A 55,851-nucleotide genomic window follows, 5' to 3' on the forward strand; every position below is an offset into this window, starting at 1 on the left:
CTCGACCAGGGTCGAGCGACGCCCACCTCGGGAGGCGGCGAGCCCCGCCTCTGCGACGTAGCCCAGCGCGACCAGACGTTCCAGCTCGGCCAGCATGCGGGGGCGCGGCATCTGGAGCCGGTCGCCCAGCTCGGCCCGGGACACGGCCCCCTCGTCGCGGAGCAACCGCAACAGTCGTACGTGCAGGGGATCGACGGTCCGCAACGGGGGCCACCTCTTCATCAGCCTCGTTCACATCGACGTCATGTCGATGTGTTGTGTCCGACACAGTAGGAGCGTTCCGCGCCGCCTGTCCAGAGCTTCAACCGTTCCGAGACCAACTTTTGTCCGAAAGAACAAAAGCTACTAGTCGATCAAGAAAAGGATCACGGGCCGCCCGCAACCGCTTGCCAGCAGTTCCATCGATGGACACGAAATCGCCCCGCCAGCCGGACGTGCGGTGGCGGGGCGATTCGTCCGAGGCGGTCAGCTGCGGTCGGCGGATCCCCTCTTCTTGCGAAGCTTGCGGTCGTCGCGCAGCTCGACGTACGGCTCGTCGTCGACGTCGTGACCCGCCTCGATGGCGCGGCCCCGCTCCAACTCGGCGTCGAACTCGGCACCCAGCAGGATCGCGATGTTGCTCAGCCAGAGCCAGACCAAGAAGATGATCACCCCGGCGAGCGCGCCGTACGTCTTGTTGTACGAGCCGAAGTTGCTCACGTAGAAGGCGAACAGGCCGGAGATCACCAACCAGATCACCACGGCCAGCACCCCGCCCGGGCTGACCCAGCGGAAGCCGCCGTGCCGCGCGTTCGGCGAGGCCCAGTAGAGGATCGCGAACATCAGGCTGACCAGGATCAGCAGGACCGGCCACTTGGCGACGTCCCACACTGCGACGGCCGTCGAGCCCAACCCGATCACGTCACCCACCGACTCGGCGAGACGACCGGTGAAGACCACGATCACCGCGCTGACCAGCAGCAACACCCCGACCACCGCGGTCACGCCGAGCCGGATCGGGAGCGTCTTCCAGATCGGCCGCCCCTCCGGCACGTCGTAGATGGTGTTCGAGGCGCGCATGAACGCGCCGATGTAACCGGACGCGGACCAGAACGCGGCCAACAGACCGATGATCGCCGCGACGCTGGCCAGACCGCCGTTCTGCTGGGCGGTGTCGATCGCGCCCTCGATGATCTTCTGGATGCTGTCGTTCGGCACTGCCTGGTTGACGGTGTCCTTGACGCCCTGGGTGGCACTCTTGCCGAGCAGACCGAGGAGGGAGATCAGCACCAGCAGGCCGGGGAAGATGGACAGCACGCCGTAGTAGGTCAACGCCGCCGCCCAGTCGGTCAGGCTGTCGTCCTGGAATTCGCGGACCGTCCGGCGCAGAGCCGCCTTCCAACCGCTGCCGGGCAGATCGGTGGGGCTGTCCGGCCCCGCGTCGGGCCCGACCGGCGCATTCGCGGGATCACGCTCCCGCTTTCGCTGGGCGGAAGACTCGTCCGAGGCCATCGCCCCTCCTCTTCGTCGGTGGTGTCACCACCGGACATGCCCCGTGAACGCGCGCGGATAACCCCTACTTGTAGAGCAACCTGCCCATCCGGCGGGAGGCCACGAACAGGCCGACCGCCAGCATCGCCAGCAGGTAGAGCACGTCGAGCACCCAGACCCAGCCACCGCCGCCCAGCGCGACCCCGCGGATCAGGTGCACCGACCGGTACAGCGGGGTGACCTCGACCAGCCAGTGCAGCAGAGTCGGGTAGGCCTGCGCCGGCACGAAGGTGCCGGAGAACAGGAACAGCGTGAACTGCGCGGAGCCCACCAGGTCGAAATCCTGCCAGCTGCGCATGAACGTGGAGATCGCCATGCCGAGCGCCCCGAACGCGAACCCGACCAGCACCGCGGCCGGTAGGGCGGCCAACGCGCGGCCGACGCTGGTCAGATCCAGAGCGACCATCACCCCGAGGAACGCGGCCGAGTAGGCGCTGCCCCGCAGCATCGCCCAACCCAGCTCGCCAACGGCGATCTCGAACGGCCGTACCGGGGTGGCGATCATCCCGTCGTACAGCTTCATGTATTTCATCTTGCCGAAGAAGTTGAAGGTGGTCTCCGCGAGCGCCCCGGTCATCGCCGAGGACGCGAGCATCGCCGGGGCCACGAACTCGGCGTACGAGACCAGTCGGCCGTCGGGCAGCGGCAGCTCGCCGACGAGCGCCCCAACGCCCACCCCGATGGAGAGCAGATAGAGCAGCGGCTCCACGAAGCCGGACAGCAGCAGCAGCCAGTAGACCGACTTCAGTGCCGAGAGGTTGCGCTCGACCACCGACGCCGACCGCCGGGACGCGGCGGAGACGTCGACCAGCCGGGGCAGGATCAGCGTGACCACGGCGCCTCCCTAGACGACGAGCTTGCGACGGAACGTGCGCAACGCCAGCAGCCAACCGGCGACGGCCCAGGCGGCCAGGTAGAGCACATGCCCGGCGACCGACCACTGTGGGGCGATGCCGAGCGTGGCCGCGCGACACAGGTCGACGGCGTGCCACAGCGGCGTCACGTACGCCAGCCACCGCAGCGCGTCGGGCAGGGACTCGACCGGAAAGAACACCCCGGCGAAGAGCGTCATGGGGATGACGGCGAACCGGAACAGCATCGCGAGCCAACTGTCGCTGGACACCGACGCGGCGTACGCGAAGGTCGGCGCGGCGACGGCCAGCACGAGCAACGCGACCACCGGCAGGGTGACCACCGCCCACGGCGACCGCAGCGCCCCGAACAACCCGGTGACCAGCAGAAACGCCACGATCGTGGTGAGCACCCGGAACAGCACGAAGGCCAGGTGCCCGGCCACGATGTCGCCCACCCGCAGCGGCGACGCGCTCTGCGCGAAGTAGGTCTTGACCCACTGGAAGTTGCTGAACACCGGCCAGGTCGAGTCACCGACGGTCACCTGGAGCGCGGTCGAGGCGATCAGCCCGGGCACCAGCCAGTCGAGGTAACGCACCCCGCCGACGCCCTGGTCGATGTAGGCGCCGACGCCCAGCCCGAAGCCGAGCACGGTCAGCACCGGCAGCAGGAACGACGAGAACACCCCGGCCCGCCAGGTGCGTCGTAGACCCACCAGATAGTGCTCGAAGACCGCGTACGCCGGCACCCACGGGAACCGCCCGCGCGTCGCTGTCGCCACGCTCACCACGACCACCCCCACCCACCGTGCCGACCACCACGACCTGTCTACCTCCGGGGTACGACAGGCCGCCGGTCACCCTACGACGCCCCCGGAGGCGTGTCGCCCGGGTTTCAGCGGCTTGATCGACTCGGCTTCCAGGAACTCGGGGTGTCAGAGCCGCCCCGATGCCCCGACTTCCCGAAAGCCGAGTTCGACACGAGAGACCGGTTGCCGCTGAACAGTCAACGGCCGGCCTCGGCTGTCTGCGCCAGTCAGGCCGGCCGGCGAGCGCGGACCAGTGCCTGGACGGCGTAACCGAGCAGCAGCAGCCCCGCACCGGTGCCGACCACCCGACCCGCGGCGACCGCCGAGCCGAACGCGGCCACGAGCCCCGCCGCCGCCACCACGCACAGCGCGACACCGAGCGGCCTGAGCAGCGGGTCTCGCAGCAGCGGAGCGAGCGGGAAGAAGTGCAGCCCGACCACCGCGCAGACCAGCACCGGAATGTACTCGGACCGGTCGGCGGCAGCCAGCAGGACGGCGCCCAGCCCGGCGGCGGCGAACTCGGCGACGACGATGAGCAGGTACCGCCGGTTGGTCGCCCGCTCCTGCGCACCGCCACCCTCGCCCCGGGGACGGCCAGACATCACACCGCCCAGCACGGCGGTGATCATGGACGCCACGCTGCCGACCACCAACAAGGCGCGCCACGGCTGCTCCACCGCCGGCACGCTGAACCAGACCGTGGCGAAGATGCCCAGGTAGAGGGCGGTTAGGCCGGCCTGATGCCGGCTGTTGGTCGGCGTGTTGGACATGGAACCCCCGTGGTCGGCTGCTGAACGGGCGGATGCGCTCGCCGGGCTGGCGATGCTACGCAAGGTCACCTGCATCCACCGGCCCGTCGGTCGGGCGATGTTACGGCCAAGATCGAATGCAGTCGAACGGCGATCGTTGGCAGCTGAGCGGTGCGACACGCCGGAGAAGTTGTCGCTGAGCTGCCAACGATCAGCCGAGGTCGGTCAGTCGACAAGGGTGCGGCCGGTCAGGTGCAGGAAGACGTCCTCCAGGCCGCTGCGCCGCACCAGCACGTTGGCCGGGTTGAGCCCCAACGCGGTGACCTCGGCGACCGCCGCGTCGCCGTCGGGCACGTAGAGCAGGACCCGGTCGGGCAGCACCTCGACCCGCTCCCCCAGCCCGTCTAGCTTGCTGGCGAACGGTTCCTGCGACTCGGCGGCGAAGCGCAACTCGACCACCTCGCGGGTGGAGTGCCGCTCGATCAGCGCCCGGGGCGACCCCTCCGCGACGATGCGGCCGCCGTCCATCACCACCAGCCGGTCGCAGAGCTGCTCGGCCTCGTCCATGTAGTGCGTGGTGAGCACCAGCGTGACGCCCTGCTGCTTGAGCCGGAACAGCCGCTCCCACACCAGGTGTCGGGCCTGCGGGTCGAGCCCGGTGGTCGGCTCGTCGAGCAGCACGATCTCCGGGTCGTTCACCAGCGCGCGGGCGATGGTCAGCCGACGCTTCATCCCACCGGAGAGCGGGTCGACCTTGCTGTCGGCGCGCTCGGTGAGCTGGACGAAGTCGAGCAGCTCGTCGGCCCGCTCGCGGGCCGCCCGCCGTGAGATGCCGAAGTAGCGGGCGTAGACGGTGAGGTTTTCCCGGACCGTCAGCTCCGGGTCGAGATTGTCGAGCTGCGGGCACACCCCGAGCCGCGCCCGGATCGCCGGCCCGTCAACCACCGGGTCCAGGCCGAGGATGCGCAGCTCGCCCCCGCTCGGTGGAGACGTGCAGCCGACCATCCGCATGGTGGAGGACTTGCCGGCGCCGTTGGGCCCGAGGAAGCCGAACGCCTCACCCGAGCGCACCTCGACATCGATGCCGTCCACGGCGGTGAAGCCACCGAACCGCTTCACCAGCCCGCGAGCCTGAATCAATGGTCGCCCCGAAGTCACCGCCCGACCCTAACCGCCCGGTCCGACAGCCCTCCACGCAAATATCCGCCCGTGCCCAACCGGCCACCCCGTCAACGGCGAAACCCCGATCGGTGCCCCACCGGTTTGCTGATCGACGTGTATCGTCCCCTCGTGCCGCCCATCAGCTCGCCCGATGGTTCCTCGTCACCCGTCCGACCAGCCAACTCTCCCGCCGGTGAGCCCGCGACGGGCCCCAGCAGCGCGGCCCCGCGACCGCGACCGTCAGCCGAGCTCACCGCGCCCACCGAGCCCGCCGAGACCCCTGCGACCGGCGACGACCCGAGCAGAGACGACCCCACCAGGCACGACCCCACCAGGCACGACCCAAGCAGGGACAACCCGACCGGCGACGGCGACTCCGTCGCCGAACGGGCGACCCGGGATCTGGCTGCCCAGTTCGAGGACGAGAAACCGGGCCGCGTGTTGTCCGGGCCGGCGGGTCTGCTCCTCACCGCGGCGGCGCTGGCCGTTGGCGCCCTCTCCCTCTGGCAGGTGTTCCGCCCGCTGTCGCAGGGCAGCAAGTATTACTTGATCATCTTCCTGGCCGGCGTACTCCCGCTGGTCTTCCTCGCCTACCCGTCCGACCTGCGGCTGCGGGCCCGCCTGGCGGCCCGGCGCGGACGACGCAGCACCAAAGGCAACGGCAACCACGACACTGACGCACCTGTCCTGACCCGCCTGGCGCCCACAACGCCAACCACGACGGACTGGGTCCTGGTCGTGCTGGCGGTGGCGGCCTGCCTCTACCCAGTCCTGCCGGTCCCGCTCGGCTCGGGTGGCGGCGGCTATAACGCCTTCCTCGACCGGCAGGGTCTGCTGGTGCCGGCGGACCTGGCGATGGGCACCATCCTGCTGCTCCTGCTGCTGGAGGCGTGCCGACGCACGACCGGCTGGATCCTGCCCGCGGTCTGCCTGCTCTTCCTCGGCTACGGCTACTACGGCGGGTTGCTCCCGCAGTCGTGGCCGGTCGCCCATGCCGGGCTCGACTTCAGCCAACTGGTGGACGCGTTCTACAACTCCGACAGCGGCTTCTACGGCACTCCGCTGGACGTGGCCGCGTCGTACATCGTGCTGTTCACCATCTACGGCGCTGTGCTGGAGCTGTCCGGGGCCGGGCGGTTCTTCGTCGAGCTGTCGGCTGCGGCGTTCCGCCGCTCGCGTACCGCCGCCGGGCGGACGGCGGTGGCCTCCGGCTTCCTGCTCGGCACCGTCTCCGGCTCCGGGGCGGCGACGACAGTGAGCATCGGGGCGGTCACCTGGCCCCTGCTGCGCCGCGCCGGCTATCCCCCGGAGCGGGCCGGCGGCATGCTGGCCGCGGCCGGGGTTGGCGCGATCCTCTCCCCACCGACCCTGGGTGCGGCGGCGTTCATCATCGCCGAATACCTGGGCGTCTCGTACCTCCAGGTGCTGGGCTGGGCGACGGTGCCGACGGTGCTCTACTACCTCGGCATCCTGCTCTCGGTGGAGATCGACGCGCGCCGCTCCGGCGTACGCCCCGTCGTGATCGACGTCGGTTCGCCCTGGCGTCTGCTGGCCCGCTTCGGCTACCACTTCGCCTCGCTGATCGCGATCATCGTGTTCCTCGCGGTCGGCGTGTCCGCGACGAGGGCAGTCGTCTTCGCCACCCTCCTGGCGGTCGCGCTCTCCTTTCTGGACCGCACGAAGGACCGCGCGTACCGGCTCACCCCGGCCCGGCTCGTGACCGCGCTCGTCACCGGCGTACGCGGCGTGCTCGCGGTCTCCGCGGTCTGTGCCGCCGCCGGCATCATCACGGCGACCACCACGAAGACCGGCCTCGGACCGCAGGCGGCGGCGTTGCTGATCGGTGGGGCGAAGGCGGCCACCTCGGACCCGACCCTGGTCCTGGTGCTCACCGCGCTGCTCGCGGCCGTCGCCCTCAGCCTGCTGGGCCTGGCGGTGCCGGTCACCGCCTCGTTCGTGATCGGTTGGGTGATCGTCGGTCCGGCTCTGCTCGACCTGGGTGTGAGCGCGCCCGCCGCGGCGATGTTCGTCTTCTACTTCGCGGTCCTGTCCGAGGTGTCCCCGCCGACCGCGCTCGCCGCGGTGGCCGCCGCCGCGGTGACCGGCGGCCGGCTGGTGCCGACCATGTGGCAGACCCTGCGGTACGCGCTGCCGGCCTATCTGACCCCGATCGCGTTCGTCATCACCCCGGCCGGGCTCGGCCTGCTCGGCATCGGTGGCGTCCAGCGGATCGCCTTCGCCGCCGTGGTGACAGCGCTCAGCGTGGCGGTGCTCGCCGTCGCCGCCGGTGGCTGGCTGCCCGGGGTGGGGCCCGCCGGCGCCCCGGAACGCGTGCTCGGTGCCCTCGCCGGTGTCACCCTGCTCTGGCTCGAACCCGTCCCGGTCATGGTCGGTGCGGCACTGGCCGCCGTTGCGGCGGCAGGTGTGTTCGTCCGACGTGGATCCGCCGGTCGGCCATCGTCCGGATCACCAGCAAATCCTGTGGAGGAACAACTGTGAGACGAATCGACGTACGCCTCGCGGCGGGCCTGAGCGCTCTCGCCCTCGTCACGGTCGGCGCCACGGCTTGTGGAGGTCAGCAGGGCGGCGCCGACAAGGACGACGCGGCCAGCGAGGTCACCTGCGAGGTGACCAAGGAGACCCGTGTCGGCATCGCCACCGGCAACGCGACGGGCGTCTACTACGTGGTCGGCAACGCCCTGGCCGGGCAGTTGTCCGGAGCGACCGGCGGCAAGCTCACCGGCACCGCGGCCGAGACCGGCGCCTCGGTGCAGAACGTCGAACAGCTCGTCGGTGGCCAGTACGACGTGGCGTTCTCCCTGTTCGACACGGCGGTCAACGCGGTCGAGGGCAAGGGCAGCTTCACCGCGCCCCAGCCGGTGGAGGCGCTGGCCCGCATCTACGACAACTACACGCAGGTGGTGGTTCGCAACGACTCCGGGATCACCTCGGTGGCCGACATGCGCGGCAAGCGGATCTCCACCGGTTCACCGAAGTCCGGCACGGAGGTGATCGCCAACCGGCTGCTGGCGGCCGCCGGCCTCGACCCGGCCAAGGACATCCGCGCGCAGCGGCTGGACCTGACCAAGACGGTCGAGGGGGTCAAGGACGGCAGCGTCGACGGGTTCTTCTGGTCCGGCGGTCTGCCCACCGGGGGCCTGACCGACCTGTTCACCACCGCCGGCGACTCGGTGAAGTTCGTCGACATCGCGCCGTTGCTGCCGAAGATGACCGCGTCGAGCCCCGGCTACCAGGAGGGCACGATCGGGCGGGACGCGTACGGGACGGCGACCGACACCCCGACCATCGTCGTGCCCAATGTGCTGTTGGTCCGCAAGGACCTGGACGCCAATGTCGCCTGCGCGATCACCCGGACGGTGTTCGACAAGCGCGACGCCCTGGCCCAGGCCAACCCGGCGGCCAAGGGGATCTCGCTGGAAAAGGCCCGCAGGACCCTGCCGGTGCCGCTGCACCGCGGCGCGGAGAAGGCGCTGAAGGATCTCGGCGCCAACTGACCCAACCGGTCAGAGATCGGCCGGCGCGGTGGCGGCACGGGCCGCGCCGACCAGACGGTCGGTCTCGGCGAGCAGTGCCTCGTCGTCCGCGGGGGTGCCGGGGTCGAGTCGGACCGTCCAGGTCAGACCGTCGGCCCCGGCCACTCGGCGGGCCGCGACCCGCGCCGCGCCGCCGGGCACCGGCTGGTGCTCGGTGTACGCGACCGAGCGGGTCACCCGCGCCCGCACCTGGTGCGGCAGCTCGCGCGGGTCGAGGAGGAAGTATGTCTCGGCCGGGCCGTCGGCGACCACCGTGTAGCCGTCGCGTTCGACGACGGTCTCGGCGGGGGTGACGGTCAGCTCCCGGCCGGACCAGACCGCCTTGAGGATGGTGTGCCAGCCGAGCCGTTGCCCCCGACCGGGCAGCCACAGCCCGAGGTTGGTGGCGACCACCACTCCGTCGCCCTCGCCGTTGCCAACGGCCGCCCATGCCAGCACCCGCTCGTCGGCGGTCAGCGGCGGCCGGTCGGCCGGCGGCAGCTTCGGCTTGCGGCTGAACAGTCCCATCTAGAGGCCTCCCGCAGCCTGCTCGCGCAGCGCCCGGGCGTGCTGCTCCAGGGACAGCAGCTCACCGAAGGCGGCGAAGTACTCGTCCTTGTTGTTGACCGGGTTGATCCGCTGGATGCGGGACTTGATGTCCCGGATCCGGGAGGTCACCGACCCGAACTGCACCCGCGCCATGGTGATCGACACGTAGCGTGGGTCGGCTTCCCCGTCGATCCGCAGCGGCTCCACCGCCAGCTCACCGACGAGCGCCGCCGACGCCAGGTCGTCGCAGGCGTCGCGGACCGACTCGATCCACACCGCGCCGCCGGTGGCTGACGCGGCGCCGCCGGCCGCCGCGATGGCCGCGCGCACCCCGACGTGCACCGGGTGGCGGTATTCGGTGGCCTCGACCGCGTCGAACATGGGCCCGGCCAGGACCGGCTGCTGGAGGGCGAGTTTCAGCGCCTCCCGCTCGACCATCGACTGCGGGCTGTCCGGAGTCGGCTCGGGGCGGGCCGATGCGGGGCGGGTGGCGGGTGCGGCGTCGCGGGTGCCGGGCGGCGGGGTGTTGGCGGCGGCGAGCACCGCCCGCTGCACCGGCTCGATCTCCATGCCGAGGTCCATGGCGAGCTTGCGGACGTACTCCGGGCGCTTTTCCCGGTCCTTGAGTCGTGCGACCAGCGGCGCGGCGTGGCGCATGGCCTCGACCCGGCCGTCGACGGTGTCCAGGTCGAAGCGGCCGATCACGTGTCGCAACGCGAAGTCGACAAGCGGCTCGCGGCGCGCGACCAGGTCACGCACCGCCAGGTCGCCCTTGGCCAGTCGCAGGTCGCACGGGTCCATGTTGTCCGGGCTGACGGCGATGAACGTGCGCCCGACGAAGCGCTGGTCGTCCTCGAAGGCGCGCAACGCGGCCTTCTGGCCGGCGGCGTCGCCGTCGAAGGTGAAGATGATCTCGCCGGCCACCTCGTCGCTGTCGAACAGCAGGCGGCGCAGAACCGAGATGTGGTCCGCGGCGAAGGCCGTGCCGCAGGTCGCCACGGCAGTGGTCACGCCGGCCAGGTGGCAGGCCATCACGTCGGTGTAACCCTCGACGATCACCGCTCGCCCCTGCTTGGCGATCTCCCGTTTGGCCTGGTCGATGCCGTAGAGCACGTGCGACTTCTTGTAGATCGGCGTCTCGGGGGTGTTCAGGTATTTCGGGCCGTCGTCGTCGTCGAAGAGCTTGCGCGCGCCGAAGCCGATCACGTCGCCGGCGAGGTCGCGGATCGGCCAGAGCAGCCGGCGGCGGAACCGGTCGATCAGGCTGCCGGAGCGGGCCTCCCGGGACAGCCCGGCGGTGACCAGCTCCTGGTGGGTGAAGCCCTGCTGGCGCAGGTGCTTGGTGAGCAGGTCCCAACCGTCCGGTGCGAAGCCACAGCCGTAACGCTCGGCGGCGGCCCGGTCGAACCCTCGCTGGGCCAGGAACTCCCGCGCCGGCCGGGCACCCGCGGTGCTGAGCTGCGCCCGGTAGAACTCGACCGCGGCGGCGTGCGCGGCGACCAGGCGCTGGCGCTGGCCCTGCTGCGGGCGAGGGCGCGGGGCGCTCTTGTCGTCCTCGATGTAGCGCAACTGGATGCCGGCGCGGCCGGCGAGCCGCTCGACGGACTCCACGAAGCTGAGGTGGTCGGCGTCCATCAGGAACTTGATTGCGTCACCGCCGGCCCCGCAGCCGAAGCAGTACCAGACGTTGCGGGCCGGGGAGACGTTGAACGACGGGCTCTTCTCGTCGTGGAACGGGCACAGACCCTTGAGGTTGCCGCCGCCGGCGGACTTCAGGGTGACCGTCTCGGAGATCACATCCCCGATCGAGGTGCGTTCCCGGACCAGTGCGATGTCCTCGTCCCGGATCCGCCCAGCCATGCGCCACCCCCTCGGCGTACATCCTGCCCTGCCGGGCCGACAACACGCCGGCCGGGGGACGCCGGTGTGGCGGCCACCGCTGCCGGCTGGGCGGTTCGGGCCCGCAGGCCGGGCCCGCCCGGGGACCATGACCAGATGCGCAGGGTACGGACCGACGTCCCCCGCCTGCCCAGATGGTTGGCCGGTCGGATTGGGCTACGCGGACAGGCCCCGCCTGCGGACGAGGCCGGACACCGCCATGCCACCTGGTTGGAGCTTTTCCTCGACCTTATCTTCGTGTACGCGCTGGCGGCGGTCGTCGCCCGGCTGGGCAGCGACCCGACCCCGTCGCCGAGCGCCGTGCTGGCCGTGATCGGGCTGTTCGTGGTGATCCAGTGGGCGTGGGTGGGGCAGGTTTTCTACGACACCCGGTTCTACCCGGATGACGCGCTGCACCGGGTGCTGGTGCTGTTCGCGTTGGTCGGCGCGGGCGCGATGACGCTCGGCGTCGACGAGGTGCCGGAGAGCGTGCTCCTGCCGGTCGGGTACCTGATCGTGCGCGGGGTGCTGCTCCTTCTGTACCTGCGGGCCCGGCCGACCAGCCCGATGGCCGGCATGGTGACGACGGTCTACCTCATCGGCTTCGGGTCGGGCTGGCTGATCTGGCTGGTGTCGCTGACCGCGCCCCCCGACCTGCGCCCGACGCTGTGGGTGGTCGCGATGGTCATCGAACTGGCCACACCCTGGGTCGGGGCGCGCTGGCTCAACCGCTGGCCGGTGGACAACCGGCACCTGCCGGAACGGATCGGGCAGTTCACGATCATCGTGCTGGGTAGCGCCCTGGCCAGCCTGCTCTTCGCCGTGCCGGACCATCCCCCGCCCCACATGATCCTCACCGCCGGGTTGGCCTTCCTGATCCCGGCGGCCGTCTGGTGGGTCTACACGACCTTCGTCACCACGCGACTCCTCCAGAGTCGTCTGCGGGGCGGGCAGGCGTACAGCTACCTGCACATTCCGCTCGGCGGTGCGCTGCTGCTGCTCGGCTGGGCGCTCGGGCAGGTGGTCCGGCTGGTCGACGACGACGCACCCCGGCTGCCGCTGGAGCTGCGGCTGCTGCTGGCCGCCTCGATGGTGGTGTGGACGGTGTGCGGCCTGGCCCTGTACTGGTTGTGGACCCGGCCGAGCCTCGCCCGGTTGGCGATCGCCGCCTACGGGGTGGTCTCGGTCAGTGTGATCACCGCGACGGTGCACGAGCCGAGGCTGATGCTGTCCCTGCTCGCCGCGGCGATCGTCGGGTACGCCGTGCTGCTCAGCCGCCGACTCGCCAGGGCCAGCGAGTCGACCCAGACGCCCGAGGGATGATCCGCCCTCAGGCGGCCGCGGCCTGCTCGGTCACCACAGCGGGGGTTTCCTCCTCGGCTGTCACCTGCCGGTTCCAGTCGGCCTTGGTGGAACGCCAGCCCTCGTCGTCCATGCCGCGCCGCCAGTAGCCGGAGATGGAGAGCCGATCGAGAGGCACGCCGCGCTCGCCGCGCAGCAGCCGGCGCAGGTCCCGGACGAAGGCAGCCTCGCCGTGCACGAAGGCGTGCACGGTGCCGGCGGGGAACTCCAACGCCCGCACCGCAGCGACCAGCGCCTCGCCCACCGGGCGGTCGCCGCGGTGCAGCCAGGTCACCGTGACCGCGCCGGGGCTGAGCAACTTCTGCTCATCCGACGGGTCGGCGATCTCCACGAAGACGTGGGCCGGTGCACCCAGCGGCAGCCGTTCCAGGGCGGCGGCGATCGCCGGAAGGGCGCTCTCGTCGCCGACCAGCAGGTGCCAGTCCGCGTCCGGGCTCGGGGCGTACGCGCCGCCGGGGCCGACGAAGTGCACCGGGTCACCCGGGCGCAACGCGGCGGCCCACGGGCCGGCCAACCCCTCGTCGCCGTGGTGCACCACGTCCACGGTCAGCTCCCCGGCCAGCGGGTCCCAGCGTCGCACCGTGTACGCGCGCAGCCGGGGCCACTGCTCCCGGGGCAGGTCCCGACGGATCGCGGCGAGGTCCAGCGGCTGCGGATAGTCGACACCGGGCTGCGGGAACACCACCTTGATGTAGTGGTCGGTGAACTCGCCCACCGGCAGACCGGTCAGCTCGTCCCCACCGAGGACGAGCCGGATCAGATGCGGGGTGGGCCGCTCGGTGCGCAGCACCCGGGCCGAGGTGACGTTCCTGGGGCGTTCCGTCATATCAGTTAGGCTAGCCTAAGCTGCCCCGTCGTGGGTCGGCGGTGTGTCCCCGCCGACGAGACGGGTGTGCCAGGTCACCGCCGCCGGGTCGGTGAGCGAGGCGACCTGGTCGATCACAACCCGCAGTCGGGCGGTGTCGTCCGGGGCGGCCCGCCACAGCGGAGCGAAGATCGGGTCGAGCCCTTCCGGAGCCCGCCGCACCAGCGCGGCGACCAGCTCGGCCAGCATCGTCCGCTGCCGCTCGTAGCGGCCCCGGAAGCCGGTCCGACGCATCACATACCGCAGCGCGATGCCCTTGAGCAGGGCACACTGCGCCCGGACCAGCCGAGGCACCACCAGGTCGGCGGCGTAGCGGCGATGTGGTCCGGGGCCGAAGCGCTCCTCCGTGGCAGCCACCGCAGCGGACACGAACCGCCCGGTCACCCCGCTGGTGGTGGCCTTCAGCGCGACCTGCGCGCGATGACTGCCGTCGTAGCCGGCCAGTGGGGCGAGCAGCGGATCGGCCAGCAACTCGACCAGCACCTCGGCCAGGTCGGCCGCTGACTCCCCGGAGTAGGCGCCAGCCACGTCGGCGCAGAGCGCGGCCCGCTCGTCGGCGTCGCCGAGCAGCGGACGCAACGACACGTACCCGCCGTGAATGCCGTCCTCCACGTCGTGCACCGAGTACGCGACGTCGTCGGCCCAGTCCATCACCTGCGCTTCCAGGCAGCGCCGATCGCCGGGCGCACCCTCCCGGATCCAGTCGAAGACGGTCACGTCGTCGGCGTACACCCCGAACTTGCGCTCGCCGGGGCGGCGCGGCCAGGGGTACTTGCCGATCGCGTCGAGCGACGCCCGGGTCAGGTTCAACCCAGCGGACGACCCGTCCGGGGCGAGCACCTTCGCCTCCAGCCGGGCCAACACCCGCAGGGTCTGCGCGTTGCCCTCGAAGCCGCCGCACGGTGTGGCCAGCAGATCCAGAGCCGCCTCGCCGTTGTGCCCGAACGGCGGGTGCCCCAGGTCGTGGGCGAGCCCCGCCACGTCCACCACGTCCGGGTCGCAACCCAGCCGGGCGCCCATCTCCCGGGCGATCTGGGCCACCTCCAGCGAGTGCGTCAGCCGCGTACGCAGGAAGTCATCGGTCCCGGCGGTGTGCACCTGGGTCTTCGTGGCCAGCCGCCGGAACGCCGCCGAGTGCAGCACCCGGGCGCGATCACGCTCGTACGGTGAGCGGCGGTGCCCGGTGTCCTTGGGCGGCTCCTCGACCAGCCGGGCGTCCGCCGCAGCAAACTCACTTTTCACGCAGCCGCCGTTGTTCGCGACTGCGGGGCTCGCAAAACCGGCTCACTCCTCGCGCTCACGCAGGACGCAGAACTCGTTGCCCTCCGGGTCTGCCAGCACCGTCCACTCCACGTCACCCTGACCGATGTCGACGTGCCGGGCGCCCATGTCGACCAGCCGCTCGACCTCGGCCTCCCGGTTGGCGGGGCGCAGATCGATGTGCAGCCGGTTCTTGCGGTCCTTGGCGTCGGTCACGGGCACGAAGACCAGGCCGGGCAGGCGGTCCGCGGACTGGCGGATCTCCACCTCGTCCGGACTCTCGCTGACGACCTGGTAGCCGAGCGCCTCGGCCCACCAACGGGCCAGTCGCGCCGGATCGCGGGCATCGACGGTGAGGTTCTCCCAGACGCTGGTCATTCAGTCACCTTTCCCGTTCGACGGCATACGCAATCGGCCGTGTGCGAGCCAGCCAAGATTACGCCCGCCACCGCTGGTCGACCCGCCCACGACGCATCGACGATTGGCCCACAACCGCCGATTGGCTTGGAGTTGTCAACCGATCGCTGAGGGTTATGGGCCTGCGGGCGGAAGTCGCGCCCGGTAGCGTTCCCAGCGCGGAATGTGACCAGCCGACCGACATGCGGAGCCCAACCGGTAAGGGGAAATCTCGTGGACGCGGACACGGTGGTGGGAACGGAACTACGCGGGCTGCGCCGCCGCCGGCCCGAGATCGCCGGCACGGTCCTGGCCGGCACCGACGGGCTGCTCATCTCCAGCGATCCGCCCAGCACCGACGCCACCCATCTCGCCGCGCTCGCCGCAGCCAGCTTCGGGCTCGGCCACCGGGTGGCCGACACGGTCCAACGTGGTGAGTTCCGGGAGTCGGTCGTCTGCACCACCGCCGGTTGCGTGGTGACCTACCCGGCCGGGCGCACCGCCCTGCTGACCCTGGTCACGTTGTCTGCGGCCGAGGATCTGGAAGCGCTGCACGAGGAGGCCCGTGCCGTGGCCCGTCGGGCGGGCTCGGTGCTGGACAGGCGCGGTGGGGCAGTCGGCGCCACCTCGATTCAGGACGCGCACGGGCCGCTCGCCGTGCGTACGCCGATGGCCACCCTGCCGGCGCAGTTGCGCCGCTCGTCCCGGCCCACCTGGCGTCGCCCGCCGATCTGACCGCAAACCGCCAAACCCCCTCGACGGCACAGCGGCGCAGGAACTAGCCGGCGGCCGTGCGGGTGGCCGGGCGCCTGGTGTCGACGTTGCCGGTCATGGCGTTGAGGATGGCCGGCAGTTCGGCCACGGTCTGGTCGGGCAAGCCGGTCACGGTTTCCTCGGCCAGACCATGCCACAACTTCTTGACCTGGTCGGCAAGCGCCTTGCCGCTGTCGGTGAGTTCGACGATGCTGGCGCGCTTGTCGGAGGGAGCGGGCCTGCGGCGGATGTGGCCGGAGGCTTCGAGCTTGCGCGTCATGAGCGTGACGCTGGGCGGCTCACAGCCGAGCGCCTCGCTGAGCTGGGCCTGGATTCTCGGGCCGGTCCGGTCGAGTTCGAGCAGGAGTGCCTCTTGGCCAGGGTGCAGGCCGAGGGGGGCCAGCAACGCGGCGGCCCTGGCCCGGTGGCGCAGGCTCAGCAGGCGGATGGCCTGGTTGAGGGCATCGGCGTACTCGAAGTCCACGAACTCTCCTTGACAAGTTAGTTATGCGCATAACATTATGCGGATAACTAATTCTAGCAACACCGAGGAGCGCGACATGACCGTGAAGGTCGCTGTCATCTACTACAGCGCGACAGGCAGTGTGCACACACTCGCAGAGGCCGTCGCCGAGGGGGCCGCCTCGGCCGGGGCCGTCGTGCGGCTGCGGCGGGTCGCCGAGCTGGCACCCGACAACGCGATCGACCAGAACCCGCAGTGGCGGCGGCACACCGACGAGACCGCGTCGATTGCCCAGGCATCCCTCGAGGACCTGGCATGGGCCGACGCGTACGCGTTCGGGACGCCGAGTCGATTCGGCGCGCCGGCCGCGCAGCTCAAGCAGTTCATCGACCAGGCCGGCGGGCTGTGGCGGGAGGGGAAACTGGCCAACAAGCCGGTGACCGCCTTCACCTCGGCGTTCAACCGGCACGGTGGCAGCGAGGCAACGATCTTGTCGCTGAGCAACGTCTTCTACCACTGGGGGTCGCTGCTCGTGCCGCCCGGATTCACCGATCCGGTCGTGTCCGCCGCAGGCGGAAACCCCTACGGCACGTCGCATGTGGCCAGCCCGAACGGAGACGGCCCCGATGCCGCCGCGCTGGACGCGGCCAGGTACCAGGGACTTCGGCTAGCCAAGATCACACTTCAGCTGCTGGGCGACCGCGTCGTCACCGATGCCGTCGTGGGTGACGGAAACAGCCACGGAGCTCTCGCCGGAGCAGCCTCCCGGACCGCGTGAGCGGCGGGTAAGCAGGGAGAGGAAGTCATGACAAGCACCAGCACCGCAACTCAGCGGGCCAGGCTGCAGGCCGGATCCTCCTGGATGGTCCTGGCGCTGGCATGTGCCTGCCAGTTCATGGTGATCCTGGACGTCTCCATCGTCAACGTCGCGCTGCCCTCGGTCCAGCGCGATCTCGGCTTCACCGCCACCGGCCTGGCCTGGGTGGTGAATGGGTACGTGCTTACTTTCGCCGGCTTCATGCTGCTGGGTGGCCGGGCCGTCGACCTGTTCGGCCTGCACCGGATGCTGGTCGCCGGGCTGTTCCTGTTCTCCGCCTCAAGTGTGGTCGGTGGCCTGGCAACCGCTCCGGAGATCCTGGTGGGGGCCCGCGTCGCGCAGGGCGTGGGCGCCGCCATGCTGGCCCCGGCCACGTTGGCCGTGATCAACACCTACTTCACCGAGCCGCAGGCGCGGGCCCGGGCGTTCGGGGCGTGGTCCGCCTCGGGCGGAGTGGGCGGGATGGCCGGCGCGCTCGCCGGCGGTGCCATCACCACGGGCCTGTCGTGGCGGTGGGTCTTCCTCATCAACGTACCGATCGGCGCCGTGCTGATCGTGCTCGCCATGATGTCGCTGGTCCGCACGCGAGCCAGCCGGCGAGAACCGCTCGACCTCGGTGGCGCGGTCACGGGCACGGCGGGGCTGGCCGCGTTGATCTACGGGGTCATGCAAAGCGCCGGCCACGGTTGGATGTCCGTGCGGGTTCTCGGGCCAGCCGTGGCGGGCCTGCTCCTGCTCGTCGTCTTCGCCGTGGTGGAGGCGCGTGTCGCCACCCAGCCGATGGTGCCCCTGCGGCTGTTCAGGATCCGGACCGTGGCCGTCAGCAACGCCATGTTGCTTCTGTTCGGCGGAATCGCCATCGCAATGTGGTATTTCACGTCGCTGTTCATGCAGAACGCACTCGGTTACAGCGCTCTTGAAGCCGGGCTCGGGCAGACACCCGCGGCGGTGGCGTTCGTGGTGATCGCGCGACTGTCCGTCAACCTGCTGCCCCGAACCGGTGCACGCCCTCTGGTGCTGGCCGGCAGCGTCTGCTTCGTGGCCGGCTTCGGCTGGCTCGCCCAGGCCCACACGGACAGCGACTACGTCACAAGCGTGCTCGGACCCACGCTGCTCATCGCCGTCGGCATCGGCCTGACCTTCCCCACCCTGATGGCTGCGGCCACCGCCGACGCACCCGAAGGCGACGCGGGCATCATCGGCGGCCTGGCCAACACCGCCAGCCAGATAGGTGGCTCGGTAGCCCTGGCGGTACTCGCCACAGCCGCCAGCGCCAGGGTCGGAACAGACGCCGACTACGCAGGCACCCCTGCCGCCTTCGCCGCCGGCTACGACCTGGTCTTCCTCATGGCAGCCGGGATCGGCCTGGCTATCGCGACAGTCAGCCTGCTGCTACCACAGCATCGCCGCGGCTGACCACGGCGGCGCGGCGGCGGACCGGGTCACCGGTCCGCCGCCGGCCCACGTCAGCGGCTGTCCGACCCGCCGGTCTCCACCACGGCCCGGCCGGCCTCCAGCCGGGCCACCGGCACCCGGAACGGCGAGCAGGACACGTAGTCCAGGCCGACCTCGTGGAAGAAGTGCACCGAGTCGGGGTCGCCGCCGTGCTCGCCACAGACGCCGAGCTTCAGCCCCGGACGGGCGGCCCGGCCCTCCTCGGCGGCGATCCGCACCAGCCGGCCGACCCCGTCACGGTCGATCGACTCGAACGGCGAGATGCCGAAGATGCCCAGCTCCAGGTATCGCCAGAAGAACGCGCCCTCGACGTCGTCGCGGGAGAAGCCCCAGCCCATCTGGGTCAGGTCGTTGGTGCCGAAGGAGAAGAACTCGGCCGCCTCGGCGATCTGCCCGGCGGTCAGCGCCGCCCGGGGCACCTCGATCATGGTGCCGATCAGCACCTCGACCCCGCTGTCCCCGACCACCTCCGCGATGATCTTCTCGGCCTCGGCGCGAACGGTCTCCAGCTCCTGCACGGCCCCGACCAGCGGCACCATGATCTCCGGCTTGGCCACCCCGCCACCACGGGCGCAGGCGACGGCAGCCTCGGCGATGGCCCGGACCTGCATCGCGAACAGGCCGGGGATGACCAGGCCGAGGCGGACGCCCCGCAGCCCGAGCATCGGGTTCTCCTCGTGCATGCGCCGGACGGCGGCGAGCAGCGCCTCCTCCTTGGCCACGTCCTCGCCCCGTTCCTGGGCGACCGCGACGTTGACCGCGAGCTGCTCCAACGGAGGCAGGAACTCGTGCAGCGGCGGGTCGATCAGCCGGACGGTGACCGGCAGGCCGTCCATCTCGCGGAAGATCTCCTCGAAGTCGGCCCGCTGCAACGGCAGCAGCGCCTCCAACGCCGCTTCCCGCTCGCCCGGGGCGCGGGCCAGGATCAGCCGCTCGACCAGCTCCCGCCGGTCGCCGAGGAACATGTGCTCGGTGCGGCAAAGCCCGATGCCCTCGGCGCCGAAGCGCCGGGCCCGGGCGGCGTCCGCGCCGGTGTCGGCGTTCGTGCGGACCGCGAGCCGCCGCTTGCCGTCGGCGTGGGTCATGATCCGGTGTACGGCCCGGACCAACGCGTTGTCGATGTGCTCCGGGTCGAGGCTGCCCTCGAAGTACTGCACCACCTCCGACGGCATGACCGGCACCTCGCCCAGGTAGACCTTGCCGGTGGTGCCGTCGATGGACACGACGTCGCCCTCGTTGACGGTCTGCCCGGCCACGGTGAAGCGTTTCGCCGGGACGTTCACCTCGATCTCGTCGGCGCCCGAGACGCAGGTCTTGCCCATGCCACGGGCCACCACCGCCGCGTGGCTGGTCTTGCCCCCCCGCGAGGTGAGGATGCCCTGGGCGGCGATCATGCCGTTCAGGTCGTCCGGGTTGGTCTCCCGGCGGACCAGGATCACCGACTTGCCCTCGGCGGCCATCTCGACGGCCCGCGCGGAGGTGAAGACCACAGTGCCGGACGCCGCGCCGGGCGAGGCGCCGATGCCCTTGGCGACCGGCTGGAACTCGTGGTCGAGCTGGAAACGGGGGAACATCAGCTGAGCCAGCTGCGCCCCGTTGACCCGGTGCAGTGCCTCGTCCAGGTCGATCAGACCCTCGTCGACGAGTTGCCCCGCGATGACGAACGCGGCGGCGGCCGTGCGCTTGCCGACCCGCGTCTGGAGCATCCAGAGCTTGCCGCGTTCGATGGTGAACTCGATGTCGCAGAGGTCCTTGTAGTGCTCCTCCAACCGAGCCATGATGCCGAGCAGCTGGTCGTAGGAGGTCTTGTCGAGCTGTTCCAGCTCCTGCAGGGGCACGGTGTTGCGGATGCCGGCGACGACGTCCTCGCCCTGCGCGTTGGCCAGGTAGTCGCCGTAGATGCCCTGCGCGCCACTGGCCGGGTCACGGGTGAACGCGACACCGGTGCCGGAATCCGGGCCGAGGTTGCCGAACACCATGGTCACCACGTTGACCGCGGTGCCGAGGTCGGTCGGGATCCGCTCCTGGCGACGGTAGAGGATCGCGCGCTCGGCGTTCCACGACTCGAAGACCGCCCGGATGGCCAGGTCGAGCTGTTCGCGCGGCTGCTGCGGGAACTCCCGACCGGTGTGCTTCAAAAAGATCTTCTTGTACGCGTCGACCAACCCACGGAGGTCGTCGGCGTCCAGGTCCAGGTCGTTGTGGGTGCCCTTGGCGCTCTTGGCCTCGTCCAGCGCGTGCTCGAACTCCTCGCCCGGCACCTCGCAGACGGTCTTGCCGAACATCTGGATGAGGCGGCGGTAGGAGTCCCAGGCGAACCTGTCGTTGCCGCCGGCCTGCGCGGAGAGCCCGACCACGCTCTGGTCGTTGAGGCCGACGTTGAGGACGGTCTCCATCATGCCCGGCATGGAGAACTTGGCGCCGGAGCGGACGGAGACCAGCAGCGGATCCTGCGGGTCGCCGAGACGCTTGCCCATCGCGCGCTCCAACGATTCCAGGTGCGCCTCGATCTGACCGGCGAGCCCGTCCGGCTGCTGGCCCGTCGCGAGGTACGCCTTGCAGGCCTCGGTGGTGATGGTGAAGCCGGGCGGAACGGGCAGGCCGAGGTTGGTCATCTCGGCGAGGTTGGCCCCCTTGCCGCCGAGCAGGTCCTTGAGATCCTTGTTTCCTTCAGAGAAGTCGTAGACGTACTTGTGATCGACGGTCTCTTGCGCTGCCACCAGAGCCTCCACAACACACGCGCCGGATTGACACTTAACGAAGGTTCAGTTTTCTTCTACCCCGCAGCGGACCACCGGTAATCCCCGGGTCGACGCCGATCGGTGGGCGAAGGTTAAGCGAACATCGAGCGACCTGGGACCGTTCGGTGACAATTGGCACAGCCATCACGACTATCCGTGTTCGTACCGGTTTTTGGGAACGCTTCCATGCGCACCATCACGCATCCCGGCCGCGCGCCGTACGCTGGATGGCACGCCAGCCGGTGAACGTCGCTTTTGCCATAACCGACGCGAATACACCCCCCGGAGTCGCCGCCGTGCCGACCACCCCCTCCCCCAGCCCCACCGCCGTCCCCACGCCGCTGTCGGCGGAGGAGCCGGACGCGGCCACTCTGGCCCGCGCGGCCGAGCAGAGCGCGGTCACGGTGCTCACCGCGGCGACCACGCACCGGCTCGCCGACGTCGTGCCCGCCCCGCAGCAGGTCCAGCCGGACCCGACCGGGGACTGGGTGCTGCGGGCCGAAGCCGTCATCGTGGTCAGCGCCGACCCGGCCGCGCTGGCCGTCGCCGAGCACCTCGCCGAGCTGCTGCGCCCGGCCACCGGCTACCAGCTCCCGGTCACCGACACCGCCGCCCACTCGCTGCCGGTCGCCGACGCCGCCGGGCCAGGGCCGGTCGGCGGCATAGCGCTGGTGCTGGACGAAGCCGCCGACCTCGGCGCGGAGGGCTACCGGCTCGACGTCGCCCCCGACGGGGTACGCCTCACCGCCGTCACCGCCTCCGGCCTCTTTTACGGCGTGCAGACCCTGCGCCAACTGTTGCCGTCGGCGATCGAGAGCCCAACCCCGGTCACCGAGCACTGGGCGCTGCCCGGCGGGACGATCACCGACGCACCCCGCTTCCCGTACCGGGGCGCGATGCTCGACGTCGCGCGGCACTTCTTCGCCGTCGAGGACGTGCTGCGGGTGATCGGCCACCTCGCCCGCTACAAGCTCAACCACCTGCACCTGCACCTCACCGACGACCAGGGTTGGCGGATCGCCGTCGACTCCTGGCCGAGGCTGACCACCGTCGGTGGGGCGACCGAGGTCGGCGGCGGCCCCGGCGGGCACTACACGAAGACCGACTACGCGCGGATCGTCGCCTACGCGGCCGCCCGGCACATCACCGTCGTCCCGGAGATCGACCTCCCCGGCCACACCAACGCGGCGCTGGTCGCGTACCCGGAGCTGGCACCGGACAAGATCGCGCCACCTCCGTACACCGGCACCGAGGTCGGTTTCAGCTACGTCGACCCGGCCGACGAGCGGACGTACGACTTCATCGCCGACGTGCTGGGCGAGGTGGCCGCGCTCACCCCCGGGCCGTGGCTGCACATCGGTGGCGACGAGGCGTTCAAGGTCACCGGCGAGGTCTACACCGGTTTCGTCGAGCGGGTCCAGCGCATCGTGGCCGACCTCGGTAAGACCGTCGTGGGTTGGCACCAGCTCGCACCGGCCGCGCACCTCGACGGCCGGATCCTGCAGTGGTGGGGCACCACCGGCGCCGACCCCACCACCGCCGAGGCCGTACGTCAGGGCGCCCGGCTGATCCTCTCCCCCGGCAACCACGCCTACCTGGACATGAAGTACGCCCCGGACACCCCGATCGGGCACGACTGGGCCGGCCTGATCGACGTACGAAAGGCGTACGACTGGGACCCGGGCACGCACGTCGCAGGTGTACCGGGCGAGGCCGTCCTCGGTGTGGAGGCCCCGCTCTGGACCGAATCGGTCACCTCACTGGCCGACATCGAGTTCCTGCTCCTGCCCCGACTCCCCGCCATCGCCGAGTTGGGCTGGTCCACCCGGGCGACCCACGACTGGGCCGACTTCCGTGACCGGCTGGCCGGTCAGGGCACGCGCTGGGCGACCGCCGGCATCGCCTTCCACCACGCGCCCGAAATCCCCTGGGCAACCACCGCCACCATCCCCACCCAACGCGACACGCCCCAGACCGACACTCCCCAGACCGACACTCCCCAGACGGACACCGCCGCCCACTGACACGGCCCGCTGACGCTGCCTGCTGACGCTGCCCGCAGTCGCGACGAGCCCCGGTCGCACACTCACGATCCGCACAAACCGCGCAGACCGCCATGATCCACTCGGCTTCCTTGATGTCGGGGTATCCCGGCCGCCCGGATACCCCGACATCACCAAACCCGAGTGGATCATGCGAGGTGAGCGCGACCGGTCGGGCAGGCTGTCCGTTTTGTCGGATGCCGTCCCGTGGTCGGCGCCACCCCGGCGGCGGAATCGTGGGCCGGGCGGGGTCGTTATACCTGGCATGCCACCGCGACTTCGGGTCGTGGGGCGCGGCAGCCGCCGGGAACACCCGACCGGCCGCCCCGGTTACATCCCCCGGAGCACGCAGGCCGCGAGCCCGGCGGAATGACTCGCCGGCCCGGCCGGTTACACACCCCGCACCCCCCGAGCACCACAGCCGGGAGCCCGGTGGAATGACCCGCCCCCGCACCGTTACACCCTTCCCGACGCCGGCCCCTGTGGCCGCCGGGCAAGAACCTCCAAAACTTTCCCCCCTTGCACGTGCGGCACGCCCACCCCCCGGGCGTGCCGTGCACCCCCAATCGCAGAGGAGCACGCCATCATGCGTACCGATCTGATTCGTAAGACCGCTCTGACCGCTGCTGGCCTGGCCTTCACCGGTGGCGCGATCGTTGGACCGATCACCGCCGCGTACGCCGCGACCGATGCGAAGCCGGCGTCGCAGACGCAGTCTGATCGCAAGCCTGCTGGTGAGCGTCAGCTGGGCGTGCGCTACGAGGCCCAGCCGAACTTCTACTACTGCGGGCCCGCCGCCGCCCGTAACGCCCTGAGCGTGCAGGGCAAGAACATCAGCGTCGACGCGATGGCCAAGGAGATGGGCACCACCGAGGCCGGCACCAACTCCATCAACGACATCACCCCCGTGCTGAACAAGGAAACCGGCAAGAACGACGCCTACCGGTCCGTGGAGATCAGCAGCCCGGACGCCGACGCCAAGCAGACCGACAAGCTGCGCGCCGACATCGTCCGCACCGTTGACGACGGCCGGGCCGTGGTCGCCAACATCGCCGGCACCACCACTGACACCGACGGTGGTATCCACTCCTTCGAGGGCGGGCACTACATCAGCGTCGTCGGCTACCGCGACAACGGCACCATCGTCAAGATCGCCGACTCCGCCAACCCGAACACCGCCTCCTACGAGGTCACCGTCGAGCACCTCGCCGACTGGATCGCCACCCGCGGCTACGCCACCAGCTGACCACGACTGACACACCACGAAGGGCCGGACCCCACCACGGGGCCCGGCCCTTCGGCATGACCGGGTCACTGTCCACGCGCCCTCGTCGGGCGCCGACGGGATCGAGGGGTCATCCGAGCCGACCAGAGCGCCCGCCACGGCAGGCCGCCCACCGGGCCAAGCCGTCCCGACCACAGCAGGCACCCGAATGACTGCGTCACGGGTCCTTGGAGCTGATGTCGTAGACGAATCAGGGGCATGGCCGACCGAGGCGAGCTGGTGATTCGTTCACGACATCAGCTCGATAGGGCGCGAACTCATCTGCCCAGCCTCTGCGAGCGGATCGTCGAGGAAAGGCCGAGCGCCACGAGACCGAGGAGGGATGGCCGCCGGGCGTCTCCGCCCAACCGGCCGGAGGCTCGGTCAGCCGCCGGAGTCGTCCATCTCGGCGCCCTCGGGGACGGTGTCGTCGTCCCGGCTGGCCAGCCACCCGTCGGGCAGGGAGACCTTGCCCGGCGAGTTGGTGCGCCCGCGTGGCTGCCCCAGAGCGGTCACCGGGAACGGCTCGCTCGGGTCGAGCTTGCCGAGCAGGTCGTCGAGCTGGGCCAGGCTTTCGATCATCGCCAGTGAGCGGCGCAGCTCGCCACCGACCGGGAAGCCCTTGAGATACCAGGCGACGTGCTTGCGGAAGTCGGTGCAGCCGTCCCGTTCGCCCCGGGCCGGGTTGCGGGCACCGGCCACGAACTGGTCCACCAGCAGCTCGGCGTGCCGGCGCATGGTCAGCGCCACCTCGCCGAGGCCGGGCAGTCGCCGCTCCGGCCGGCCGTTGAAGGCGGCCTCCAGGTCGGCGAAGAGCCACGGCCGACCCAGGCAGCCGCGCCCGACGACCACGCCGTCCACGCCGGTGTGCGCGACCATCCGCAGCGCGTCGTCGGCCTCCCAGATGTCACCGTTGCCGAGCACCGGCACGTCGAGGGCCTGCTTCAGGGTGGCGATCGCGTCCCAGTCGGCGGTGCCCGAGTAGCGCTGCGCGGCCGTCCGCCCGTGCAGGGCCACCGCGGCCACGCCGGCTTCCTGGGCGGCGAGCCCCGCTTCGACGTACGTCAGGTGGTCGTCGTCGATGCCCTTGCGCATCTTGACAGTGACCGGCACGCCGGCCGGTGACGCGGCGTCCACCGCAGCCCGCACCAGGCGGGCGAAGAGCCGGCGTCGCCACGGCAACGCCGCGCCGCCGCCACGCCGGGTGACCTTGGGGACCGGGCAGCCGAAGTTGAGGTCGATGTGATCGGCCAGGTCGCGCTCGACGACGATCCGGACGGCGGCGGCGGTGATCTCCGGGTCGGTGCCGTAGAGCTGGAGGCTGCGCGGCTTCTCGTCGTCGCCGAACGTGATCATGCGCAGCGTCTTCGGGTTGCGCTCGACCAGAGCCCGAGTGGTGATCATCTCGCAGACGTAGATGCCGCCGCCCTGCTCACGGCAGAGCCGGCGGAACCCGACGTTGGTGATCCCGGCCATCGGCGCGAGCACCACCGGCGGCCACACCTGGTACGGCCCGAGAGTCAACGGGCGCAGCGCGGGCATGGTCGAGACAGTCACCGGACAAGTGTACGGGGCCCCGACCGGCGCTTATCGCGTCGGCCGAGGCCCCGTGCGCACAGCCTCAGCAGCCGGGCAGACGCTCGATCAGGTAACGCTCGACCTGGTCCAGGGAGACTCGCTCCTGAGCCATCGTGTCCCGGTTGCGCACCGTCACGGCGTTGTCGTCCAGCGTGTCGAAGTCGACGGTCACGCAGAACGGGGTGCCGATCTCGTCCTGCCGGCGATAGCGGCGGCCGATCGCCTGCGAGTCGTCAAACTCGACCACCCAGCGCTTGCGCAGCAGCGTCGCGAGATCCTTGGCCTTCGGCGACAGCGCCTCGTTGCGGGACAACGGCAGCACCGCCACCTTGACCGGGGCGAGTCGCGGGTCGAACCGCATCACGGTGCGCTTGTCCACGCCGCCCTTGGTGTTGGGCGCCTCGTCCTCGTCGTACGCCTCCAGCAGGAAGGCCAGCACCGCACGGGTCAGACCGGCGGCCGGCTCGATGACGTACGGCATCCAGCGCTCACTCTTGGTCTGGTCGAAGTACGAAAGGTCGACGCCCGAGTGCTTGCTGTGCGTGGAGAGGTCGAAGTCGGTACGGTTGGCGACCCCCTCCAGCTCGGCGAACTCGGTGCCGCCGAACTGGAAGCGGTACTCGATGTCCACCGTCCGCTTCGAGTAGTGCGAGAGCTTCTCGGCGGGGTGCTCGAAGAGGCGCAGATTGTCCGCCGAGAGGCCGAGGTCGAGGTACCAGTTCCAGCGCTCCTGGAGCCAGTACTCGTGCCACTGTTCGTCGGTGCCCGGCTCGACGAAGAACTCCATCTCCATCTGCTCGAACTCGCGGGTCCGGAAGATGAAGTTGCCCGGGGTGATCTCGTTGCGGAACGACTTGCCGGTCTGCGCGATGCCGAAGGGCGGCTTCTTGCGGGCGACCGTCTCGACGTTCTTGTAGTTGACGAAGATGCCCTGCGCGGTTTCCGGGCGCAGGTAGTGCAGCCCCTCGTCGCTCTCCACCGGGCCCAGGTAGGTCTTCATCAGGCCGTTGAACATCTTCGGCTCGGTGAAGGTGCCCTTGTTGCCGCAGTTGGGGCAGTTCAGCTCGGTGAGCGAGGTGAGCGGCTTGCCGTGCTTCTCCGCGTACGCCTCTTCCAGGTGGTCCGCCCGGAAGCGCTTGTGGCAGAACTGGCACTCGGTGAGCGGGTCGACGAACTCGGCGATGTGACCGGACGCCTCCCACACCTTGCGGGACAGGATCACCGCGGAGTCCAGGCCCACGACGTCGTCGCGCTGCTGGACCATGGTCTTCCACCACTGCCGGCGGACGTTCTCCTTGAGCTCCACGCCGAGCGGACCGTAGTCCCACGCCGATCGGGTGCCTCCGTAGATCTCGCTGGAGGGGAAGACGAAGCCTCGTCGCTTGGCGAGGCTGACGACGGCGTCGATACGGTCGGCTGGCATGTTTCCTCCTACGCCGGCTGGCGGTCGGCGGGGGCGAGATGTGGATGGAACGGTCAGTTCAGGACAACGGTACGACCACCGTCGCCCTGAGCCCAGCAGAATACCGGGGGCGGGTCAGCTCACCCCGCAGACCTCCACGCCGCCGGTCTCCCCGTCCTGCCCGAGCCTGACCTGCTGCTGCTCCCGGTCACCACCGGCGAGTGTCACGTCGACCGGCACGGTCAGGCTGGTGGTGTCCACCTCACCCACGCGGAACGCCGAGACCTGAGGTTCGGCGGAGGCTCGCCGCTCGAACTCGGGCCGGGACTCACGCCGCTGCGCGTCGTCGCAGAGCTGCTCGTACGCCCGCCCGTAGTCCCGCTCGACCAGCGCCTGGTAGTAGTCACCGGTCACGGTGCGGGCCTGCTCCCGGATCGCCTGCACGCCGCTGACGGCCAGGCCGACGACGGCGGTGCCGCCCCCGCCACAGCAGAGCACCACGGCGAGCGCGCCGACGCCGAGGCCGATCCAGAGCCGAGTCCGGCGACCCTCGGTGGGCGGCGCGGCGAACGGCGGAGCCACCCCGGGACCGGGTGGCGGGGCGGGTGCGGTCATAGGAGCAGCGTAGTGTCCGGCGGCTCAGCGGTAAGGACCCGCAGCCCGATCACTCTCGGCGACGACCACCGCTCCCCCGGGCGCCGCGGTCGCCAGCGCCTCGTACGCGGAGGGTTCGTCGACCGACTCGGCGAGCAGCGGCACGGCGCTGACCTTGACTTCGAAGGCCCCCAGGGCCCGCCGGTACGTGCCGACCGACTCCCATTCGGTAACCAGCGACCAGTGCCGGGGGTCGTCGAGCGCCCGGACCAGTTGACCGCGCAGGTAGCCGCGGCAGGCGGCCAGGGCGGTGAGGGCGGCGTGCGCCCGTTCGGTGAAGTCGTCGGCGACATCGACGTCGACCACGAACCGGTTGGTCACCAGCAACGGTGGTCCCTCCTCGTAGAGTCTGTGGGATGCAGCGTACGCAGCGCCCCCTGCTCGCCCGGTTGGCCGGGGCGAACCCGACGTCGGTGTTCCTGCTCACCCTGGTGGTGGTGCTGGTGGCGTTCTTCACGCCCGGGGTGATCGGCGGGCTGCTGACACTCGCGCTCGCCGCGGGCCTGATCGCCCTGTTGGTGACGACCTGGGCGGTTCAGGCGCCGCAGACCCGCCTGATTCGACTGGTGATGCTGACCCTGCTGGTGACGGTGGGCCTCGCCAAGCTGCTCTGACATGCAATCATGCGTTTTTGACAATCATTATCGTTGCCACGGACAGTTGACGACATGACCAACCGCACCACGTACCGTGTCCTGGCCGCCGCGACCGCTCTCCTCGCCCTGGGTGCCGGGGCCGGCTGCTCCAGCGGCGACGCCGCCGGCGCCGACCCCCAACGGGTCGACGTGGTGGCCGCGTTCTACCCCCTCCAGTTCCTGGCCGAGCGGATCGGCGGCGACGCGGTCCGGGTGACCAACCTGGCCAAGCCGGGTGCCGAGCCACACGACCTGGAGCTCAACCCGAGCCAGGTCGGCCAGGTCAGCGACGCGGAGCTGATCGTCTACCTCAAGGGTTTCCAGCCGGCGGTGGACGACGCCGTCGCGCAGAACGGTGGCGACCGGGCGTTCGACGTGACCAGCGTGCAGCCACTGCTGGACGCGACCGCCGGCGGGCACGACCACGAGGGCGAGGAGGGGCACACCGAGGAGAGCGGCGGCAAGGACCCGCACGTCTGGCTCGACCCGACCCGGCTGGCCGGCATCGGCGACCAGCTCGCGCAGCGGCTCGGCAAGGCCGACGCGGCCCACGCCGCCGACTACACCGCCCGCGCCGCGGCGCTGCGCGCCGACCTGACGACCCTGGACGGGGAGTTCAAGCAGGGCCTGGCGACCTGCCAGCGGCGCGAGATCGTCACCAGCCACGCCGCGTTCGGCTACCTCGCCGACCGCTACCAGCTCGACCAGGTCGGCATCACCGGGCTGAGCCCGGACGTCGAGCCCTCCCCGCAGCGGCTCGCGCACGTGATCGAGGAGGCGAAGGAGCACCAGGCCACCACGATCTTCTTCGAGACGCTGGTCAGCCCGAAGGTCGCCGAGACCATCGCCGGTCAGGTCGGCGCGAAGACCGCGGTGCTGGACCCGATCGAAGGGCTCGCCGCCGGCAGCAACGGGGACTACCTTTCGGTGATGCGTACCAACCTGCAGACCCTGCAGACGGCCTTGAGCTGCTCGTGACCTCACCTGTCATCACCGTCGAGCACGGGGTGGTCGGCTACGACGGCCGCCCGGTGCTCCGGAACATCTCGCTCACCGTGACCGCCGGAGAGGTGGTCGCGGTGCTCGGCGCGAACGGCTCCGGCAAGTCCACCCTGATCCGCGCCGTGCTCGGGCTGGTGCCACTCAGCGCCGGCTCGGTCGCCCTCTTCGACCGGCCGTTGCGCCGGTTCCGGCAGTGGGCGCGCATCGGGTACGTCCCGCAGCGCCTGGGCGCCGGTGGTGGCGTGCCAGCCACCGTCCGCGAGGTGGTGGCCTCCGGCCGGCTGGCCCGCCGGGGGGTGCTCCGCCCGCCGGGTCGAGCCGACCGGGTCGCCGTGGACGCCGCACTGCTCGCGGTCGGGCTCGCCGACAGGGCGGGCGACCCGGTGTCCACGCTCTCCGGCGGCCAGCAGCAGCGCACCCTGATCGCCCGCGCCCTGGCCGGTGAACCGGAGCTGCTGGTCCTCGACGAGCCCACCGCCGGGGTGGACGCGGCCAGCCAGGAGGCATTCGCCGGCGCGCTGCGCGACTTCGTCGGCAACGGTGGGACGGTGCTGCTGGTCGCCCACGAGCTGGGCCCGCTGCGACCGGTGATCAGCCGGGCGGTCGTCGTCCACGAGGGTGGCATCGTCCACGACGGCGCGGTGCCGGACCCAGCGGGCCATCACGCGGAGCCTGACCACGACCACGTGCACCCGCACTGTTACGACGAGCCCGCCGGGCTGTGGAGCAACTGACGCATGGAACTCTTCCAGTACCCCTACATGCAGCGTGCCCTGATCGGCGCGCTGGTGATCGGCCTGGCCGCGCCGGCGCTCGGCATCTACCTGGTGCAGCGCCGGCTGGCGTTGATCGGCGACGGTGTCGGGCACGTGGCGCTGACCGGCGTCGGGGCAGGCCTGCTGCTCAACCGCTCACCGGTGCTGGTCGCGGTGATCGCCGCCACCATCGGCGCGATCGCCATCGAGGTGGTCCGCGCCCGAGGGCGTACGTCCGGTGACCTGGCCCTGGCCCTGCTCTTCTACGGCGGCATCGCGGGCGGCGTCCTGCTGGTCGGCCTCTCGGACGCGACCAGCGCGAACCTCAACGCCTACCTGTTCGGGTCGCTGACCACCATCTCGCCCGACGACCTGGTCACCATCGCGGTGCTCGGCGCGGCGATCCTGGTCACCATGATCGCGTTGCGCCCGGCGCTCTTCGCGGTCAGCCACGACGAGGAGTACGCCCGGGTCTCCGGCCTGCCGGTGCGCACGCTGAACCTGCTGATCGCGGTCGCCACCGCGGTCACCGTGACCATCGCGATGCGGGCTGTCGGGGTGCTCCTGATCAGCGCGCTGATGGTGGTGCCGGTCGCCACCGCCCAGCAGGTGACCCGGGGCTTCCGCAGCACGATGGTCGCCGCGATGGCGCTCGGGTTCTTCGCCGCCGGTTCCGGTGTCTGGGTGGCGGCTACGGCGGACACCGCGCCGGGCGCCTCGGTGGTGCTGGTGGCGATCGCCTCGTTCCTGGTCGTGGCCGTGGCCGGCGGCGTCTGGCGGACGTTGCGCCGCCGGGCGACACCGACCGACGCTCCGACGCCGGAGCCGCACGAGGTCGTGCTGAGCTGATCCTGATCAGCGAAGCGTCGGTGGTAATGGGTACCGTTGCGGAATGACCAGCGTGACGGGCTACGACGGGTTCGACGGGGCCAGCGAGTTGCTCCGCGCTCTGTCCGCGCCGATCCGGCTGGCCATCGTCAGCGAGCTGGCCGGCGGTGAGCGGTGCGTGCACGAGCTGGTGGAGAAGCTCGGTGCCGCACAACCGTTGGTCTCCCAGCACCTGCGGGTGCTGCGGGGCGCGGGAGTGGTGCGAGGCTCCCGCCGCGGTCGGGAGATCGCCTACAGCCTGGTCGACGAGCACGTCGCGCACATCGTGGCAGACGCGGTCAGCCACGCCGGGGAGGGATCATGAGCGAGAGCACCGCCGCGGTGCGCAACACCCGGCAGCGCTCGGCGGTGAGCGCGCTGCTGGGCGAGATGGAGGGCTTCCACAGCGCCCAGGACCTGCACGCCATGCTGCGGCAGCGCGGCGAGCGGGTCGGCCTCACCACCGTCTACCGCACCCTGCAGGGGCTCGCCGACGCCGGCGAGATCGACGTGATGCGCCCACCCGGCGGCGAGCACCTCTACCGCCGGTGCAGCGAGGGGCACCACCACCACCTGGTCTGCCGGGCCTGCGGGCGCACCGTCGAGGTGGCCGGCCCGGCGGTGGAGAGCTGGGCCGACCGGGTCGCCGCCCAGCACGGGTACGCCGACATCAGCCACACCCTGGAAATCTTCGGCACCTGCCCGACCTGCGTCCGCTGACTCAACACCGCGGCCTGGTCGCCGCGTCTTGAGGCAGCAATATCCCCGATGTTGCTGGCTCATTCGACAGCGAGGAAGCAATATCGCCGATGTTGCTGCCTGCCCTGGCCGCCCGGGCCGTCCCGCCGGCTGATCTGACGGGTGCCGCGCCGGGCCGTTCGTGACACGCTGTCCGGCGTGAAAATCTATGCCGATCGGTTTCCGACCGCCGCCCGTCAGTTGCTCACCGACCTGCTCGTCTTCGCCTGGGTGTACGTGGCGATCCGCGGCGCGCTGTGGCTGCACGACCTGGTGCAGAAGCTCGCCGTACCGGGGCAGAAGCTGGAGGGCGCGGGCAGCGGCCTCGCCGACAACCTCGCCGACGCGGGCGGCAAGGTCCGCCGGGTCCCGCTGGTCGGTGACGAGCTGACCGCACCCTTCCAGCGGGCCGCCGACGCGGCCCGGGGGCTCGCCGACGCCGGCCGCGACCAGCAGCACCTGGTCGACCAGCTCGCCCTCGCCCTCGCCATCGCGGTCCTGATCTTCCCGCTCGGCATCGTGCTGTTCGGCTGGCTGCCGCTGCGGGTGCGCTGGATGCGCCGGGCCGGGTCAGCGGCGAAGCTGGCCGTCGGACCGGCCGGCCGGGACCTGCTCGCCCTGCGCGCGCTGGCCACCCAGCCGCTGGGCAAGCTGACCCGGATCGCGCCGGACGTCGCCGAGGCGTGGCGACGTGGCGACGACGCCACCGTCGACGCCCTGGCCGCGTTGGAGCTGCGCCAACTCGGCCTACGCGGCAGGAGCCGCTAAGGTCTTCGGGTGTTCTACTTCCTCCTCGTCATCGCCGTCCTGCTGCTCGGCTACGCCGCCGTCCTGGTCTCCTTCGTGCGACGGGGCAAGAAGATCCCACCCGCGGCGTACCTGGCGCTGGCCGGGCTCAACGGCCTGATCCTGGCCGGGGTGCTGGCCTGGGCGGTCGCCCGCTGACCGCAGCCGACGACCAGCCCGGCCACCAGACACACTGCCGACGACCAGCCCGGCCACCAACAGGCGGGGCCGACTACCAGCCGGCCAACGGCCGGCGGGGCTTACGGCTTCGGTGGGATGCGGCGGCGGACGTCCTCAGCGGTGGACGGGCCGGGTGACCAGGCGGCCACCCACGGCAGCTCGTCGGACGGGGTGAGCACACCCTCCTCCAGACCCGCGTAGCGGCCGGCGAGGATCCGCTTCGCCGCTGCGGTGTCGACCGAGTCGGTGTTGTCCCACAGTGCGGCGAACAGGGCGTCCACCCGCACCCGCGCCTGCCGGCAGAACAGGTCGGCCAGCTCCACGTTTTCCGGTCGGCTGTCCCGTTCGGCGACGGCCCGGACACAGACCGCGGACATCGCGAACAACTCGGCGCCGATGTCCACCACACGGCCCAGGAACGCCTGCTTACGCTCCATCTTTCCCTGCCAGCGGGACATCGCGTAGAACGTCGAGCGGGCCAGCTTGCGTGACGAGCGCTCGACCTGGCGCAGGTGCGCGGCGAGCGGCCCGAACTCGGCGTACGCCGAGGGCCTCTGCCCCCGACCCACGGCGAGGGTGGGCAGCCACTTCGCGTAGAAGGCACCGGCTCGTGCGCCGGCCCGTGCCTTGCGGCCCAGCCCCGCGTCCGGGTCGATGATGTCGCCGGCCACCGACAGGTGGGCGTCGACCGCCTCCCGGGCGATCAGCAGATGCATGATCTCGGTGGAGCCCTCGAAGATCCGGTTGATCCGCAGGTCGCGCAGCATCTGTTCGACGGCGGCCGGGCGTTCGCCACGGGCGGCCAGCGAGTCGGCCGTTTCGTAGCCGCGCCCGCCCCGGATCTGGATCAGCTCGTCGGCGATCTTCCAGGCCATCTCGCTGGCGTACAGCTTGACCAGCGCCGCCTCGATCCGGATGTCGTTGCGGTCGTCGTCGGCGAGCAGGCAGCAAAGGTCGAGCATGGTCTCCATGCCGTACGTGGTGGCGGCGATGAAGGACAACTTCTGCGCGACCGCCTCGTGCTCGCCCACCGGCCGGCCCCACTGCACCCGGTCGGCCGCCCAGCCCCGGGCCACGTTCAGCGCCCACTTGCCGGCGCCCACGCACATCGCCGGCAGCGAGAGCCGGCCGGTGTTCAGCGTGGTCAGGGCGATCTTCAGACCCTTGCCCTCGCCGCCGATGACGTTCTCGGCGGGTACGAACACGTCGTGGAACCGGGTGAGGCTGTTTTCCAGGCCGCGCAATCCGATGAAATCGTTGCGCCGCTCGACGGTGATGCCCTCGCTGTCGCCCTCCACCACGAACGCAGTGATCCCGCCCCGACGCCCCTCGGTGGCGGGCACCCGGGCCATCACCACCAGCAGGGTGGCCACGATGCCGTTGGTGGCCCAGAGCTTCACCCCGTTGAGCCGATAGCCGGTGCCGTCCTCGGTCGGCTCGGCGATGGTGCCCAGGCGGGCGGGGTCGGAGCCGACATCGGGCTCGGTGAGCAGGAACGCGGACACCTCACCGGCGGCGAGGCGGGGCAGGAAGAGCTGCTTCTGCTCGGCGGTGCCGAACATCTTGAGCGGCTGTGGCACCCCGATCGACTGGTGCGCCGAGAGCAGCGCGCCGATGGCCGGGCTGACCGAACCGGCCAGCATCAGCGCCCGGCAGTAGTGCAGGTTGCTCAGCCCGAGCCCGCCGTACTTCCGGTCGATCTTCATGCCGAACGCGCCGAGGTCGGCCAGACCGTGGAACACCGAGTCCGGAATGGACGCGTCGCGTTCGATGGCGGCGCCATCGACCTCGGTCGTCAGGAAGGCGCGCAACCGACCGAGGAACTCCTCGGCGCGCGCCACGTCGTCCGGGTCGGACCGGGGCCACGGGTCGATCAGGTCGAGCCGGAACCGACCGAGGAACAACTCCTTGCCGAAGCTGGGTCGGTCCCAGGTGGACTCACGGGCGGCCTCGGCGACCTGCCGGGCCTCCTTCTCGGAGACCTGCCCGGCCTCCCTGGGCAACGGGGCCGCGGCACCGGCGGTGCTGGGCGCGGCTTCGGAGTCGGGGCCGTCCGGTGCCGGTCGGCCGTCCTGCGTCGTGGTCACGGCTGCCCCCTCGAAGCTCGGCGCGGCTGCGTCGACGTGCGCGACTACCCGCCACGCTACCCCCGGTTGTTACCCAGGGGTAGCGCTGCGTGAAGATCTGCGCGATCAGCGACCGGCGATCGTGTCCGGGTCGTCGTCATCGTCGTCGATGTCGTCCTCGCCCCAGCTGCGCCGCGCGAACGGCAGGGCCACCCAGAAGGTGAGGAACCAGATTCCGGTCAGGGCGCTGAGCACGAAGGCGATCGGCCGGTCCAGCACAAAGTCGGTGATCAGCAGCACCGCGCTGACCATCGCGACCAGCATGAAGGCGAGACCGCCGGTGGCCATCCGGTGCGCGAAGCGCACCAGCTCCGGCTTGCGTCCCTGCCGGAACAGCGCCCGGTGGAACGCCACCGGCGAGATGATCAGCGCGGTGGCGGCGGCCGCCGCGAGCAACGCCACGATGTAGACGTCCCGCTGGAACTCCGTGGTCTCGGTGAACCCGTTGCTGAACGGCAGGGTGAGCAGGAAGGCGAAGAGGATCTGCACGCCGGTCTGTGCGACCCGCAACTCCTGGAGCAGGTCGGCGAAATTGCGCTGCCAACGCTGCTTGTCGGTCTCCTTGGACACGCGCTACCTCCGGTGAGACGCTACTGCCGGCGGTCCCGGCCGCCGGCAGCAACGCCAATGCCCCACCCGCCCGAGCGCGAAACAGGTTCACGACATCTTCCGTTCACCTCGGGGACGCAGGTCGGTCACCAGCACCAGCCGATGCCGGGCGACCGTGAGCACCGGCCGGCGGCGTCAGGACCCGCGACGGATGCGACCCGCGTACCGGGCCTCCAACGCCGTGTTGTGCGCGTCGCCGTCCGGGATGTTCGCCGACAGGTAGACCGGTGGGCGCTCCCCCGCTGCCAGCAACCGCGCCACCACCTCCACGGTGATCTGCTGGGCGAGCAGCGCAGCGGTGATCGAGGAGACCGCGCCGACCGCACCGCCACCGGGAAGCGGCAGCGTCGCGTCGCCGTACGGGGCGCCGTTGTCGAGCACCACGTCGGCGAGGTCGCCCAGCTTGCGCCCGGACGGGTGCCGGGAGGTCATCCGACCGGAGTGCTGCGCCGAGGTGATCGCGACCAGCCCGTGGCCACGTTCCTTGACCAGCGTGGCGAACTCCACCATCGCGCCGTTGACCCCGGAGTTCGAGGCGAGCACGAAGACGTCGGTGGGCCGCACCGGCGCCAGCTCGTAGAGGCGGTGTGCGACCGACGGGTCCCGTTCCAGCATCGGGCCCAGCCGATCGGCCGGTTCGCCGCCGAGCAGCACAAGGTCGCGGAGCGCGATCCGGTTGGTCGGCACCAGACCGCCCGCCCGGCCGGCGATCTCCATGGCGAGGGCCTCCGAGTGCCCGGTGCCGAACGCGTGCACCACGCCGTCGGCGCGTACGGCGTCGGCGATCAGATCCGCGGCCCGCCCCACCGCCTCCCGCTGGCTTTCGGCCACCCGGCCGATCCTCTCGGTCACCACTGCCAGGTAGTCCTCGGCACTCACCGTCATGCGTCCTCCGTCGTCCGATTGCGGGCCAACCAGTGCACCGCGAAGTCGACCGCCGCCCGCTGGCGCATCAACCTGCCGGTCCCGGCACCCACCGGGCCGGTGCGAACCTCTCCGGTGGCCTCCAGGGCCGCGCCCAACGCGTCGAAGTCACCCGCGTCGAGCCGTACGTCCTGCCACCACACCCATTCCCGGCCACCGTCGGCGGTGCGCACCGCAGCGCCGACCCGCTCCCGGGGCGAGCCGGGGCTGCGGTATTCGGCCAGGTGCAGCGAGGTGCTCGCGGAGTGGCCGACACCGAGCAGCAACACGTCGGCGTCCAGGTCGTAGAGCCGGCCCAGCGGGGACTGCTCGCCGAGCATGTCGGCCAGGGCGTGCCCGGTCACCACCTGCTCGGCGGCCGGCCCGAGCGCGGCGAACGACACCTGGGGATGTGAGCTGCGCAGAGCGCCGGGCCAGCCGCGGACCGTCTCGGCGAGCGCCCCCATGAACCGGCTCGGGGTGATCGCCGGGTCGAAGCCGGGCATCTCCGAGCGGATCAGCGGCCACCAGTCAGCCGGCACCGGCGGGTTGCGCCACTGGGCGGGATCGCTGTTCTCCGGTGTGTGGGTGGGCACGACGATCGTGCCGTCCGGACCGAGCGCGTCACGCAGGGCCAGCACCACCGCGTGCGGACCACCGCTGATGAATCCCAGCGGACGGAGGCCGGCGTGCACCAGCAGCGTCGCGCCGGGGCGTACGCCCAGCAGGCGTAGTTGCGCGGCGATCGAGCGGCGGCTGCCCGGCCCGCTGCCGTCCGTCGTCATGATGGCCCTCCCCCGCTGACCCGCACGACTCAGGCCGTCGCGCTGACTCGGGCCAGGATCGCCTCGGCGAGCGGGCCCGGGGCCGCGTCCGGGATCCAGTGGCTCACACCGGCCAGTTGCACGAAGCGGTAGTCCCCGGTGACGTTCGCCGCACACGCCTCGGCGGCGGTCCGACCGATGGCGACGTCCCGGTCACTCCAGACGTACGTGGTGGGCACCGCGACCGGGCCGACCGCTGCCAGGTCGGAGCGGGACATCGCCCGGTACCAGTTCAGTGCGGCGGTGAGGGCTCCCGGCTCGCGCATCGGGTCGGCGTAGCGGTCCACCCGGGGCCTGTCGCCCACCCCGCCGAGCAGTTTGCGCAGCGCGGTGGCGTGCCACGCCAGCAGCACCTTCTCCGCCTTGTCCGGCTTACGGAACAGCGCAATGTACGACGAGCGGGCCTTCTGCTGGCTGTCGTTGGCCAGGGCGTGCGCCATGGCCGCCGGATGTGGCACGGACACCGCCGTCAGTGTGCGGACCCGCTCGGGGTGCCCGGCGGCGACCGCCCAGGCCACGATCGCGCCCCAGTCGTGGCCGACCAGGTGGACGGCGTCCAACCCGAGGGCGTCGAGCACCGCCACCACATCGGCGACCAACTCGGGGATCCGGTAGTCCGGCACCGCCGTGGGCCGGGCACCCGGCGAGTAACCGCGCTGGTCCAGCGCGTACGTGCGCAGCCCGGCCGCGTGCAGCGCCGGGACGACCTCGTCCCACTCGCCGCTGTGCTGTGGGAACCCGTGCAACAGCAGGACGGGTACGCCCTCCGGCGGACCACCGGCGGTTACCTCGAACGTGAAGCCTCGCGCGTCAACCCGCATGATCGGAAGCGTACCCAGCCGACGACGGGGCAGTTGCCCGCCGCAGGTCAGGCGGATGCCCTCCTGGGCCAGCGACCCACGTCGGTGTTAGCGTCAGCGAGACAACTTCACATCCGACAGGGGAGCGCACAGCGCTGAGAGTGCGGGCATGCCCGCAGACCCTCGAACCTGATCTGGGTAATGCCAGCGCAGGGAGTTCGGTCGACCTCCAGCCGCGCCGCAGTCCGGTGCCACCGGACGCGGCGTGCGTCTTCTCCTGGTTCGCACTCACGAACTGGGAGCAACACATGAGTTCCAACACCGACACACACCGTTGGCGGACCATCGACATCGTGGTCGCCTCGGTGATCGCTGTCGCCTTCGGCGTCATCTTCTGGGCCTGGGGCCTGGTCTGGAGCGCCACCGAGGGCGCGTTCGCCTTCTTCCCGCCGGCGCAGGCGCTGCTGTACGGCGTCTGGTTGATGCCGGCCGTGATCGGCGGTCTGGTCATCCGCAAGCCCGGTGCCGCGCTCTACTGCGAGACGGTGGCCGCGGTCCTCTCCGCGCTGCTGGGCAGCCAGTGGGCCGGCACGGTGATCCCGCAGGGCATCGTGCAGGGCATCGGCGCGGAGCTGGCGTTCGCCGCCTTCCGGTACCGATCGTTCCGGCTGCCCACCGCGGTGGTGGCCGGCGCGCTGACCGGCCTCAGCGCCGCGCTGTTCGACTTCTTCATCTGGAACGTCGACTACGCGCTGGCCGACTACCGCATCCCGTACGCGCTGATCACCATCGTCAGCGCCACGGTGATCGCTGGCGCCGGCGGCTGGCTGCTGACCAAGGCCCTGGCCAACACCGGTGTCCTGGACCGTTTCCCGGTAGGCCGGGACCGCGCCCTGATCTGACCCCACCCACTCGCGTCGATCATGAGGTTGACGGGCGGATGGATCTTCAGAACCACCGTCAACCTCATGATCGACCGTGCAGGGTGGAGCCGGGGCTTGGGAGGGGGTGTTTGGTGGGCGGGGTACTGCTGCGGGGGTTCGGTTGGCGGCACGCCGGACGGCGCGCGTGGGCTCTGCGCGGGGTCGACCTGCGGGTTGAGGTCGGGGAGCGGGTGCTGCTGCTCGGGCCCTCGGGGGCCGGCAAGAGCACCCTGCTCAGCGCGCTCGCCGGGCTGCTACCCGAGGACTCCGGCGAGCAGGAGGGCACCGTCGAGATCGACGGGCTCGACCCCCGCAAGGGCCGGGAACGGGTCGGCATCGTCTTCCAGGACCCGGAAACCCAACTGGTGATGGCCCGCTGCGGCGACGACGTCGCGTTCGGGCTGGAGAACCGGGGAGTGCCCGCCGACGAGATCTGGCCCCGGGTGGACGAGGCGCTGCACCGGGTCGGCTTCCCGTACTCCCGGGACCGCAACACGGCCGCACTGTCCGGCGGCGAGCAGCAACGCCTGGCCCTGGCCGGCGCGCTGGCCCTGCGCCCCGGCCTGCTGCTGCTCGACGAGCCGACCGCCAACCTCGACCCGGCCGGGGCCGAGCTGATCCGGCAGGCGGTTGCCGGGGCGCTGGACGCCGACACCACGCTGATCCTGGTCGAGCACCGGGTCGCCGAGGCGCTGCCACTGGTCGACCGGGTGGTCGTCCTGGACCCGGGCGGCGGGGTCCGTGCGGACGGCACGCCCGAGGCGGTCTTCGCCGCCCACGGCCCCGCCCTGGCCGCCGAGGGAGTCTGGGTGCCGGGTCACCCCATCGCACCCCGGCGGGCCACCGCCGCTCCGGGCGAGCTGTTGCTCACCGCCGACCGGCTCGGCCTGCCACCCCGGCTGGCCTCCACCGATCTGGCGGTACGCGCCGGAGAGGCACTCGCCGTACGCGGACCCAACGGCGCCGGCAAGTCCACCCTGGCGTTGCTGCTCGGCGGGCTACTCCGGCCAGGCACCGGCCGGGTCACCGCGTCCGCCGAGTTGGCCGGCGCGGACCATCGCACTCCCCCGCACCGCTGGCGCGCACCCGCGCTGACCCGGCGGATCGGGTCGGTCTTCCAGGACCCGGAGCACCAGTTCGTCACGAGCACCGTCTTCGACGAGCTGGCGCTCGGCCCGCGCCGCACCGGTCAACCCGAGGCAGCCGTGCGGGAGACCGTGGCGGGGCTGCTGGAGCGACTACGACTGGATCGGCTCGCCGCCGCCAACCCGTACACCCTCTCCGGGGGCGAGGCGCGGCGGCTGAGCGTGGCGACGGCCCTGGCCACCGCGCCCCGTCTGTTGATCTGCGACGAACCGACCTTCGGTCAGGACCGGCGGACCTGGCGGGAGCTGGTCGACCTCTTCGCCGAGCTGCGCGACGCCGGGCACGGCGTTGTCGCGGTCACCCACGACGCGGATTTCGTCGCCGCTCTCGCCGACCGCACCGTCATCCTGCACCGGGCCGTGACCGGCGGCGGTGCCCGATGATCAGCATCGAACCGGTCGCCGCGCCCGGTGCGCCGTTGGCCCGCCGCAACCCGGTGGCGAAGGTCGCCGCGGCGCTGGTCTTCTCGTTCACCCTGCTGGCCACCCTGGACCCGGTGGCCCCGGCGATCGCCATCGCGCTCGAACTCGCCGTACTCCCGCTGTTCGGCATCCGCTACCGGGTGCTGGCCCGACGGGCCTGGCCGCTGCTCCTCAGCGCCACCGGCATCCTGGTCACCCTGGTGCTCTTCGCCGCCGACAGGTCCGGTCGGGTCCTGCTGGACGCCGGGCCGGTGTTCGTGAGCACCGGCGTGCTGCTCACCGCGCTCGGCCTGGTGCTGCGAGTCTTCGCGGTGGCACTGCCGGGCGTGATCGTCTTCGCGACCACCGACCCCACCGACCTGGCCGACGCGCTGATCCAGAACGCGAAGGCGCCGGCCCGGTTCGCCATCGGGGCGCTCGCCGCGTTCCGGCTGGTGCCGCTGCTCGGTCAGGAGTGGCAGATGATCAGCATGGCCCGGCGGGCGCGGGGCGTCGACGCGGGACGCAACCCGGTGGCGAAGCTACGACTGTTCGCCTCCACCGCGTTCGCGCTGCTGGTCGGGGCGATCCGCCGGGGCACCCGGCTGGCCGTGGCGATGGACGCGCGTGGCTTCGACGCCGGCACTCCCCGGACCGTGGCCCGCCGGCAGCGCTTCACCCGGGCCGACTGGCTGCTCGTCGCCGGCGCGGCCACCCTGGCCGCCGGCGCACTGACCACGAGCATCCTCCTCGGCAGCTTCCGCCCCCTGATCGGCTGACCTGACCCCTTCTATCCACGCAGGGGCACCGCCCGGAGTCTCTGAGCGTCGCCGCGCCGGCATGATCCGCACAACATCAGGGATGGTGCTGCTTCGTTGGGCGGTGAGGCAGCACCATCCCTGAAGTTGCTGTCTGCCTCACCGCCCACGGGGTCGGGACAGCGCGCCGGGTGGGTGCGGGGTGGGTCAGCTGCGGCGGAAGGCGTAGCGGCGGCTCTGGCCGGCTTGTTGACCACGCCCGCCGGCCGAGCGCGTCCCGCCACCCTGCGGCGGTCCGGCGGTCGGTGCCTTCGGTCGCCCGGCGACCTTCGGCAGGTCTGCCACCACCGGCGCGTCGACTGCTGCCGGCACGTCGAACGGCGGCACCAGCTCACCCGGCACGACCGCTGGCGGAGCCGGCTGACTCAGCACAGCTGGCGGAGCCGGCTGACTCAGCACAGCTGGCGGAGCCGGCTGACTCAGCACCGCCGGCAGCGCCGGCTGGACCAGCACTGCCGGCTCACCCAACTCCGCCGGAAACGCCCGATCGACCAGGAGAGCCGGTTGGACCGCGAGATCGAAGTCGGGGCGGGTCGGTAGGAGCGCGTCATGGCCGGCCGCCGAGTCGGTGCCCGCGGACGTGGGTGCGACTGAACGGGATTTCTTCCGGTTGCGCCTGGCAGGCATCCGGGCCTCCTTCAAAGCCGACCGGCACGGCCGGTCCCGCGCGCCGGCGGTCGGTCGGATCGGCTGATGACCGTCGTCGTGCGACGGTCCAACGGGGAAGGGACTGCTCACCGGGGGTCGGGACACAGCCAGCGCCGCCGAACGGCGGGTGGGAGATGCGGGACGCCCGGGAGCGCACGGACCGCGACGCGGGGCGGCGGGCCGGCTCTGAAGAGGGGCGTCAGTTGCGCATGCCCGCACTCTATCGGCACCAGGTGGGACGGTGCAGCCGATTTTCCTGGCACCATCGGCGGCATGCTGATCGCGTTCTCGATAACCCCGCTCGGTGTCCGTGAGTCCGTCGGTGACCTGGTCGCCGATGCGGTACGGGTGGTCCGTGACTCGGGCCTGCCCAACCGCACCGACGCCATGTTCACCACCGTCGAGGGTGAGTGGGACGAGGTGATGGCGGTCGTCAAACAGGCGGTCGACGTGGTGGCCGCGCACGCACCCCGGGTGAGCGTGGTGCTCAAGGCCGACATCCGGCCGGGGGTGACCGACGCGCTCACCGCGAAGGTGGCGCACGTGGAGAACCGGCTGGCCCAGGGCTGAGCGCCATCGGTCGGTGACCGGCTGTTGGGCAGCGCTCCCCCATGGCCCCTGCGTCGCGATACCGTCGCAACACATTGACACGACGGCGAGAGGTGGCGGCACGGATGGTTGAGCAGGCGAGGGCGCAGATTGGTGTGACCGGGCTGGCGGTGATGGGTCGGAACGTGGCCCGCAACCTGGCCCGCAACGGCTTCACGGTGGCAGTGCACAACCGGTCGCCGGAACGCACCCGCAGCCTGGTTGCCGAGCACGGTGACGAGGGCACGTTCGTGCCCGGCGAGTCGATGGCCGATTTTGTGGCGTCGTTGGAGCGCCCCCGCGCGGTCATCGTCATGGTCAAGGCTGGCACGCCCACCGACGCGGTGATCGACGAGTTGGTGCCGCTGCTGGAAGAGGGCGACATCATCGTCGACTGCGGAAACGCCCACTTCGCCGACACCCGCCGTCGGGAGGAGGCGCTGCGCGCGCAGGGCCTGCACTTCAGCGGCACCGGCGTCTCCGGTGGCGAGGAGGGTGCGCTGCGGGGGCCGAGCATCATGCCGGGCGGTTCCGCCGAGTCGTACGCCAAGCTCGGGCCGATGTTCGAGAAGATCGCCGCGCAGGTGGACGGTGTGCCGTGCTGCATGCACGTCGGGCCGGACGGCGCCGGGCACTTCGTCAAGATGGTGCACAACGGCATCGAGTACGCCGACATGCAGCTCATCGCCGAGGCGTACGACCTGCTGCGGGCCGGTCTGGGCGCGGAGCCGGCGGAGATCGCGGAGATCTTCCGCGACTGGAACAACGGCGAGCTGGAGTCGTTCCTCATCGAGATCACCGCCGATGTGCTCGCGCACACCGACGCGGCGACCGGCCGGGCGTTCGTGGACATCGTGCAGGACCGTGCCGAGCAGAAGGGCACCGGCCGGTGGACGGTGCAGAGCGCCCTGGACCTGGGCATCCCGATCACCGGGATCGCCGAGGCGACCTTCGCCCGGTCGCTCTCCGGGCACGTCGACCAGCGGGAGGCGGCCCGTCGGGCGTTCCCGGACGCGGGTGAGAAGTGGCAGGTCGCCGACCGGGACGCGTTCATCGAGGACGTCCGCCGGGCGCTGCTCGCTTCCAAGATCGTTGCGTACGCGCAGGGCTTCGACCACATCCGAGCCGGCAGCCAGGAATACAACTGGGACATCGACCTCGGCGGCACCGCGACGATCTGGCGGGGCGGCTGCATCATCCGGGCCCGCTTCCTCAACCGGATCCGCGAGGCGTACGACCAGCAGCCCGACCTGTCGACGCTGCTGGTGGCACCGTACTTCGCCGAGGCGGTCGCCGCCGGTGTGCCGAGCTGGCGCCGGGTGGTGGGTGACGCGACCCGGGCCGGTGTGCCGACGCCCGCGTTCTCGTCGTCGCTGGCCTACTTCGACGCGCTGCGCGCCGAGCGGCTGCCCGCCGCGCTGATCCAGGGTCTGCGGGACAACTTCGGGGCGCACACCTACCAGCGGGTGGACCGGGACGGCTCGTTCCACACCACCTGGGCCGGCGACCGCGCCGAGTCCCCCGCCTGACCTGAGCGACGGTCACCTGGCCCCGCCCACGTGGGGTCAGGTGACCGTGGCGTGCATCTCCCAGACGAGGATCTCGGCTGGTTCGTCGGCGGTGACCCGCCGGCCGCCGGTCATGGTGAGCCGGGCCGCGTCGCCGGTGCCGAGCGGGCCGCTGCCCTCCAGGGTCACCGTGCCGTTGGGCACGTACAGATGCACGAAGGGCGCGTCGGGGATGGTGACCTCGTCGCCGGGGGCGAGTCGGGCGGCGTGCAGGGTCGCGTACCGGTTGCGGATCCGGATGGCGGACGCCCCGTCGTAGCGTTCCATCCCGGAGGCGATCGGCACCAGGCCGCCGCGGAGCAGCTCGTCCTCGATCTCCAACTGCTCATAACCGGGGTCGCCGCCGTCCTCGTCGGGGAGCACCCACATCTGCACGAAGTGGACCGGGTCGCTGTGCGGCTCCTGGTTGTTGAGCCGCCAGGCGTCGTTCTTCTCCGAGTGCAGAATGCCGGTGCCGGCGCTCATCCGCTGCGCCAGCCCCGGATAGATCACCCCGGAGTGCCCGGTGGAGTCCTGGTGCACCAGGGAGCCACGCAGCACCCAGGTGACGATCTCCATGTCTTGGTGCGGGTGGGTCTCGAAGCCGGCACCCGGTCGCACCACGTCGTCGTTGTTGACCAGCAGCAGACCGTGGTGGGTGTTGGCCGGGTCGTAGTGCCGGGAGAACGAGAACGAGTGGTGGGAGTCGAGCCAGGAGATCCGGGTGGAGAAGCGGTCCTCGCCACGACGGATGTCGACGGCGGGAGCGGGCGCGGTCACCAGGCACGCTGCCCGGTGTCGGAGGTCGACGGCGCCCACGTCAGGGCCGGTTCGCCGGTGGCCAGCTCGGCGATCTCACCGGTGCGCAGCTGCGGGGTGTGGCCGAACTCGGCGCAGTGCTGCTCGGCGATCTCGGCGCAGATGTCGGCCACCTGTTCGCAGATCGGGTCACCCAGATCGGCCGCGTTCAACGCCATGATCATCTTGAACCGAAGATCCCGCACACCCACCCCAACCGCAGTAGTCCCGCCACTTCCGGACCCTACCCGCCGCCCTTTCGCGAGACCCCGAAACGACAGCTCAGTCCCCCAGCCGGAACCCCTCCGGCCCGACCGCGTCGATCATGCAGTTGTGGTGCCGCACAGAAGTGGCGAAAGCGGTGGAACCGCCCACCACAACTCCATGATCGACCGGGTTGGGGGCGGGTTTGGGGCACAGGGAGGCGCCGCCCACACGGGGTGTGGGCGGCGCCGGTGGGTCTGGGGTTAGAAGAAGCGGCGGCGCTTGGCCTTCTGCGGGCGCATCAGGTCAGCGCCCCTGGTCAGCAACCGGGTAGCCCCGGAGGGACCACGCCGGGCCTCCAGTGTGTGGCTGAGCCGGCGAGCACCGGCAGCCGCCAGTGGCACCGCGACCGCCATCACCGCCCACTGGGCAATGCGCTTCTGGATCATGTGGGTTCACCTCCGTCAGTGGCTTCTGACGTCTCTGATACCCCGAGTGACGTGCGGGTAAGCGTCGGTTCAGAGAACAGGGGCGACCGGGTTGGGCAGCGCCCCGCCGAAGCGCCGGTCCCGCTGCGCGTACAGCTCGCACGCGTACCAGAGGTGGCGGCGATCGAAGTCGGGCCAGAGCGTGTCCAGGAAGACGAGCTCGGCGTACGCGGCCTGCCAGAGCAGGAAGTTGGAGATTCGCTCCTCGCCTGAGGGGCGCAGGAACAGGTCAACCTCCGGGACCTCCGGGTGGTAGAGGTATTTCGCGACGGTCTTCTCGCTGACCTTCGCCGGATCCAGCCGGCCGGCCGCCACGTCCCGTGCGATCGCGGCTGCGGCGTCGCCGATCTCGGCCTGCCCGCCGTAGTTGACGCAGAACTGCAGGGTCAGCGTCGAGTTGTCGCGGGACATCTCCTCGGCGGTCTGCAACTCGGAGATGACGCTCTTCCACAACCGCCCGGCCCGGCCCGACCAGACCACCCGGACGCCGAGGTCGACCAACTCGTCGCGACGGCGACGGATCACGTCCCGGTTGAACCCCATCAGGAACCGGACCTCGTCCGGCGAGCGCCGCCAGTTCTCGGTGGAGAACGCGTACACCGACAGGTACGGGATGCCCATCTCGATCGCACCCTCGATGGTGTCGAAGAGGCTGTGCTCCCCCGCCTCGTGCCCCTTCGTGCGGGGCAGCCCGCGGTCCTTGGCCCAGCGGCCGTTGCCGTCCATCACCACCGCCACGTGCTTCGGCACCGCGTCGCCGGGCAGCGCCGGCGGTCGGGCGCCGGACGGGTGTGGTGTCGGCGGCGTCGGCTCGCGCCGGCCAGCCTTCTTCGATCGGATCACTCGGTCACTCCCTGTTCGCGCCGTCCGCCCCGGCCTCGACGTCGCCACGTGGCCGGAGCACCACGGCCCCGGTGCCATCCGGCGGCGAGGCCGTGCTGGTCGCCGAGGGACCCCGGTCGACCAGCGGCAGCGAGCGTAGCGCGCGCTCCAGGTGCCACTGGAGGTGAGCTGCGACCAGCCCACTGCACTCCCGGCGTACGCCGGCTTCGGTGGCGTCGGCGAGCACCCAGTCACCGGTGGTCAGCGCGGACATCAGGTCGACGGTGGCCGGCGCGGGGTGGGCCGCGCCGGGTGGCCGACAATCGGGACAGACCGTGCCGCCGGCGGGCACGGAGAACGCCCGGTGCCGGCCGGGGGTGCCGCACACGGCGCAGGCGATCAGCGCCGGCGCCCAGCCCGCGAGGGCCATCCCCCGCAGCAGGTACGCGTCGAGCACCAGGGTGGTGGCGTGCTCGCCCCGGGACAGCGCCTTCAACGCGCCCACGGTGAGCTGGAACAGCCGCAACGACGGCTCCCGCTCGACCGGGGTCAGTCGCTCGGCGGTCTCGGCGATCGCGCTCGCCGCCGTGTAGCGCGGATAATCCCCCAGGAACCGCTTGCCGTACAGGTCGATGCCCTCGACCTGGCTGACGCTGTGCAGTGAGCTGCCGTGGTTGCCCTTCGGGTCGCCGGCGAGCTGGAGGTCGACGTGGCCGAACGGTTCCAGCCGGGCGCCGAACTTGCTGGTGGTGCGGCGGATCCCTCGGGCCACCGCGCGCAGCCGGCCATGTCGACGGGTCAGCAGGGTGATGATCCGGTCGGACTCGCCGAGTTTCTGCACACGCAGCACCACCGCGTCGTCGCGGTAGAGCTGTCGGCGATACCCGGCCATCGGGCCATTCTCCCTCGGGGTGTGAAATCAGGGTCGGTTCGGGGTGGATGCGCGGATGAACCCCGATGCGCGTGGCTCCGCACCGGCCGTAGCGTGCTGGCCATGGCAATGCAATCCACCACCGACGCCCGCCGTCGTCGCGCCGCCACCCCCATCGCCCTGGGGCTGACAACCGCCCTCATCGTGCTCGCAGGGTGCGACAACCTGGCCATGCGCCGGCTCGACTACGACGACACCGAGGCCGTGAAGATCACCACCATCCGGGTGCTGCCGGGTGCCGGCGACGTGATCGTCCGGGGCACCGCCACCGCCGCGGAGGCGCGGATCAAGCGGGTGGTGCGCTACCAGGGCGGCGAGCCCAAGGCCCGGTACGAGATCAAGGGCAGCGAGCTGGTGCTGGACACCGACTGCGGCGACCGGTGCAGCGTCTCCTACGAGGTGGCCGTGCCGGAGGGCGTCGCCCTTCAGGGCGAGTCCGGCTCCGGCGATGTCGAGCTGAGCCGGGTCGGCGCGGTGGACCTGCGCCTGGGCTCCGGTAACGTCCGGGTCAACGGCGCCTCCGGCACGGTCGGGGTGGAGACCGGGTCCGGGAACATCGACGTGAGCGAGGCCAGTGGGACGATCCGCCTGCGCGCCGGCTCGGGGGACATCACGGCGCGCCGCCTCGGTGGCGCGGCGGACGCCGAAGCCGGCTCCGGCAATGTCACAGTCGAGCTGGACAAGCCCGCCTCGGCCCGGGCGCACGCCTCCAGCGGCGACGTCACGATGCTGGTGCCGGCGGGCAGCTACCAGGTGCGCTCCAGCACCGGTTCCGGCGACGCGCGGATCACCGTCACGCACGACCCGGCCGCGACCGACGTGCTCGACGGCTCGGCCGGCAGCGGCAACGTCACGATCACCCAGCGCTGACATCGCTCCGTGCCGCCGCAACCCGCTGCGGTGGCACCACCGCCCGCCCGAGGGTGGCCCCGGCCGGCTGCTCGTCGGGACGGCCGCGGCGCTCGGTGTCGAGCTGTTCGCGGCCCTCGGTGTCGAGCTGGTCGGCCAGCTCGGTTGCCTGGACCGGGCCGCCGGGGATCAGCTCCGGGCGGCGACGGGCGGCGACGTCCTCGACCCAACCGACGGCCAGGGTGACCACCCCGACCAGCGCGAAGACCAGCACCACCCGGATGGCCAGACCCACCGGGTCCCGATGGGACCAACCCACCACGTCGACCAGCGGAGTGAGCGCCACCACGAACGGCATGTGCCAGAGATAGATGGTGAGCGCCCGCCGGTTGACCACGGTCACCGCCCGGTCAGCCAGCCGGCTTCGGGCCAGCCAGGCCACCCCGGCAGGGGCTCGGCCCAGCACGATCAGGATGAACGCGGCCGACCAGAGCGCGTTGCCGAGGTGGTTGTCGTTGAGGTCGTACCCGCGCGGGCCGGGATGCCCGACGATCCAGGCGCCGCCGGTCACCGCGAGCGCGAGCGCCACCGGATACAGCACCCGACCGGCGAGCCGGCGCAGCATCCCGGCGTGATGGGCGAAGCCGAGCATCCACGCTCCGAAGTAGAGCCCGAACTCGCGCAGCACCGGAGGCGCCGGGTAGATCCCCACCTCGATCGCCACCAGCAGGAGGTACGGGGCGAGCAGGGTCAGCAGCGGGGCACGCCGGAACAGCCAGAACGCGACCGGTGAGGCGAGCACGAACCACAGGTAGTCGCGCAGGTACCAGATGATGCTCAGCGCCAGGGCGCCCCAGTTGTTGGCCGGCGGGTCGGCGATCGGAAACAGCCACAGCAGCACCCGGGGGCTCATCGGCATCCCGCTGAGCAGCATGGCCGGCACGAAGACCACCGCGAGCACCCACAACGACGGCAGCAGCCGCCGCAGCCGCCGCCCGACCGCCGCCGGCCCGGAACGGGTCAACGAAGCGGCCATCAGCGAACCGGCCAGCGCGAACATCACCGACATGGCGGGGAAGACGAGGGTGAGGGTCGCCCATCCAGTGACGTGGTAGACGACAACTCGAACGATGGCCAGGAAACGGAGCAGATCGAGATACCGGTTGCGCATCAGCCTGCATCTGGGTCGGGGACGCCGGGCGTAACTCCCCTACCCTGCGCGGTGCCCGCGCGAAACGGTCACCACCCCGACCAAACGTGAGCCTTTCCACCCACCTGACCGAAGACGATCATGCGTGCGGCCGCTCAGGCGAGGCATCGGCCATGCGGCAGCGCACCGACCGCCTGCGGCCGCCCGGCGCTCCGACCGCCTCCGTCGAGGTGGCCCACGACGCAGCCAGCGCCTGCCCGTACCGCGTAGACGATGGCGTGCCGGGGTGCGGGATCCGCCGGTCCGGCGGGTCGTACGACGATGTCGGTGAAGCCGGCAGCGGTGAGCGCCCGCCGGATCCGGTCGACGGTCTGCTCGGGGCTGCCCGTGGCCGGAAACATCCGCCGGCGGGCCTCCTCCGCCAGGCACTCCTGGCTGACCGGCGCGGCACACTCCAGCGTCACCCGGCCGATTGCTGCGTCGACGGCATCGGCTGCGGTCTCCGCCTCGGTGCGCTGCCCGGAGGTGAGGTTGCTGCGGCGGAGATTGTCGTCCATCATCCGTCGGCAGTAGGCAAGGTCGTCGTCCCCGCCAGCCGGGCCAGCCCCGCCGCAGAGGACGGCAGAGGGCGTGTCGACCGGAGCAGGTGGGTCGAGATCAGCCTGCCCCTGTGCCGGCACGGAGGCGGTGGACCCGCTGCGTGGCGTCGAGGACTGCGGCCCGCAGGCCGTGAGTGCCAGGCCGGCAAGCACGAGCCCGACCAACGCGGCCCGGGCGGGGCCGGTGACCGTAGCCTGCGGGTGCACTGCCGCAGCATAGCCGGGCCTCGTCCGTTTTTCGGGCCGGGAGCGGTGCCAGGGATTCGTAGTCTGACGATGACTGACCCACTAGCCAGCGCGGAGGCGCTGCTGGCGCTAACTCAGACGATTAGGAAGTACGGCGGTGCCGCACCCGCACCGACCGGACCAGATCACCCAGCCGGCCGGTGCGGTGGATCAGAAACCCAGCTTGCGCAGCTGCTTGGGGTCGCGCTGCCAGTCCTTCGCGACGCGGACGTGCAGGTCGAGATAGACCCGACTGCCCAGCAGCTCCTCGATCTGCCGGCGGGCGTTGGTGCCGACCTCCTTGAGCCGGCTCGCCTTGTGACCGAGAACGATGGCCTTCTGGCTGGGCCGCTCCACGTAAAGGTCGGCGTAGATCTTCATGACCTGACCCTCGGGGATCATCTCCTCCACCACCACGGCGATGGAGTGCGGCAGCTCGTCACGGACGCCCTCCAGGGCTGCCTCCCGGATCAGCTCCGCGACGAGAACCTGCTCGGGATCGTCGGTCAGCATGTCGTCCGGGTAGAGCTGCGGCGACGGCGGCAGATATTTGGTCATCACGTCGACCAGGGTGTCCACCTGGTGTCCGGACACCGCGCTCACCGGCACGATCTCGGCGAACTCCCCCATCTGGCTCACAGCGAGCAGCTGCTCCGCCAGGCGGCGCTTGTCGACCAGATCGGTCTTGGTGACCACCGCCAGCACTGTCGCCTTCAACTCGGCCAGCTCACCGGTGATGAACCGGTCACCGCGCCCCACCGGCTCGTCCGCCGGAATGCACAGGCCGATGACGTCGACCTCCGTCCAGGTGGACCGGACCAGGTCGTTGAGGCGCTCGCCGAGCAGCGTACGGGGGCGGTGCAGGCCGGGGGTGTCGACCAGGACCAGCTGCGATTCCGGTCGGTGCAGCACGGCCCGGATGACGTGCCGGGTGGTCTGCGGCTTGTTCGAGGTGATCGCGATCTTGGTGCCGACGATGGCGTTGGTCAGCGTCGACTTGCCCGCGTTGGGCCGGCCGACGAAGCAGCCGAACCCGGCACGGTACGGCCGCGCCTCCGGGTCCTGTACGGGGCTCACTGGGTCACCGTGCCGAGGACCGTGCCGTCGGGAGCGGCCACGTGGATCGGCGCGTCCACCGTGAGGTCACGTACGGCCGCATGACCGGCGCCGTCCAGCGTCGACGCCTCGGTCACCACCGCCGCGGCCTCCAGCCGGCTCGCCCCGGCAGCCACGGCGGACGCGACCGCCAACTGCAACGCGGTGAGGGTCAACGAGGGCAGCGCGACACTGGCCGCCGCGTACGTCCGACCGTCCTGATCCCGGACCGCGGCGCCCTCCACGGCGCCGACCCGTCCGCGGGCTCCCCGAGCCAGGACGACGAGCTTGCCGTCCTCGGCGCTGAGCGTCGCCGACTCGGTGGGGGCGGGTCGGGCGGCGGGCGCGGCGGGTGTGTCAGGCATCGGCAGCTTGCCTCTCGTCATCTCGGTAGTTGTCCGTGTCGTCCCCGGGGCCGGCGTGGTCGCCACGCCCCGCGGTGTCCTGTTCGTGGCCCGACTCCACCCGGCTGACCAGGACGGTGTCGATCCGGTTGCGCCGGCCGGTGGTGCCCTCGGCGACCAGCCGGAGGCCGGCGACCTCCGCCTCCGCACCGGGGATCGGCACCCGCCCCAGCGACTGGGCGAGCAGGCCACCGACCGTCTCCACCTCGTCGGTGGGCAGATCGGTGTCGAACATCTCGCCCAGGTTCTCCACCGGCAGGCGGGCGGTCACCCGCACCGTGGAGTCCGCCAGACGTTCGACGGGCGGGCGTTCGACATCGTACTCGTCGGTGATCTCACCGACGATTTCCTCCAGGATGTCCTCGATGGTGACCAGACCGCCGGTGCCGCCGTACTCGTCGACGACGATGACCAGGTGGTTGCGGGCCGCCTGCATCTCCGAGAGCAGGTCGTCGACCGGCTTGGACTCCGGAACGAAGGTCGCCGGGCGCATCAGCTCGGCCACCGGCAACTGCTCGGCCTCCGGGTCACCGCCCCGGGAACGTCGGATCAGGTCCTTGAGGTAGAGCACACCCAGCACGTCGTCGACGCTCTCGCCGATCACCGGGATGCGGGAGAAACCGGAACGCAGGAAGAGCGCCAGCGCCTGCGCGAGCGTCTTGCCCTCCTCGATCCACACCATCTCCGTACGCGGGACCATCACCTCGCGGGCGATGGTGTCGCCGAGGGCGAAGACCGAGTGGATCATCTGGCGCTCGCCGTGCTCGACCACGCCGCGTTGCTCGGCCAGGTCGACCAGCTCCCGCAACTCCACCTGCGTGGCGAACGGCCCCTCGCGGAAGCCGCGCCCCGGGGTGACCGCGTTGCCGATCAGGATCAGCAACGACGCGAGCGGGTTGAGCGCCCGGCCCAGCCAGCGGACCATCGGCGCCACCGCACGACCCACGGCGTACGCGTGCTGCCGGCCGATGGTGCGCGGCGCGACGCCGACCACCACGAAGCTGACCACGGTCATCGCGCCGGCGGTCACCAGCGCGGCCCGCCAGCCGGCACCGAAGCTGTCCACCGCGACGAGCGCCACCAGCGTGGTGGCGGTGAGCTCGGCGAGCAGCCGCAACAGCAGGAGCAGGTTGAGGTGCCGGACGACGTCGCCGGCGACGACCTGGAGGGTGCGGGCGCCGCGCACACCGTCGCGGGCCAGCTCGGCGGCCCGGGCCGGCGAGACCGCCGCGAGAGCTGCCTCGGTCATCGCGATCAGACCGGCCAGCACCACCAGGCCGGCCGCGAAGACGATCAGCTGCAGGTCAGGAAGGCCGGCGGTGGCACCGGCCGCAAGTAACGGAGGAGTGGACATCACTGGGTGCGGGTCGACCGCCAGCTGGCCAGCAGTCGGGCCTGGAGCGCGAACATCTCCCGCTCCTCCTCCGGCTCGGCGTGGTCGTAGCCGAGCAGGTGCAGCACCCCGTGCACGGTGAGCAGGTGCAGCTCGTCGGCCGGCGCGTGCCCGGCGGTCGCCGCCTGCTTGGCCGCGACCTCCGGGCACAGCACGATGTCGCCGAGCAGGGCGGGCTCGCCGCCGGCCGGCGCGGACTCACCCGGGCCGTGGTCGACGCTGCCCTCGTCCATGGGGAAGGCGAGCACGTCGGTCGGGCCTTCGCCACCCATCCAGCGGTGGTTCAGCTCGGTCATGTAGTCGATGTCGACCAACAGCACGGACAACTCGGCGAGGGGGTTGACCCCCATCTCGTCGAGGGCGTGCCGGGCGACGGCGAGCACGGCGTCAGTGTCGACGTCGACACCGGACTCGTTGGCGATCTCGATGGACAACTGCTTTCCTCTGCTTTAGCGGCGACGGCCGGACCGGCCGCCCTGGGCGGGTCGCCCGGGCACGGCGTGGACGCCCTGCGCCTGCTGGTTCTCCCGCTCGGCGTCCCAGCGGGCGTACGCGTCGACGATCTCCCCGACCAGACGGTGGCGGACCACGTCGGTGCTGGACAACTGGGCGAAGTGCACGTCGTCGACGTTTCCCAGGATCTCCCGGACGACCCGCAGGCCGCTGCTCGTCCCGCCGGGAAGGTCCACCTGGGTGACGTCACCGGTCACGACGATCTTGGAGTTGAAGCCGAGTCGGGTGAGGAACATCTTCATCTGCTCGGGCGTCGTGTTCTGCGCCTCGTCCAGGATGATGAACGCGTCACTCAGCGTCCGGCCCCGCATGTATGCCAGAGGCGCGACCTCGATCGTGCCCGCGGCCATCAGCTTGGGGATCGTCTCCGGGTCGAGCATCTCGTGCAGCGCGTCGTAGAGCGGACGCAGGTACGGGTCGATCTTCTCGTTGAGCGTGCCGGGCAGGAAGCCCAGTCGCTCACCCGCCTCCACCGCCGGCCGGGTCAGGATGATCCGGTTGACCTGCTTGGCCTGCAACGCCTGGACGGCTTTCGCCATCGCCAGGTAGGTCTTGCCGGTGCCGGCCGGGCCGATGCCGAAGACGATGGTGTTCGAGTCGATCGCGTCGACGTAGCGCTTCTGTCCGAGCGTCTTGGGGCGGATGGTGCGCCCGCGACGGGAGAGGATGTTGAGCGTCAGAACCTCGGCGGGCCGCTCGGCGGTGCCCTGCTCGAGCATGCCGACGGTACGCCGGACGGCGTCAGTGGTCAGGGTCTCGCCTTTCTCGATGAGTTCGAGCAGCTCACTGAAGACGCGCTCGGCGAGGGCGTTGTCCGCGGGCTCACCGGTGATGGTGATCTCATTGCCGCGAACGTGCACGTCACTGGCGACCGAGCGTTCGACGAGTCGGAGGATCTCGTCGCCTGCGCCGAGCAGATTGACCATGATCTTCGAGTCGGGCACGGTGATCCTGGTCTGCACCCGGGGCGGGCCGGGAGGTGGGGTGCCGGTCATAGGTCGGGCCCGTAGGGCCCTGCGCCACCTGCTCTCGATCTCGGCGCCGGCCTGCTGGCCTGGCGTGCGGACGTTACACCCATCGTATCCGTTCAACGCGGGCCGCATCGCGCCCATTTCCGCTGGCCGCGATCAACTGCCGGCCCGGAAGTCGTACCCCTCGAAGGTCTCCTGGTGGCGGGTGAACCGGTACGTCGCCCAGTGCATCCGGACCACCGCCCCGGCCTCGTCCCGGGTCAGCCGCAGCAGCTCACCGGCCTCCCGACCGGAGGCGGTGCGGAACACGTCCGGCTGGTCCGGCAGGGGCGTGAAGATCGCCGGCGGGCGTCCGGCGGCGTCACCGGCCCCGCTCGCCCGCAGGGCACCGTCGCGCCAGGAGAACACGTACTCGAAACCCTCCCCCCACCAGCGACCGAGCACGCCCCGCAGGGCCGCCGGGGCGGGTGCCCCCGGTCGCCATACCTCGATCTCGGCCGGGTCGTGCTCGACCGCCGCGGCGAGCAACCGGTGCGGCAGGTCGAACAGTTCGGCCGCCGTGCCGGACGAGCCGAGCACCGCGGCACCCATCGCGCCGGCCGTGCCGTCGCCGCCCCGCCGGCCGTACACCCCGGCGAGGAAACCGGGCATGGCCCCGTCGTGCCCCACGTGCATCACCCGCTCCCCCTGCGGGACGAGGATCAGGCCGAGCCCGAAGCCCGCGCCCCAGAGCGTCTCGTCGGTGGTGGTCAGCGGCCAGCGCATCTCGTCCAGGGTGGCGGGGGCGAGCACCGCGCCGGCCGGGTCCAGTGCCGCCGGGTCGGCCAGGAACGCGGCCCAGCGCGCCATGTCGGTCGCGGTGCTCCAGAGCTGGGCGGCCGGGCCGACCGCGCCGAAGTCGGTCGGCGGCTCCGGGTGTGCCTCGTCGGAGTACGCGTCGACCAGGAAGCCGGTGGCCGCCGTCGGCCGAGGGGTCACCGTGGTGTCGGTCAGCCCCAGCG

57 protein-coding genes, 1 pseudogene and 1 riboswitch (2 of these 59 only partly in view) are annotated in these 55,851 nt (G+C 71.2%); of the genes and pseudogenes, 22 read left to right on the plus strand and 36 right to left on the minus strand.

Features of this window, described 5'->3' with window-relative positions; translation table 11 throughout:
- The 6 genes from FBZ33_RS23770 to FBZ33_RS23795 form a co-directional block, all read right to left on the minus strand.
- Positions 1-222: the 5' end (the start) of an ROK family protein gene (locus FBZ33_RS23770; protein ID WP_255509032.1), read on the minus strand. 975 nt of this gene lie to the left of the window's left edge; 222 of the gene's 1,197 nt are visible here — the first part of the coding sequence; the start codon lies at positions 220-222; its stop codon lies off the left edge, out of view.
- 243 nt (positions 223-465) lie between these two features.
- Positions 466-1,491 (minus strand): YihY/virulence factor BrkB family protein, encoded by a 1,026-nt coding sequence (locus FBZ33_RS23775; protein ID WP_141910732.1) that lies wholly within the window; start codon positions 1,489-1,491, stop codon positions 466-468.
- A 64-nt stretch (positions 1,492-1,555) separates the two neighbouring features.
- A complete protein-coding gene (locus tag FBZ33_RS23780) occupies positions 1,556-2,365 on the minus strand; it encodes an ABC transporter permease (protein WP_141910733.1) in 810 nt (269 codons plus the stop codon).
- Positions 2,366-2,374: 9 nt separating this feature from the next.
- On the minus strand, positions 2,375-3,172 hold the full coding sequence (locus tag FBZ33_RS23785) for an ABC transporter permease (RefSeq protein ID WP_141912912.1): 798 nt from the start codon (positions 3,170-3,172) through the stop codon (positions 2,375-2,377).
- A gap of 245 nt (positions 3,173-3,417) precedes the next feature.
- Positions 3,418-3,960: a hypothetical protein gene (locus FBZ33_RS23790; protein WP_141910734.1), complete on the minus strand. Its 543-nt coding sequence runs from the start codon at positions 3,958-3,960 to the stop codon at positions 3,418-3,420.
- 204 nt (positions 3,961-4,164) lie between these two features.
- On the minus strand, positions 4,165-5,097 hold the full coding sequence (locus FBZ33_RS23795; RefSeq protein WP_088949649.1) for an ABC transporter ATP-binding protein: 933 nt from the start codon (positions 5,095-5,097) through the stop codon (positions 4,165-4,167).
- A 132-nt stretch (positions 5,098-5,229) separates the two neighbouring features.
- On the opposite strand from FBZ33_RS23795, the gene FBZ33_RS23800 reads away from it, so the two are divergent.
- Entirely contained in the window at positions 5,230-7,599 is a 2,370-nt protein-coding gene (locus FBZ33_RS23800) for a TRAP transporter fused permease subunit (RefSeq protein ID WP_141910735.1), read from the plus strand.
- Positions 7,596-8,615, plus strand: coding sequence for a TAXI family TRAP transporter solute-binding subunit (locus FBZ33_RS23805; protein WP_141910736.1), 1,020 nt, complete (start codon positions 7,596-7,598; stop codon positions 8,613-8,615). The genes FBZ33_RS23800 and FBZ33_RS23805 overlap by 4 nt, the downstream gene beginning before the upstream one ends.
- Positions 8,616-8,624: 9 nt before the next feature.
- On the opposite strand, the gene FBZ33_RS23810 is transcribed toward FBZ33_RS23805, so the two are convergent.
- Positions 8,625-9,161 (minus strand): hypothetical protein, encoded by a 537-nt coding sequence (locus tag FBZ33_RS23810; RefSeq protein WP_141910737.1) that lies wholly within the window; start codon positions 9,159-9,161, stop codon positions 8,625-8,627.
- Positions 9,162-11,064, minus strand: a pseudogene (gene dnaG, locus FBZ33_RS23815) (DNA primase). It abuts the gene before it with no gap.
- Positions 11,065-11,177: 113 nt separating this feature from the next.
- Between dnaG and FBZ33_RS23820 the strand changes: the two are divergent.
- On the plus strand, positions 11,178-12,383 hold the full coding sequence (locus FBZ33_RS23820; RefSeq protein ID WP_141910739.1) for a low temperature requirement protein A: 1,206 nt from the start codon (positions 11,178-11,180) through the stop codon (positions 12,381-12,383).
- A 7-nt stretch (positions 12,384-12,390) separates the two neighbouring features.
- Here the strand turns inward: FBZ33_RS23820 and FBZ33_RS23825 are convergent, their stop codons facing one another.
- From FBZ33_RS23825 to FBZ33_RS23835, 3 genes are read right to left on the minus strand one after another with little or no spacing between them, the layout of a single operon-like run.
- Positions 12,391-13,248, minus strand: a complete 858-nt coding sequence (locus tag FBZ33_RS23825) for a siderophore-interacting protein (protein WP_141910740.1) — start codon at positions 13,246-13,248, stop codon at positions 12,391-12,393.
- A 15-nt stretch (positions 13,249-13,263) separates the two neighbouring features.
- Positions 13,264-14,529 (minus strand): deoxyguanosinetriphosphate triphosphohydrolase, encoded by a 1,266-nt coding sequence (locus FBZ33_RS23830; protein ID WP_141910741.1) that lies wholly within the window; start codon positions 14,527-14,529, stop codon positions 13,264-13,266.
- A 42-nt stretch (positions 14,530-14,571) separates the two neighbouring features.
- Complete coding sequence (locus FBZ33_RS23835) at positions 14,572-14,925, minus strand: VOC family protein (protein WP_088949656.1); 354 nt, start codon at positions 14,923-14,925, stop codon at positions 14,572-14,574.
- Between the two features lie 252 nt (positions 14,926-15,177).
- On the opposite strand from FBZ33_RS23835, the gene FBZ33_RS23840 reads away from it, so the two are divergent.
- The gene (locus tag FBZ33_RS23840; RefSeq protein ID WP_141910742.1) at positions 15,178-15,678 is read left to right on the plus strand and encodes a roadblock/LC7 domain-containing protein; all 501 of its coding nucleotides are present in this window, start codon (positions 15,178-15,180) and stop codon (positions 15,676-15,678) included.
- Between the two features lie 43 nt (positions 15,679-15,721).
- On the opposite strand, the gene FBZ33_RS23845 is transcribed toward FBZ33_RS23840, so the two are convergent.
- Entirely contained in the window at positions 15,722-16,180 is a 459-nt protein-coding gene (locus tag FBZ33_RS23845; protein WP_141910743.1) for a MarR family winged helix-turn-helix transcriptional regulator, read from the minus strand.
- 76 nt (positions 16,181-16,256) lie between these two features.
- On the opposite strand from FBZ33_RS23845, the gene wrbA reads away from it, so the two are divergent.
- Positions 16,257-16,937, plus strand: coding sequence for an NAD(P)H:quinone oxidoreductase (gene wrbA, locus FBZ33_RS23850; protein WP_141910744.1), 681 nt, complete (start codon positions 16,257-16,259; stop codon positions 16,935-16,937).
- Positions 16,938-16,964: 27 nt separating this feature from the next.
- Positions 16,965-18,392, plus strand: coding sequence for an MFS transporter (locus FBZ33_RS23855; RefSeq protein WP_141910745.1), 1,428 nt, complete (start codon positions 16,965-16,967; stop codon positions 18,390-18,392).
- 50 nt (positions 18,393-18,442) lie between these two features.
- Here FBZ33_RS23855 and ppdK read toward each other — a convergent pair whose 3' ends face one another.
- A complete protein-coding gene (gene ppdK, locus FBZ33_RS23860; protein WP_141910746.1) occupies positions 18,443-21,151 on the minus strand; it encodes a pyruvate, phosphate dikinase in 2,709 nt (902 codons plus the stop codon).
- A 248-nt stretch (positions 21,152-21,399) separates the two neighbouring features.
- Between ppdK and FBZ33_RS23865 the strand changes: the two genes are divergently transcribed.
- The gene (locus FBZ33_RS23865) at positions 21,400-23,196 is read left to right on the plus strand and encodes a family 20 glycosylhydrolase (protein WP_141910747.1); all 1,797 of its coding nucleotides are present in this window, start codon (positions 21,400-21,402) and stop codon (positions 23,194-23,196) included.
- A gap of 604 nt (positions 23,197-23,800) precedes the next feature.
- Positions 23,801-24,460: a C39 family peptidase gene (locus FBZ33_RS23870; protein WP_141910748.1), complete on the plus strand. Its 660-nt coding sequence runs from the start codon at positions 23,801-23,803 to the stop codon at positions 24,458-24,460.
- Positions 24,461-24,862: 402 nt separating this feature from the next.
- Here the strand turns inward: FBZ33_RS23870 and dusB are convergent, their stop codons facing one another.
- The 4 genes from dusB to FBZ33_RS23890 form a co-directional block, all read right to left on the minus strand.
- Complete coding sequence (dusB, locus tag FBZ33_RS23875) at positions 24,863-26,020, minus strand: tRNA dihydrouridine synthase DusB (RefSeq protein WP_141912914.1); 1,158 nt, start codon at positions 26,018-26,020, stop codon at positions 24,863-24,865.
- Between the two features lie 79 nt (positions 26,021-26,099).
- Positions 26,100-27,479, minus strand: coding sequence for a glycine--tRNA ligase (locus tag FBZ33_RS23880; RefSeq protein WP_141910749.1), 1,380 nt, complete (start codon positions 27,477-27,479; stop codon positions 26,100-26,102).
- A 114-nt stretch (positions 27,480-27,593) separates the two neighbouring features.
- Positions 27,594-28,073, minus strand: coding sequence for a hypothetical protein (locus FBZ33_RS23885; protein WP_088949664.1), 480 nt, complete (start codon positions 28,071-28,073; stop codon positions 27,594-27,596).
- A gap of 24 nt (positions 28,074-28,097) precedes the next feature.
- Positions 28,098-28,439, minus strand: coding sequence for an antibiotic biosynthesis monooxygenase (locus FBZ33_RS23890; RefSeq protein WP_088949665.1), 342 nt, complete (start codon positions 28,437-28,439; stop codon positions 28,098-28,100).
- 29 nt (positions 28,440-28,468) lie between these two features.
- Here FBZ33_RS23890 and FBZ33_RS23895 point away from each other — a divergent pair, with 29 nt between their 5' ends.
- The 8 genes from FBZ33_RS23895 (at position 28,469) to FBZ33_RS32940 (ending at position 33,054) form a co-directional block, all read left to right on the plus strand.
- Positions 28,469-28,726 (plus strand): hypothetical protein, encoded by a 258-nt coding sequence (locus tag FBZ33_RS23895; protein WP_141910750.1) that lies wholly within the window; start codon positions 28,469-28,471, stop codon positions 28,724-28,726.
- Between the two features lie 54 nt (positions 28,727-28,780).
- Complete coding sequence (locus FBZ33_RS23900) at positions 28,781-29,725, plus strand: metal ABC transporter substrate-binding protein (protein ID WP_141910751.1); 945 nt, start codon at positions 28,781-28,783, stop codon at positions 29,723-29,725.
- Positions 29,722-30,483, plus strand: coding sequence for a metal ABC transporter ATP-binding protein (locus FBZ33_RS23905; protein ID WP_141910752.1), 762 nt, complete (start codon positions 29,722-29,724; stop codon positions 30,481-30,483). The genes FBZ33_RS23900 and FBZ33_RS23905 overlap by 4 nt, the downstream gene beginning before the upstream one ends.
- A 3-nt stretch (positions 30,484-30,486) precedes the next feature.
- Complete coding sequence (locus tag FBZ33_RS23910; RefSeq protein ID WP_099856520.1) at positions 30,487-31,353, plus strand: metal ABC transporter permease; 867 nt, start codon at positions 30,487-30,489, stop codon at positions 31,351-31,353.
- Positions 31,354-31,396: 43 nt separating this feature from the next.
- A complete protein-coding gene (locus tag FBZ33_RS23915; protein ID WP_141910753.1) occupies positions 31,397-31,696 on the plus strand; it encodes a metalloregulator ArsR/SmtB family transcription factor in 300 nt (99 codons plus the stop codon).
- A complete protein-coding gene (locus tag FBZ33_RS23920) occupies positions 31,693-32,091 on the plus strand; it encodes a Fur family transcriptional regulator (RefSeq protein WP_141910754.1) in 399 nt (132 codons plus the stop codon). The genes FBZ33_RS23915 and FBZ33_RS23920 overlap by 4 nt, the downstream gene beginning before the upstream one ends.
- Positions 32,092-32,268: 177 nt before the next feature.
- A complete protein-coding gene (locus FBZ33_RS23925; protein ID WP_141910755.1) occupies positions 32,269-32,877 on the plus strand; it encodes a hypothetical protein in 609 nt (202 codons plus the stop codon).
- A gap of 9 nt (positions 32,878-32,886) precedes the next feature.
- Positions 32,887-33,054 (plus strand): hypothetical protein, encoded by a 168-nt coding sequence (locus FBZ33_RS32940; protein WP_172862087.1) that lies wholly within the window; start codon positions 32,887-32,889, stop codon positions 33,052-33,054.
- 101 nt (positions 33,055-33,155) lie between these two features.
- Here the strand turns inward: FBZ33_RS32940 and FBZ33_RS23930 are convergent, their stop codons facing one another.
- The 5 genes from FBZ33_RS23930 to FBZ33_RS23950 all read right to left on the minus strand — a co-directional run bounded on the left by FBZ33_RS23930 (position 33,156) and on the right by FBZ33_RS23950 (position 38,358).
- Complete coding sequence (locus tag FBZ33_RS23930) at positions 33,156-35,162, minus strand: acyl-CoA dehydrogenase family protein (RefSeq protein ID WP_141910756.1); 2,007 nt, start codon at positions 35,160-35,162, stop codon at positions 33,156-33,158.
- A gap of 105 nt (positions 35,163-35,267) precedes the next feature.
- Positions 35,268-35,771, minus strand: coding sequence for a DUF6328 family protein (locus tag FBZ33_RS23935; protein ID WP_141910757.1), 504 nt, complete (start codon positions 35,769-35,771; stop codon positions 35,268-35,270).
- A gap of 174 nt (positions 35,772-35,945) precedes the next feature.
- Positions 35,946-36,695 (minus strand): sugar isomerase domain-containing protein, encoded by a 750-nt coding sequence (locus FBZ33_RS23940; protein WP_141910758.1) that lies wholly within the window; start codon positions 36,693-36,695, stop codon positions 35,946-35,948.
- The gene (locus FBZ33_RS23945) at positions 36,692-37,498 is read right to left on the minus strand and encodes an aminoglycoside N(3)-acetyltransferase (protein ID WP_141910759.1); all 807 of its coding nucleotides are present in this window, start codon (positions 37,496-37,498) and stop codon (positions 36,692-36,694) included. Before FBZ33_RS23945 ends, FBZ33_RS23940 begins: the two co-directional genes overlap by 4 nt.
- A 29-nt stretch (positions 37,499-37,527) precedes the next feature.
- Positions 37,528-38,358: an alpha/beta fold hydrolase gene (locus FBZ33_RS23950; RefSeq protein WP_141910760.1), complete on the minus strand. Its 831-nt coding sequence runs from the start codon at positions 38,356-38,358 to the stop codon at positions 37,528-37,530.
- Positions 38,359-38,466: 108 nt separating this feature from the next.
- Positions 38,467-38,571, plus strand: a riboswitch (TPP riboswitch).
- A gap of 74 nt (positions 38,572-38,645) precedes the next feature.
- Between FBZ33_RS23950 and FBZ33_RS23955 the strand changes: the two genes are divergently transcribed.
- The 3 genes from FBZ33_RS23955 to FBZ33_RS23965 all read left to right on the plus strand — a co-directional run bounded on the left by FBZ33_RS23955 (position 38,646) and on the right by FBZ33_RS23965 (position 41,586).
- On the plus strand, positions 38,646-39,239 hold the full coding sequence (locus FBZ33_RS23955) for an ECF transporter S component (protein WP_141910761.1): 594 nt from the start codon (positions 38,646-38,648) through the stop codon (positions 39,237-39,239).
- A gap of 113 nt (positions 39,240-39,352) precedes the next feature.
- On the plus strand, positions 39,353-40,789 hold the full coding sequence (locus FBZ33_RS23960) for an ABC transporter ATP-binding protein (RefSeq protein ID WP_141910762.1): 1,437 nt from the start codon (positions 39,353-39,355) through the stop codon (positions 40,787-40,789).
- A complete protein-coding gene (locus FBZ33_RS23965; RefSeq protein WP_141910763.1) occupies positions 40,786-41,586 on the plus strand; it encodes an energy-coupling factor transporter transmembrane protein EcfT in 801 nt (266 codons plus the stop codon). The genes FBZ33_RS23960 and FBZ33_RS23965 overlap by 4 nt, the downstream gene beginning before the upstream one ends.
- A 186-nt stretch (positions 41,587-41,772) precedes the next feature.
- Here the strand turns inward: FBZ33_RS23965 and FBZ33_RS23970 are convergent, their stop codons facing one another.
- Positions 41,773-42,252: a hypothetical protein gene (locus FBZ33_RS23970; protein WP_141910764.1), complete on the minus strand. Its 480-nt coding sequence runs from the start codon at positions 42,250-42,252 to the stop codon at positions 41,773-41,775.
- 294 nt (positions 42,253-42,546) lie between these two features.
- Between FBZ33_RS23970 and FBZ33_RS23975 the strand changes: the two genes are divergently transcribed.
- Positions 42,547-42,843 (plus strand): MTH1187 family thiamine-binding protein, encoded by a 297-nt coding sequence (locus FBZ33_RS23975; protein ID WP_141910765.1) that lies wholly within the window; start codon positions 42,547-42,549, stop codon positions 42,841-42,843.
- A gap of 104 nt (positions 42,844-42,947) precedes the next feature.
- The gene (gndA, locus tag FBZ33_RS23980; RefSeq protein ID WP_141910766.1) at positions 42,948-44,390 is read left to right on the plus strand and encodes an NADP-dependent phosphogluconate dehydrogenase; all 1,443 of its coding nucleotides are present in this window, start codon (positions 42,948-42,950) and stop codon (positions 44,388-44,390) included.
- 36 nt (positions 44,391-44,426) lie between these two features.
- On the opposite strand, the gene FBZ33_RS23985 is transcribed toward gndA, so the two are convergent.
- The 5 genes from FBZ33_RS23985 to recO all read right to left on the minus strand — a co-directional run bounded on the left by FBZ33_RS23985 (position 44,427) and on the right by recO (position 47,612).
- Positions 44,427-45,188 (minus strand): pirin-like bicupin family protein, encoded by a 762-nt coding sequence (locus tag FBZ33_RS23985; protein WP_141910767.1) that lies wholly within the window; start codon positions 45,186-45,188, stop codon positions 44,427-44,429.
- Entirely contained in the window at positions 45,185-45,412 is a 228-nt protein-coding gene (locus tag FBZ33_RS23990) for a thioredoxin reductase (protein WP_088951944.1), read from the minus strand. The genes FBZ33_RS23985 and FBZ33_RS23990 overlap by 4 nt, the downstream gene beginning before the upstream one ends.
- Before the next feature lie 261 nt (positions 45,413-45,673).
- On the minus strand, positions 45,674-45,859 hold the full coding sequence (locus tag FBZ33_RS23995) for a hypothetical protein (RefSeq protein WP_088949682.1): 186 nt from the start codon (positions 45,857-45,859) through the stop codon (positions 45,674-45,676).
- A 69-nt stretch (positions 45,860-45,928) separates the two neighbouring features.
- Positions 45,929-46,741, minus strand: a complete 813-nt coding sequence (locus FBZ33_RS24000; protein ID WP_088949683.1) for an isoprenyl transferase — start codon at positions 46,739-46,741, stop codon at positions 45,929-45,931.
- Between the two features lie 4 nt (positions 46,742-46,745).
- Positions 46,746-47,612, minus strand: coding sequence for a DNA repair protein RecO (gene recO / locus FBZ33_RS24005; RefSeq protein ID WP_088949684.1), 867 nt, complete (start codon positions 47,610-47,612; stop codon positions 46,746-46,748).
- A 102-nt stretch (positions 47,613-47,714) separates the two neighbouring features.
- Between recO and FBZ33_RS24010 the strand changes: the two genes are divergently transcribed.
- Positions 47,715-48,521 carry a DUF4097 family beta strand repeat-containing protein gene (locus FBZ33_RS24010; RefSeq protein WP_141910768.1) on the plus strand — a complete coding sequence of 269 codons (807 nt, stop codon included), beginning with the start codon at positions 47,715-47,717 and terminating at the stop codon, positions 48,519-48,521.
- Here the strand turns inward: FBZ33_RS24010 and FBZ33_RS24015 are convergent.
- The 8 genes from FBZ33_RS24015 to FBZ33_RS24050 form a co-directional block, all read right to left on the minus strand.
- Positions 48,508-49,671, minus strand: coding sequence for an acyltransferase (locus tag FBZ33_RS24015; RefSeq protein ID WP_141910769.1), 1,164 nt, complete (start codon positions 49,669-49,671; stop codon positions 48,508-48,510). The two genes, FBZ33_RS24010 and FBZ33_RS24015, sit on opposite strands and share 14 nt — an antisense overlap.
- 134 nt (positions 49,672-49,805) lie before the next feature.
- A complete protein-coding gene (locus FBZ33_RS24020) occupies positions 49,806-50,456 on the minus strand; it encodes a hypothetical protein (RefSeq protein ID WP_141910770.1) in 651 nt (216 codons plus the stop codon).
- A gap of 189 nt (positions 50,457-50,645) precedes the next feature.
- Positions 50,646-51,551 carry a GTPase Era gene (era, locus tag FBZ33_RS24025; RefSeq protein WP_141910771.1) on the minus strand — a complete coding sequence of 302 codons (906 nt, stop codon included), beginning with the start codon at positions 51,549-51,551 and terminating at the stop codon, positions 50,646-50,648.
- Positions 51,548-51,934 (minus strand): cytidine deaminase, encoded by a 387-nt coding sequence (locus FBZ33_RS24030; protein ID WP_088949687.1) that lies wholly within the window; start codon positions 51,932-51,934, stop codon positions 51,548-51,550. Before FBZ33_RS24030 ends, era begins: the two co-directional genes overlap by 4 nt.
- A complete protein-coding gene (locus FBZ33_RS24035) occupies positions 51,927-53,351 on the minus strand; it encodes a hemolysin family protein (protein ID WP_088951947.1) in 1,425 nt (474 codons plus the stop codon). Before FBZ33_RS24035 ends, FBZ33_RS24030 begins: the two co-directional genes overlap by 8 nt.
- Complete coding sequence (ybeY, locus tag FBZ33_RS24040; protein ID WP_088949688.1) at positions 53,327-53,800, minus strand: rRNA maturation RNase YbeY; 474 nt, start codon at positions 53,798-53,800, stop codon at positions 53,327-53,329. Before ybeY ends, FBZ33_RS24035 begins: the two co-directional genes overlap by 25 nt.
- Before the next feature lie 15 nt (positions 53,801-53,815).
- Positions 53,816-54,874 (minus strand): PhoH family protein, encoded by a 1,059-nt coding sequence (locus FBZ33_RS24045; RefSeq protein WP_141910772.1) that lies wholly within the window; start codon positions 54,872-54,874, stop codon positions 53,816-53,818.
- A gap of 132 nt (positions 54,875-55,006) precedes the next feature.
- Positions 55,007-55,851, minus strand: the 3' portion of a protein-coding gene (locus FBZ33_RS24050; RefSeq protein ID WP_141910773.1) for a serine hydrolase. The gene runs 553 nt beyond the window's last position; the window shows 845 of its 1,398 coding nt (coding positions 554-1,398); its start codon lies off the right edge, out of view; the stop codon is at positions 55,007-55,009.

The sequence above is a fragment of the Micromonospora sp. A202 genome, assembly GCF_006715105.1.
GTDB lineage: Bacteria > Actinomycetota > Actinomycetes > Mycobacteriales > Micromonosporaceae > Micromonospora > Micromonospora zamorensis.

What these genes read in the sequence shown, in the direction of transcription:
- FBZ33_RS23775 (WP_141910732.1), bottom strand. Translation starts at nt 1,491, where the DNA reads ATGGCCTCGGACGAGTCTTCCGCCCAGCGAAAGCGGGAGCGTGATCCC.
- FBZ33_RS23790 (WP_141910734.1), bottom strand. Translation starts at nt 3,960, where the DNA reads ATGTCCAACACGCCGACCAACAGCCGGCATCAGGCCGGCCTAACCGCC.
- FBZ33_RS23810 (WP_141910737.1), bottom strand. Translation starts at nt 9,161, where the DNA reads ATGGGACTGTTCAGCCGCAAGCCGAAGCTGCCGCCGGCCGACCGGCCG.
- FBZ33_RS23820 (WP_141910739.1), top strand. Translation starts at nt 11,178, where the DNA reads ATGCGCAGGGTACGGACCGACGTCCCCCGCCTGCCCAGATGGTTGGCC.
- FBZ33_RS23825 (WP_141910740.1), bottom strand. Translation starts at nt 13,248, where the DNA reads ATGACGGAACGCCCCAGGAACGTCACCTCGGCCCGGGTGCTGCGCACC.
- FBZ33_RS23835 (WP_088949656.1), bottom strand. Translation starts at nt 14,925, where the DNA reads ATGACCAGCGTCTGGGAGAACCTCACCGTCGATGCCCGCGATCCGGCG.
- wrbA (WP_141910744.1), top strand. Translation starts at nt 16,257, where the DNA reads ATGACCGTGAAGGTCGCTGTCATCTACTACAGCGCGACAGGCAGTGTG.
- FBZ33_RS23855 (WP_141910745.1), top strand. Translation starts at nt 16,965, where the DNA reads ATGACAAGCACCAGCACCGCAACTCAGCGGGCCAGGCTGCAGGCCGGA.
- FBZ33_RS23865 (WP_141910747.1), top strand. Translation starts at nt 21,400, where the DNA reads ATGGCACGCCAGCCGGTGAACGTCGCTTTTGCCATAACCGACGCGAAT.
- FBZ33_RS23870 (WP_141910748.1), top strand. Translation starts at nt 23,801, where the DNA reads ATGCGTACCGATCTGATTCGTAAGACCGCTCTGACCGCTGCTGGCCTG.
- dusB (WP_141912914.1), bottom strand. Translation starts at nt 26,020, where the DNA reads ATGCCCGCGCTGCGCCCGTTGACTCTCGGGCCGTACCAGGTGTGGCCG.
- FBZ33_RS23880 (WP_141910749.1), bottom strand. Translation starts at nt 27,479, where the DNA reads ATGCCAGCCGACCGTATCGACGCCGTCGTCAGCCTCGCCAAGCGACGA.
- FBZ33_RS23885 (WP_088949664.1), bottom strand. Translation starts at nt 28,073, where the DNA reads ATGACCGCACCCGCCCCGCCACCCGGTCCCGGGGTGGCTCCGCCGTTC.
- FBZ33_RS23895 (WP_141910750.1), top strand. Translation starts at nt 28,469, where the DNA reads ATGCAGCGTACGCAGCGCCCCCTGCTCGCCCGGTTGGCCGGGGCGAAC.
- FBZ33_RS23900 (WP_141910751.1), top strand. Translation starts at nt 28,781, where the DNA reads ATGACCAACCGCACCACGTACCGTGTCCTGGCCGCCGCGACCGCTCTC.
- FBZ33_RS23910 (WP_099856520.1), top strand. Translation starts at nt 30,487, where the DNA reads ATGGAACTCTTCCAGTACCCCTACATGCAGCGTGCCCTGATCGGCGCG.
- FBZ33_RS23915 (WP_141910753.1), top strand. Translation starts at nt 31,397, where the DNA reads ATGACCAGCGTGACGGGCTACGACGGGTTCGACGGGGCCAGCGAGTTG.
- FBZ33_RS23920 (WP_141910754.1), top strand. Translation starts at nt 31,693, where the DNA reads ATGAGCGAGAGCACCGCCGCGGTGCGCAACACCCGGCAGCGCTCGGCG.
- FBZ33_RS23940 (WP_141910758.1), bottom strand. Translation starts at nt 36,695, where the DNA reads ATGACGGTGAGTGCCGAGGACTACCTGGCAGTGGTGACCGAGAGGATC.
- FBZ33_RS23945 (WP_141910759.1), bottom strand. Translation starts at nt 37,498, where the DNA reads ATGACGACGGACGGCAGCGGGCCGGGCAGCCGCCGCTCGATCGCCGCG.
- FBZ33_RS23950 (WP_141910760.1), bottom strand. Translation starts at nt 38,358, where the DNA reads ATGCGGGTTGACGCGCGAGGCTTCACGTTCGAGGTAACCGCCGGTGGT.
- FBZ33_RS23955 (WP_141910761.1), top strand. Translation starts at nt 38,646, where the DNA reads ATGAGTTCCAACACCGACACACACCGTTGGCGGACCATCGACATCGTG.
- FBZ33_RS23965 (WP_141910763.1), top strand. Translation starts at nt 40,786, where the DNA reads ATGATCAGCATCGAACCGGTCGCCGCGCCCGGTGCGCCGTTGGCCCGC.
- FBZ33_RS23970 (WP_141910764.1), bottom strand. Translation starts at nt 42,252, where the DNA reads ATGCCTGCCAGGCGCAACCGGAAGAAATCCCGTTCAGTCGCACCCACG.
- FBZ33_RS23975 (WP_141910765.1), top strand. Translation starts at nt 42,547, where the DNA reads ATGCTGATCGCGTTCTCGATAACCCCGCTCGGTGTCCGTGAGTCCGTC.
- gndA (WP_141910766.1), top strand. Translation starts at nt 42,948, where the DNA reads ATGGTTGAGCAGGCGAGGGCGCAGATTGGTGTGACCGGGCTGGCGGTG.
- FBZ33_RS23995 (WP_088949682.1), bottom strand. Translation starts at nt 45,859, where the DNA reads ATGATCCAGAAGCGCATTGCCCAGTGGGCGGTGATGGCGGTCGCGGTG.
- recO (WP_088949684.1), bottom strand. Translation starts at nt 47,612, where the DNA reads ATGGCCGGGTATCGCCGACAGCTCTACCGCGACGACGCGGTGGTGCTG.
- FBZ33_RS24010 (WP_141910768.1), top strand. Translation starts at nt 47,715, where the DNA reads ATGGCAATGCAATCCACCACCGACGCCCGCCGTCGTCGCGCCGCCACC.
- FBZ33_RS24015 (WP_141910769.1), bottom strand. Translation starts at nt 49,671, where the DNA reads ATGCGCAACCGGTATCTCGATCTGCTCCGTTTCCTGGCCATCGTTCGA.
- FBZ33_RS24030 (WP_088949687.1), bottom strand. Translation starts at nt 51,934, where the DNA reads ATGCCTGACACACCCGCCGCGCCCGCCGCCCGACCCGCCCCCACCGAG.
- FBZ33_RS24045 (WP_141910772.1), bottom strand. Translation starts at nt 54,874, where the DNA reads ATGACCGGCACCCCACCTCCCGGCCCGCCCCGGGTGCAGACCAGGATC.